Source organism: bacterium, from assembly GCA_028821235.1.
In the GTDB taxonomy this organism is placed as follows: domain Bacteria; phylum Actinomycetota; class Acidimicrobiia; order Spongiisociales; family Spongiisociaceae; genus Spongiisocius.
Genome location: JAPPGV010000081.1, coordinates 57,672 through 115,342, shown reverse-complemented (window position 1 = coordinate 115,342; position 57,671 = coordinate 57,672). Strand labels below are relative to the sequence as shown.

Annotated in this window: 47 protein-coding genes (2 of these 47 cut by a window edge); 39 read left to right on the top strand and 8 right to left on the bottom strand. The window is 67.1% G+C overall.

The genetic code is table 11. From position 1 onward, the window contains the following. Positions 1-398, top strand: partial view of a histidine ammonia-lyase gene (gene hutH, locus OXK16_09340; GenBank protein ID MDE0376152.1) — the 3' end only. 1,120 nt of this gene lie to the left of the window's left edge; the window shows 398 of its 1,518 coding nt (coding positions 1,121-1,518); the start codon falls outside the window, past its left edge; it ends in the stop codon at positions 396-398. A 16-nt stretch (positions 399-414) separates the two neighbouring features. On the opposite strand, the gene OXK16_09335 is transcribed toward hutH, so the two are convergent. Beyond that, positions 415-774 carry a PaREP1 family protein gene (locus OXK16_09335; protein MDE0376151.1) on the bottom strand — a complete coding sequence of 120 codons (360 nt, stop codon included), beginning with the start codon at positions 772-774 and terminating at the stop codon, positions 415-417. Positions 775-1,064: 290 nt separating this feature from the next. Between OXK16_09335 and OXK16_09330 the strand changes: the two genes are divergently transcribed. Then, on the top strand, positions 1,065-1,442 hold the full coding sequence (locus OXK16_09330; GenBank protein ID MDE0376150.1) for a Rid family detoxifying hydrolase: 378 nt from the start codon (positions 1,065-1,067) through the stop codon (positions 1,440-1,442). Between the two features lie 86 nt (positions 1,443-1,528). Beyond that, positions 1,529-2,698 (top strand): adenosylhomocysteinase, encoded by a 1,170-nt coding sequence (locus OXK16_09325; protein ID MDE0376149.1) that lies wholly within the window; start codon positions 1,529-1,531, stop codon positions 2,696-2,698. 62 nt (positions 2,699-2,760) lie between these two features. On the opposite strand, the gene OXK16_09320 is transcribed toward OXK16_09325, so the two are convergent. Next, positions 2,761-3,798, bottom strand: coding sequence for an alcohol dehydrogenase catalytic domain-containing protein (locus tag OXK16_09320; GenBank protein ID MDE0376148.1), 1,038 nt, complete (start codon positions 3,796-3,798; stop codon positions 2,761-2,763). A 95-nt stretch (positions 3,799-3,893) separates the two neighbouring features. On the opposite strand from OXK16_09320, the gene OXK16_09315 reads away from it, so the two are divergent. The 10 genes from OXK16_09315 to OXK16_09270 all read left to right on the top strand — a co-directional run bounded on the left by OXK16_09315 (position 3,894) and on the right by OXK16_09270 (position 14,941). Further along, positions 3,894-4,700: an ABC transporter ATP-binding protein gene (locus OXK16_09315; GenBank protein MDE0376147.1), complete on the top strand. Its 807-nt coding sequence runs from the start codon at positions 3,894-3,896 to the stop codon at positions 4,698-4,700. A gap of 18 nt (positions 4,701-4,718) precedes the next feature. Beyond that, positions 4,719-5,591 (top strand): ABC transporter permease, encoded by an 873-nt coding sequence (locus OXK16_09310; GenBank protein ID MDE0376146.1) that lies wholly within the window; start codon positions 4,719-4,721, stop codon positions 5,589-5,591. A 58-nt stretch (positions 5,592-5,649) separates the two neighbouring features. Then, on the top strand, positions 5,650-6,723 hold the full coding sequence (locus OXK16_09305; GenBank protein ID MDE0376145.1) for an ABC transporter substrate-binding protein: 1,074 nt from the start codon (positions 5,650-5,652) through the stop codon (positions 6,721-6,723). A 96-nt stretch (positions 6,724-6,819) separates the two neighbouring features. Continuing rightward, on the top strand, positions 6,820-8,325 hold the full coding sequence (locus OXK16_09300) for an amidohydrolase (GenBank protein MDE0376144.1): 1,506 nt from the start codon (positions 6,820-6,822) through the stop codon (positions 8,323-8,325). A 36-nt stretch (positions 8,326-8,361) separates the two neighbouring features. Then, complete coding sequence (locus OXK16_09295; protein ID MDE0376143.1) at positions 8,362-9,342, top strand: amidohydrolase family protein; 981 nt, start codon at positions 8,362-8,364, stop codon at positions 9,340-9,342. A 226-nt stretch (positions 9,343-9,568) separates the two neighbouring features. Further along, positions 9,569-10,894, top strand: coding sequence for a Xaa-Pro peptidase family protein (locus OXK16_09290; protein ID MDE0376142.1), 1,326 nt, complete (start codon positions 9,569-9,571; stop codon positions 10,892-10,894). A gap of 13 nt (positions 10,895-10,907) precedes the next feature. Next, on the top strand, positions 10,908-13,112 hold the full coding sequence (locus OXK16_09285; protein MDE0376141.1) for a 2Fe-2S iron-sulfur cluster-binding protein: 2,205 nt from the start codon (positions 10,908-10,910) through the stop codon (positions 13,110-13,112). After that, entirely contained in the window at positions 13,099-13,503 is a 405-nt protein-coding gene (locus OXK16_09280) for a hypothetical protein (GenBank protein MDE0376140.1), read from the top strand. The genes OXK16_09285 and OXK16_09280 overlap by 14 nt, the downstream gene beginning before the upstream one ends. Next, on the top strand, positions 13,503-14,717 hold the full coding sequence (locus OXK16_09275) for an FAD-dependent oxidoreductase (protein MDE0376139.1): 1,215 nt from the start codon (positions 13,503-13,505) through the stop codon (positions 14,715-14,717). The genes OXK16_09280 and OXK16_09275 overlap by 1 nt, the downstream gene beginning before the upstream one ends. Continuing rightward, a complete protein-coding gene (locus tag OXK16_09270) occupies positions 14,717-14,941 on the top strand; it encodes a sarcosine oxidase subunit delta (protein MDE0376138.1) in 225 nt (74 codons plus the stop codon). Before OXK16_09275 ends, OXK16_09270 begins: the two co-directional genes overlap by 1 nt. A gap of 155 nt (positions 14,942-15,096) precedes the next feature. Here OXK16_09270 and OXK16_09265 read toward each other — a convergent pair whose 3' ends face one another. The 4 genes from OXK16_09265 to OXK16_09250 all read right to left on the bottom strand — a co-directional run bounded on the left by OXK16_09265 (position 15,097) and on the right by OXK16_09250 (position 20,204). Then, positions 15,097-15,981 carry an SMP-30/gluconolactonase/LRE family protein gene (locus tag OXK16_09265; protein ID MDE0376137.1) on the bottom strand — a complete coding sequence of 295 codons (885 nt, stop codon included), beginning with the start codon at positions 15,979-15,981 and terminating at the stop codon, positions 15,097-15,099. Between the two features lie 52 nt (positions 15,982-16,033). Next, positions 16,034-17,158: an alcohol dehydrogenase family protein gene (locus OXK16_09260; GenBank protein ID MDE0376136.1), complete on the bottom strand. Its 1,125-nt coding sequence runs from the start codon at positions 17,156-17,158 to the stop codon at positions 16,034-16,036. Positions 17,159-17,341: 183 nt separating this feature from the next. Then, a complete protein-coding gene (locus tag OXK16_09255) occupies positions 17,342-18,628 on the bottom strand; it encodes a trypsin-like peptidase domain-containing protein (protein MDE0376135.1) in 1,287 nt (428 codons plus the stop codon). Continuing rightward, entirely contained in the window at positions 18,615-20,204 is a 1,590-nt protein-coding gene (locus OXK16_09250) for an S-layer homology domain-containing protein (protein ID MDE0376134.1), read from the bottom strand. Before OXK16_09250 ends, OXK16_09255 begins: the two co-directional genes overlap by 14 nt. 1,280 nt (positions 20,205-21,484) lie before the next feature. Between OXK16_09250 and OXK16_09245 the strand changes: the two genes are divergently transcribed. Both OXK16_09245 and OXK16_09240 read left to right on the top strand, forming a co-directional pair. Next, positions 21,485-23,587: a hydantoinase/oxoprolinase family protein gene (locus OXK16_09245; protein MDE0376133.1), complete on the top strand. Its 2,103-nt coding sequence runs from the start codon at positions 21,485-21,487 to the stop codon at positions 23,585-23,587. After that, the gene (locus OXK16_09240; GenBank protein ID MDE0376132.1) at positions 23,584-25,323 is read left to right on the top strand and encodes a hydantoinase B/oxoprolinase family protein; all 1,740 of its coding nucleotides are present in this window, start codon (positions 23,584-23,586) and stop codon (positions 25,321-25,323) included. Before OXK16_09245 ends, OXK16_09240 begins: the two co-directional genes overlap by 4 nt. A gap of 68 nt (positions 25,324-25,391) precedes the next feature. Here OXK16_09240 and OXK16_09235 read toward each other — a convergent pair whose 3' ends face one another. Beyond that, positions 25,392-26,672: a DUF6395 domain-containing protein gene (locus tag OXK16_09235; protein MDE0376131.1), complete on the bottom strand. Its 1,281-nt coding sequence runs from the start codon at positions 26,670-26,672 to the stop codon at positions 25,392-25,394. 236 nt (positions 26,673-26,908) lie between these two features. After that, positions 26,909-29,233, bottom strand: coding sequence for a xanthine dehydrogenase family protein molybdopterin-binding subunit (locus OXK16_09230; GenBank protein MDE0376130.1), 2,325 nt, complete (start codon positions 29,231-29,233; stop codon positions 26,909-26,911). Positions 29,234-29,283: 50 nt separating this feature from the next. Here OXK16_09230 and OXK16_09225 point away from each other — a divergent pair, with 50 nt between their 5' ends. From OXK16_09225 to OXK16_09110, 24 genes are all read left to right on the top strand, one after another. After that, positions 29,284-30,141: a xanthine dehydrogenase family protein subunit M gene (locus OXK16_09225; GenBank protein ID MDE0376129.1), complete on the top strand. Its 858-nt coding sequence runs from the start codon at positions 29,284-29,286 to the stop codon at positions 30,139-30,141. Next, positions 30,138-32,456: a xanthine dehydrogenase family protein molybdopterin-binding subunit gene (locus tag OXK16_09220; protein MDE0376128.1), complete on the top strand. Its 2,319-nt coding sequence runs from the start codon at positions 30,138-30,140 to the stop codon at positions 32,454-32,456. Before OXK16_09225 ends, OXK16_09220 begins: the two co-directional genes overlap by 4 nt. Further along, a complete protein-coding gene (locus OXK16_09215) occupies positions 32,453-32,935 on the top strand; it encodes a (2Fe-2S)-binding protein (protein MDE0376127.1) in 483 nt (160 codons plus the stop codon). Before OXK16_09220 ends, OXK16_09215 begins: the two co-directional genes overlap by 4 nt. After that, positions 32,932-35,202, top strand: a complete 2,271-nt coding sequence (locus OXK16_09210; protein ID MDE0376126.1) for a xanthine dehydrogenase family protein molybdopterin-binding subunit — start codon at positions 32,932-32,934, stop codon at positions 35,200-35,202. The genes OXK16_09215 and OXK16_09210 overlap by 4 nt, the downstream gene beginning before the upstream one ends. A 330-nt stretch (positions 35,203-35,532) precedes the next feature. Continuing rightward, a complete protein-coding gene (locus OXK16_09205; protein MDE0376125.1) occupies positions 35,533-36,777 on the top strand; it encodes an ABC transporter substrate-binding protein in 1,245 nt (414 codons plus the stop codon). Between the two features lie 89 nt (positions 36,778-36,866). Then, positions 36,867-37,268 carry a RidA family protein gene (locus OXK16_09200; GenBank protein ID MDE0376124.1) on the top strand — a complete coding sequence of 134 codons (402 nt, stop codon included), beginning with the start codon at positions 36,867-36,869 and terminating at the stop codon, positions 37,266-37,268. A 151-nt stretch (positions 37,269-37,419) separates the two neighbouring features. Further along, a complete protein-coding gene (locus tag OXK16_09195; GenBank protein MDE0376123.1) occupies positions 37,420-37,749 on the top strand; it encodes an EthD domain-containing protein in 330 nt (109 codons plus the stop codon). A 15-nt stretch (positions 37,750-37,764) separates the two neighbouring features. Next, complete coding sequence (locus OXK16_09190; protein MDE0376122.1) at positions 37,765-38,565, top strand: helix-turn-helix domain-containing protein; 801 nt, start codon at positions 37,765-37,767, stop codon at positions 38,563-38,565. A 58-nt stretch (positions 38,566-38,623) separates the two neighbouring features. Then, positions 38,624-39,487 carry a branched-chain amino acid ABC transporter permease gene (locus tag OXK16_09185; protein MDE0376121.1) on the top strand — a complete coding sequence of 288 codons (864 nt, stop codon included), beginning with the start codon at positions 38,624-38,626 and terminating at the stop codon, positions 39,485-39,487. A gap of 6 nt (positions 39,488-39,493) precedes the next feature. Continuing rightward, entirely contained in the window at positions 39,494-40,510 is a 1,017-nt protein-coding gene (locus tag OXK16_09180) for a branched-chain amino acid ABC transporter permease (GenBank protein ID MDE0376120.1), read from the top strand. Further along, complete coding sequence (locus tag OXK16_09175; protein ID MDE0376119.1) at positions 40,511-41,278, top strand: ABC transporter ATP-binding protein; 768 nt, start codon at positions 40,511-40,513, stop codon at positions 41,276-41,278. Beyond that, positions 41,271-41,975, top strand: coding sequence for an ABC transporter ATP-binding protein (locus tag OXK16_09170; protein MDE0376118.1), 705 nt, complete (start codon positions 41,271-41,273; stop codon positions 41,973-41,975). The genes OXK16_09175 and OXK16_09170 overlap by 8 nt, the downstream gene beginning before the upstream one ends. After that, the gene (locus tag OXK16_09165; protein MDE0376117.1) at positions 41,975-44,035 is read left to right on the top strand and encodes a hydantoinase/oxoprolinase family protein; all 2,061 of its coding nucleotides are present in this window, start codon (positions 41,975-41,977) and stop codon (positions 44,033-44,035) included. Before OXK16_09170 ends, OXK16_09165 begins: the two co-directional genes overlap by 1 nt. A gap of 14 nt (positions 44,036-44,049) precedes the next feature. Further along, positions 44,050-45,879, top strand: a complete 1,830-nt coding sequence (locus OXK16_09160; GenBank protein MDE0376116.1) for a hydantoinase B/oxoprolinase family protein — start codon at positions 44,050-44,052, stop codon at positions 45,877-45,879. Further along, on the top strand, positions 45,876-47,231 hold the full coding sequence (locus OXK16_09155; protein MDE0376115.1) for an aminotransferase class III-fold pyridoxal phosphate-dependent enzyme: 1,356 nt from the start codon (positions 45,876-45,878) through the stop codon (positions 47,229-47,231). The genes OXK16_09160 and OXK16_09155 overlap by 4 nt, the downstream gene beginning before the upstream one ends. Positions 47,232-47,275: 44 nt before the next feature. Continuing rightward, positions 47,276-48,472, top strand: a complete 1,197-nt coding sequence (locus OXK16_09150; GenBank protein MDE0376114.1) for a CoA transferase — start codon at positions 47,276-47,278, stop codon at positions 48,470-48,472. Between the two features lie 82 nt (positions 48,473-48,554). Then, positions 48,555-49,592: a thiamine pyrophosphate-dependent dehydrogenase E1 component subunit alpha gene (locus OXK16_09145; protein MDE0376113.1), complete on the top strand. Its 1,038-nt coding sequence runs from the start codon at positions 48,555-48,557 to the stop codon at positions 49,590-49,592. Then, positions 49,547-50,584, top strand: a complete 1,038-nt coding sequence (locus OXK16_09140; protein ID MDE0376112.1) for a pyruvate dehydrogenase complex E1 component subunit beta — start codon at positions 49,547-49,549, stop codon at positions 50,582-50,584. The genes OXK16_09145 and OXK16_09140 overlap by 46 nt, the downstream gene beginning before the upstream one ends. Beyond that, positions 50,581-52,611 carry a hydantoinase/oxoprolinase family protein gene (locus OXK16_09135; protein ID MDE0376111.1) on the top strand — a complete coding sequence of 677 codons (2,031 nt, stop codon included), beginning with the start codon at positions 50,581-50,583 and terminating at the stop codon, positions 52,609-52,611. The genes OXK16_09140 and OXK16_09135 overlap by 4 nt, the downstream gene beginning before the upstream one ends. Then, positions 52,608-54,374, top strand: a complete 1,767-nt coding sequence (locus OXK16_09130; GenBank protein ID MDE0376110.1) for a hydantoinase B/oxoprolinase family protein — start codon at positions 52,608-52,610, stop codon at positions 54,372-54,374. Before OXK16_09135 ends, OXK16_09130 begins: the two co-directional genes overlap by 4 nt. A gap of 2 nt (positions 54,375-54,376) precedes the next feature. Then, the gene (locus OXK16_09125; protein ID MDE0376109.1) at positions 54,377-55,729 is read left to right on the top strand and encodes an aspartate aminotransferase family protein; all 1,353 of its coding nucleotides are present in this window, start codon (positions 54,377-54,379) and stop codon (positions 55,727-55,729) included. After that, the gene (locus OXK16_09120; GenBank protein ID MDE0376108.1) at positions 55,729-56,478 is read left to right on the top strand and encodes an SDR family NAD(P)-dependent oxidoreductase; all 750 of its coding nucleotides are present in this window, start codon (positions 55,729-55,731) and stop codon (positions 56,476-56,478) included. The genes OXK16_09125 and OXK16_09120 overlap by 1 nt, the downstream gene beginning before the upstream one ends. After that, complete coding sequence (locus OXK16_09115) at positions 56,475-57,230, top strand: SDR family NAD(P)-dependent oxidoreductase (protein MDE0376107.1); 756 nt, start codon at positions 56,475-56,477, stop codon at positions 57,228-57,230. The genes OXK16_09120 and OXK16_09115 overlap by 4 nt, the downstream gene beginning before the upstream one ends. A gap of 32 nt (positions 57,231-57,262) precedes the next feature. Next, on the top strand, positions 57,263-57,671 hold the 5' end (the start) of the coding sequence (locus OXK16_09110; protein MDE0376106.1) for a dihydrolipoamide acetyltransferase family protein. 749 nt of this gene lie beyond the right edge of the window; the window shows 409 of its 1,158 coding nt (coding positions 1-409); the start codon lies at positions 57,263-57,265; its stop codon lies off the right edge, out of view.

Genomic DNA, 57,671 nt, shown 5'->3' with positions numbered 1-57,671 from the left:
ACAGCGGCCTCATGATCGGCCAGTACACCGTGGCCGCCATGTGCGCCGAGAACCGCCGCCTCGCCGCCCCCGCCTCGGTCGACTCATATCCCACCTCCGCCATGCAGGAGGACCACGTGTCGATGGGATGGTCCGCGGCCCGCAAGCTCCGCGTGGTCATTGCGAACCTGCGCCGGATCCTCGCCGTCGAGTGGGTCACGGCGGCGCGGTCCGTCGACCTGCGGGCGCCGCTCGAACCGGCGGCCGGCACCGCGGCCGCGATCCGGCTGCTGAGAAGCCGCGTGCCCGGGGCAGGTCCCGATCGCATCCTGTCGCCGGAGCTCCGGGAGGCCGAGGAGCTTCTCCTGGACGAGGCCCTGGTGGCTGCGGTCGAGGCCGCGACCGGTCCGCTCGGCTGAGGCCGATCCGTCGCGGCTAGGAAGTAAGACCCTTCAGCTTCGACACCAGTTCGTCGACCTGGGCGAGGTAGTCCTCGACGGTCTCGCGTGGCAGCCAGCCTTCGTAGAAGTTCGTGTGCAGGGCTGCGGCCGCTGCGAAGGCGGTTCTGATGTCGCGATCCCCGGTCTGGTCGACGATTAGGTTGACCGCCCGCCAGAGTTCGTGATGGCCGTTGTGGGGCCAACCCCCGGCCTCGGCGACGCTCTTGACCATCTGGGCAGCAGCACCCCAGCCTTTCTCCGAGGCCTGTAAGAGGTCGTCTTCGGCCAGGTGGGCTCGGGCCTTGGTGAGGAATTCCCGTCCGGTAGCGTTGTAATACCTTGTCTTAGTGGTCATGGGGCCATCATATCGTGATGGTGGGGCCAATGGAAGAGGCATGCCACCACGTCCCCGGCGGTCACCTGTCCTAGGAGGGTACTGAGAAATGTCCCGTTGGCCCGATGCCCAGCAATAGACCCCCGGTCACAGCATCGCGGGCCAAGCTATCCCCGTCTTTTTCAGCACCCTCCTACAGGTTGAGGCGTGCCGTGCTGAGGGAGCAGCAACACCGGGGACTGGTACCGTGATTCCCGTAGGGGGACATCAGCCGATCGCAGTAACCGAATCGCGGGAGTGACCGAACAGATATGAAAGAAGAAATCCGCACCGATGCCGCGTCAGCGCCGTTAGGTCCGTACTCGCAGGGCATGCGGGTCGGCAACCTTGTATTCACAGCAGGGATGGGACCGATCCACCCGGATACAGGCCGGATCGTCGGCGACACGATCGAAGCGCAGACGGAGTTGACCATCGACAACCTGAGCGCGGTTCTCGAGGAAGCGGGCTCCAGCCTCGACCATGCCGTGAAGGCGACGGTCCATCTTCAGGACCTCGCTGACTTCGCCGCGTTCAACCGGGTGTACGAGCGGCGCTTCGGCGATCCCAAGCCGGTCCGCACCACCGTGGGCAGCAACCTCCACGGCATCATGGTCGAGATCGACCTCGTAGCGGTGATCCCCTCCTGAATTCCCGCCCGTAGCGAGGGAAGGAGATCGCCTGGCGGCCAGAGCGGGTTCGCGGAAGTCGGGGATGCCGGCGGAGGAGTATTCGGGTGGTGAGTGAGCGGGCGGTGGCCGAAGGCCGGATCGCTTGGGCTAGGAGGCGCATGCCGGTGCTGGCGGCGGCGCTGGCCGAGCTGGGACAGCGGCGGGTGTTCGACGGGCTGACGATCGGCTTCCGTCTCCATCTGGAGCCCAAGACGGCGGTGCTGGTCGAGGGCCTGCTGGCCGGCGGCGCCCGGGTGGTGGCGATGGGCAATGAGGGCACTACCCAGTTCGGTACCGCCGAGGCGCTGGCCGATCGGGGCTGTGAGGTGCTCGACCGTCCGGGCGACGGTAGGGACGCGGTCGGGAATCATCTCGGCCGGATCGCCGCGGCCCGCCCCGATCTGGTGCTGGATAACGGCGCCGAGTTGATAGAGGCGTGCGTACGAGCGGGCCGGTCGCCGAAAGGCGCCACCGAGGAGACCACTTCGGGGGCCTTCCGGCTGCGGGAGAGCTTGGCCGGGGCGGTGGGATTCCCGGTCATCGTGATCAACGACAGCCCGCTGAAGGCGATCGTGGAGAACAAGCACGGCGTGGGGGAGTCCGTGGTGGACGCGATCGTGCGGGCCACCAACATGTCGTTTCATAAGAAGCGGGTGGTGGTGTTCGGATACGGATGGTGCGGTCGGGGCATCGCGCTGTATGCCCGCCACCGGGGCGCCGATGTAGTAACGGTGGAGCCCGATCCGGTCAAGGCGTTGGAGGCCGCCATGGACGGTTTCGACGTGGATACTCCGCCTGGTGCGGTCGGGAGCGCCGATGTGGTCATCACCGCCACGGGGCGCGAGCAGGTGGTGGGCTACGAGTTGATCGAGACGATGCCCGACGGAGCTCTGCTGGCCAACGCCGGCCACACCGACGCCGAGATCGACGTGGTCCGCCTGGAGCGTGAAGCACCCGGAGAGTTGGTATCCCCCTCGCTGTACGCCCACGAGTTGGCCGGGGGCCGCACCGTGTTCTTGCTCGCCAAGGGCCGGATCGTCAATCTGGCCGCCGCCGGGGGTATCGGCAACCCCATCGAGGCCATGGATCTCGGGCTTACCCTGCAGGCCCGGTCGCTGGCTGTCCTGGCCAAGTCCGCCGGCGACTTCCGGCCCGGCCCGCAGCCGGTGCCGCGGCCGATCAACGACCGGACGGCCACGGCCATGCTCGAGTCCATGGGCCAGACCCCCGCCTGACTTGCGTACCGGTTCCTTGGGGGTCCGGGTAGTTCAGCGCCGACGGAGTGTGCGAAGCCCGATCATGCGAACGTCACCACGTTCCTGCCCAGGACGCGGCGGTCCTTCAGGCTGAGGATGGCAGCCTCCAGCCCGTCAAGGTCGGTCCGGGTGGCGATAACGGTCTTCAGCAGGCCTTGTGCGGCCAGCGCGATGGCTGTTTCCAGGTCGCTCCTGGAGCCGGCGGCGGAGGTGAGGATGCGGAGTTCGTTCTTGATGAGAGCTCCCGGGTGGATGTCCAGGGGCTGGCGCGTGTACCCGATCTGGACGAAGGAACCGCCCGGAGCGAGGCAGCCGAACCCGGCTCTCATCGTCTCCCGGGTCCCTACGGCCTCGAAGAACACGTCAGGCGCGCGACCCAGCATCCGGGCCGCGTCCGCCGGAAGGGCCTCGTAGCCGTCCGGATCGTCGATGACGAGGCCGGCCCGGGCGCCGAGGTTCTGTGCCAGGTCCAGCTTGGCCCGGTCGTCCGCCACCGCCAGCACGGTGGCGCCGGCGTGGGCCGCCACCTGGGTGAGCATCAGTCCGACTCCTCCGATGCCGTTGACCACCACAGGGTCGCCGATCCCGATTCCCGCCAGCCGGACCGCATGGACGGCGCTCATCCCGCTACAGGCCAGGACCGCACCCGCCTCGAACGTCACGGTCTCCGGCAGGGGAACGAGGTTTCTCTCAGGGACTATCACGTACTCGGCAAAGCCGCCGTCGGCGGTGAACCCGATCATCCCCTTTGAACGCGAGCAGAGCCGGTCCCGGTTCGTGTCGCAGTAACGGCACGAACCGCAGTTCATCACGTTGTAGACGGCCGCCCGCGAGCCCGGTGATCCACCCCGAGGGCCGTCTACCTCTCCGGCGATCTCGTGGCCGAGCACCCGCGGGATGCCCATCGGGTCCAGCAGCCCCTCCAGGAAATGGAGCTCGGTCCCGCACACCCCGGCCGCCCTCACCCGGACCGGCAGCCAGCCGTCCGGCACTCCCGGAACGGGGCGCTCCACCAGCCGAAGCGCGCCGCCCTCGACGAGCTCGGCCGCTCTCATCACCGGAGGAACGGACACTGCCACGAGCAGCAAGCGTACTCACGGCGCGGCTTGGGAAGCTGACGGGCCGATCTACTAGCATCACAGCGCCATCCCCAGCGATATGAGAGGAATGACGCGTGGTAACTGAGCCGACTACCGGCTCGTCCCCCAGATACATCCCGGGCCGTAGCCCGGCGCTGGCCGTGGATCGCATTACCCGGGTGTTCGAGAAGGACGGCGAGCCGCTGGTGGCTCTGAAGGACCTGTCGATGGACGTCCGGCAGGGGGAGTTCCTCACCCTGGTGGGGCCGTCGGGATGCGGGAAGTCCACCCTCCTCAAGATCATCGCCGGCCTCCTCAACCCGACGGCGGGCAGCGTCTCCCTCGGAGGTAGCGCGGTGACGGAGCCCCGCGAGGAGATCGGTCTGATGTTCCAGACCTCCACCCTCTTCGCGTGGCGCAACGTGATCCGGAATATCTCCCTCCCACTCGAGATCAAGGGCACCATGGGGCCGGACGGGGAGAAACGGATCGCGGACGTGATCGAGCTGGTCCGGCTGCAAGGATTCGAGCAGCACTACCCGCGGGAGCTATCGGGTGGCATGCAGCAGCGGGTGGCTCTGTGCCGGCTGCTGGTCTCGGAGCCGGACCTGATGCTGCTCGACGAGCCGTTCGGGTCCCTGGACGAGTTCACCAGGGAGCACCTCAATACGGAACTGGCGCGTATCGCCGAGCACGAGCACAAGACCACGGTGTTCGTGACCCACAACATCCGGGAGGCGGTGTTCCTATCGGACCGGGTGGTCGTGATGGGGACCAAGCCCGGCCGGATACTCGATCTGGTGGAGGTCGACCTCCCCAGACCGAGAGTTCCGGGCTCTCGACGGTTGGCAGAGTACACCGAGACCGTCAACCACATCCGCGAAGTGCTCGGTCTCTTCTAGAGCGGAAGGAGTTCTCGATTGGCTACCGACAGCATGTCCGACGCCGACACGCTCGGGGTGGGGTCTCTGCCAGGCTCCGGCTCGGACTCCCGTTTCCGCGGGTTCTGGTCCCAGATCCTTCTGACGGGTTCGGTTGTGATCGCCATCTGCCTGATCTGGGAGCTTCTCAGCAGTTGGGAGGCGATCACCGGGACCCGTCTGTCGTTCTGGCCGGAGATCGTGCTGTCGAAACCGTCGGAGGTAATCCCGGCCTTCTTCGAGGCTATAACGACCGGGTTCGTGCTGTGGCACTTCTGGGTCACCTTCCAGGAGACGGCTATCGGTTTTGTCATTGGCGCCGGCGGGGGATTCCTGCTGGGTACCTACGTAGCCCTGGTGCCGACCTTCAGGAAGGCGTTCTACCCGGTCATCATCCTGTTCCAGTCGACTCCCCGGGTCGCCCTGGCTCCGGTGTTCATCGCCTGGTTCGCCTTCGGAATCGCTTCCAAGATCGCGCTGGCGGCCACGATCTGCTTCTTCCCGGTCCTGATCAACACCATCACCGGGCTGACGGTGATCGACGAGAACGCGGGGCTGCTCATGAGATCTCTCAGAGCCACCCGTTGGCAGACCTTCCGTCATCTACGGCTCCCGAGCTCAGTACCGACCGTGTTTGCCGGGCTCAAGGCGGCTCTCACCTTCGCATTGATCGGTGCCATTGTGGGCGAGTTGACCGCCACCAACGAGGGGGCCGGCCACCTGATCGAGACGGCGGCCTTCCAGTTCCGCAGCGACGATGTGTTCGCGTACCTGCTGATGCTGGCCCTGATCGGCCTGGCGCTGTTCCTGGTGGCCGCATGGCTGGAGCGGAAGCTGCTTTTCTGGCATGTTGATCTTGAAGAGGCCACCTAAAGGGCCACCATATAGAATCGTGGTGAGCACCTGCTCGCCCGGACAAGGAGGAAGGGATATGAAACCAACTACCCGCTGGAGCCGACCCTGGTCGGTCGTACTGGCGCTTGCGATCGTGCTGGCCATGATCGGGGCTGCATGCGCGGAGGATGAGGAACTCCGAGATGTGAACCTCGCCTTGTCAACGACGAGTGGGTTCGGCTACGGCTACTGGATCGCCGTAGGCCTCGGTTACTACGAGGATGAGGGCCTCAATGTGAGCCTGCAGGGCACTGGAGGATCATCCGAGGTTGCCCAGATCCTGGCGGCCAACAACGCCGAGGCGGGAATGGGGGTTCCAGGGGCGATGCTGCCTGCCATCGAGGCGGGGGCGGGCCTGTACCCGTTCTTCACGTACGCCTACGGTGAGGTGTTCGACGTGGTGGTACCTGCCGGATCGTCGATCAACAACATCGCCGGCCTGGCCGGTCTCAAGATCGGCATCTCTGAGTTGGCCGGTGGCGAGGTTCCGCTCGTGCGGGCCTTGCTGGTCGAGGCAGGCCTGGATCCGGACAACGATGTGGAGATCATCGAGGTGGGGACTAACGCCCCGACCGTCAAGGCGGCTCTGGACGATGGACGGATCGACGCCTACTCGTCCGCCAAGTCCGACATAGCCTCGATGAACGCGGCCGGTCTCGACACCGTGTCGATCGCGCCCGCCTCGCTCAACACCCTTCCTGCCGAGGGGTTGTTGGCTGCCGAGGACTTCAAGGATGACGACGAGCTGCTGATCGGTCTGGGCCGCGCCACGGCCAAGGGCCAGCTGGTGGCTTACGCCAACATCGACGGCGCCGTGTGCGTGCTCAAGGAGCTGATCCCCGAAGAGTTCACCGATGACGCGGAAGGCCGGGCCGGCCTGGCGGCAGTGATCGAGATCACGACTGCCCCGCAAGACGGCGGTGACTACGTGTTCGGTTTCCTGGACGCGGCCGGATGGAACACGTACGTGAACATCTTCATCCAGGGTGGTGTGATCACCCAGCAGATCGACATGGGCCAGTACGTGATCGACGACCTGCTCGACCAGATCAACGATTTCGACCAGCAGGCGATCATCGACGAGGCCAACGACTTGGACACCGACTGCTGATTGGCTCCTGATCGGATACTGACAAACGCATCTTTTGTCGCAGACGGCGACCGTCCCATCCGGGCGGTCGCCGTCAGCGGTCAGAGGATCCGCGGGTTGGGTGATCTTGACGAAGTAAAGGACACGGTGGCCGCCACTGCCGAGGTCGTCGACCTCGGCGGGGGAGTTGCCTTCCCCGGTTTCGCCGACAGCCATGTCCATGCGGTCAACTACGGGCGCTCCAGGATGGGCGTTCCGTGCTGGCCGTCGGATGTCTCCTCGGTGGGCGACATCACCGGAAGGGTGGCGGACGCCGACCGGACGCTCCCGGCCGGCCGGTGGATCAAGGGCCGCGGCTACGACCCGGCCCGCCTGGCGGAGGGGCGGGCGCCCACGGCTTCCGAGCTGGACCTGCCCGGAGGCCGCTGTGTCGTCTTGGACAGCTTCGACTTCCACCGCCGGGTGGCCAACCACGCCGCCCTCGCCGCGGCCGGTATCGGCGCCGGCACTCCCGACCCCCCCGACGGGGAGATAGTCCGGGACGAGCACGGGGATCCGACCGGCGAGCTGCTCGACGGCGCTCGCGCGCTGATGGATCCGGTGGTGCCCCCCTGGTCCGAAGAGGAGGACGAGCAGGCGATCGAGATCGCCACCGACTACTTCCTGTCCCACGGCTTCGCCTACGTGACCAATGCCGCCCCGCTCACCATGTCCCACCGGGGTGAGGAGGTGGCGGCCTTTCTCCGGATGAGCGAACGCCGGGCCCTCCGGCTGCGGTTCACGTCGATGATCAGGGCCGAGTTGCTGGACGCGGCGGGGGATCTGGGGCTCCGTCCCGGCGTCGGGGGCCCCAACTTCCGGGTCGGCGGGGCCAAGGTCTTCTCCGACGGCGCCTTCGGTCCCCGCACCGCCGCCATGCTGGAGCCCTACTCGGACTCCGGCACGTCCGGCACCATGCATATCGACCTCGGGGAGTTGGAGGAGACGATCCGCAAGGGCGCCCGGATCGGATGGCAGATGAGCATCCATGCCATAGGCGATGCCGCGGTGGAAACGGTGGCCGGTCTCCTGGCAGCCCACCCTCCGGCGGGCGGGACCCGTTCGCACCGGATCGAGCATTGCTGCCTCACCTCGGCCGACGCCGTCCGTTTCATGCGGCAGGGGGGGATCATCCCGGTGCCGCAGCTGTCGTTCATGCGCTTCCGGGCGCCCGCCTTCCTCGCCGCGCTGGGCGAGGAGCGGTTGGCGGCGATGTACCCGCTCCGCACCTGGATCGACGCCGGCCTCAAGCCGGTCCATAGCTCGGATACGCCCGTCATCCCCGACGCCGCTCCCATGGCGGCCATGGCCACGGCCACCGCCCGGGTCGATGCGAGCGGCCGGGTATGGGGTGCCGGGGAGGGTGTGGGATTCGACGAGGCTTTGGCCACCATGACCGCGTGGCCGGCCGAGGCGGACGGGCAGTCCGGCGACCGGGGCAGGATCGCCACGGGCTACCTGGCGGATTTCACCGTCCTTCCCAGTGATCCGCGCCCGCTCCCGCCCGACGAGATGGCTGAGACCGCCCCGGTGATGACCATCGTGGGGGGTGATGTGGCGTGGCGCAGCGAGTCGCTCTCCTGATCGGCCTGGCTGCATAGGGGTCGCCCGGCTATGTCCATGATCGACATGCATGCCCACTACCTGTCGCCGTCTGCGCTCGCATCGGCGGCCCGAGGCGGCCTTCCGGTGCCCTTCGACCCCGACTCTCGCGTTCTCGACTTTCCGTCCGGCCCGTCGAGGCCGGTTCCCCCGCCGTTGACGGACCTCGCCGCACGGTCGCTATGGATCGAAGAGCGGGACATCGACCTCCAGGTCTTGTCCCCGTGGATGGATGTGGCAGGAGACGATCTCGATCCCGTTGCGGCCGAGACCTGGTGCCGGGTGCTGAACGACGGTTGCGCCGCGGATCTCGTGGGGGATTCCCGCTTCCGGGCGCTGGCGGCCCTACCGGTCGCCGATGGGGAAGCAGCTGCTCGTGAACTGGCCAGAGCGGTGGGAGAGCTCGGCTTCCGTGGCGGTGCGATACCCACCCAGGTCGGAGGCAGGGATCTCGACGCGGCGGGATTGGAGCCCCTGTGGGAGGCGGCCGAGTCGCTGGGTGTCCTGCTGTTGATCCATCCCTACCGGGTGATGGGCGGAGATCGGCTGGGGCCGCACTTCCTCGGCAACGTGTGCGGCAACCCCTTCGAGACCACGCTGGCGGCCCTCCGCCTGTACTTCGCCGGGACCTTCACCAGGTGGCCGGACCTGCGGGTACTGCTCGCCCACGGAGGCGGCGTTCTGCCGACGCTGGCGGGCCGGGCTGCCCACGCCTCCCGTCACGCACCCGGCTTCGACCGGGCGGTCGATCATCCGGACTCGATCCTGGAGTGCTTCTACTACGACACCATCCTCCATGATCCCCGGGCCCTGACCTTGCTGATGAGTACGGTGGAGCCGGCCCGGATCGTGGCGGGGACCGACTACCCGTTCCCCATGAGCCTCGACCGCCCCGCCGACCATGCCCGGCAGGCCGCCGGCCAGGCCGGCCTCACAGAGGACGAGCTACACCGCATCCTGAGCGGCACAGCAGAGGACCTTCTGTTTGGCGGAACATGACCGCGGTCCGGTGCGGACCTCTGCAGGGGTGCGCTGATGCGCCCAAATGTTCTGGAGCGGATTGTCGGCGACGAGTACATCGCGGATCCGGCCATCGTCACTAGGGTGACCCCGTGTACTCGGTACCGAGGGATGACGGGCGCTGGTCACGGGTGGGAACGGTCATGTCGCCGGACCCGGTTGGGAGTCTCTCCTAAGTGGTGAGACCGGACGTCCGCCACCGCTGATGACAACCGGCCGTGACCCGTTCGGACCGCGTGTCGATAGCCGGATCGGCCCCCGCGGAAGCGGTGATGCGGAGTACCGGCGAGCGGTAGCCGGCAACTGGCACTCTATCGGACTGCCCCCGGATGCGCTCTCGGAGATAGAGGCCGCCGGGATCGTCCTTCCCGACCTGGACGTGGTGCGCCGCTACCGGTTGGACCGGGTGCGAAATCGGTTGCGGGAACTCGACTACGCGGGGATCGTTCTCTACGACCCGGTCCACATCCGTTACGCGTCGGACACGACCAACATGTCGCTCTGGACCGCTCACAACCCGTGCCGGTATCTCTGGGTCGGCGCCGAGGGTCCCATGATCCTGTTCGACTACGGCGATGCGGCCTTCCTGGCCGGGCACGCCCGACTGGTCGAGGAGGTACGGCCCGCCACCCAGTGGATGTACGAGTTGTCCGGGATCGAGATGGACCGGAACCTGCGCCGGTGGTCCGCCGAACTGGCCTCCGTGGTGGAGGAACACGGTGATGGGAACCGTCGGGTCGCTATCGATCGGGCGAGTCCCGACGCCATCCACGCCCTGGAGGGGCGCGGACTCGAACTCCGCAACGGCGGGGAGGTCATGGAGGTCGCCCGATCCGTCAAGAGCCCCGAGGAGATCACGCTGATAAGGGCGGCGACCGTAGTGACCGATCGCTCCCTGGACGCTATGCGTGCGGCTCTCGAACCGGGTGTCACTGAGCTGGAGCTCTGGGCTGTGCTCCACTCGGAGAACGTGCGCCGGGGTGGAGAGTGGCTAGAGACCCGCCTGCTGTCCTCCGGCCCCCGCACCAACCCGTGGTTCCAGGAGGCGTCCGCCCGGGTGATCGAGGACGGTGACCTCGTGGCCTTCGACACCGACCTGATCGGCCCGTTCGGGATGTGCGTGGACATCTCGCGAACGTGGATCGCAGGGGACCGACCGCCGAATGCCCACCAGCTCGATGTGTTCGGGCGGGCTGAGGAGATGATCCACCACAACATGGCGATGCTCCGTCCCGGCATCACCTTCCGTGAGCTGACCTTCGACACCTACGTGCCGGACGTGGAGGAGTTCCGCCACTACACCACCCAGTTCCACGGAGTGGGAATGGCCGACGAGTGGCCGATGATCGTCTATCCCGACACCTGGGACCAGTCCGGCTGGGATGGCGTGGTGGAGGCCGGAATGGTGATGTGCGTCGAGTCCTTCGTGGGTCGGTGGGGTCGGGGGGAGGGCGTCAAGCTGGAGCAGCAGGTGTTGGTGACGGATCACGGCGCCGAGCTGCTTTCCGGCTACCCTCTCGGGCTGCGATGACGTACCCGGCACGGTGATCGACTTCGACGGGACGCCGGTCCCCTTCGAAGAAGGAGACACCGTTCTGACCGCTGTCCTCCGGGCCGGTCTGTGGCCGTGGCGCGGGTGCCTCTGCGCGGAGGGGGATTGCCCCTACTGCCTGGTCACCGTCGGGGGAGTGTCGTATGTCCGCGCCTGCCGGACACCGGCGGCGGAAGGTCTGAGGGTCGAGTCGCACCCATCCGACGGATACCCGTCCCTTCCATCGTCGACCCGAGCGTCCACCCGCGATAGCGCGGTCGGCTTCGAGATGATCCATTGCGACACCGTGGTGATCGGCCAGGGCCGTTCGGGGAAAGCGGTGGCTGCCGAGGCGGAGGGGGCAGGCCGCAGGGTGGTCACCCTCGATGCGCGGGTCGGAAGGGAAGCGGTCGGTGTCTACGCCGGTCCCGAGGTAGTGGCCCGAACCCCCGATGGCATGGCCAGGATCTTCTGCGAGGAGGTCGTGGTGGCGACCGGATCGGTCGAGGTGCAGCCGGTCTGCCCCGGGAACCAGCTGGCCGGCATCCTCACCAAGCGAGCCGCCGAGGGTCTGGCAGCTTCGGGAGTGCATCTGGGAAGGGTGGTGTCGGTCGGTGTGGCACCGGACGGAATCGAGCACGAGCCGGCCCGCGGCAGGTTGGTCCGCTTCGAGGGGGAGGGAACCGTGCAGCGGGTGGTGACCGTCGATGACAACAGCGGCGTCGAACGCACCTATCCCTGCGATACCGCCGTGGTCGGTCTCGGATCCGGTCCTCGGGACACGCTCGCCCGGATGGCCCAGGGCTTGCCGGGAGTGCGCTCGGTCGGCAGCGCCGCCGGACATCTTGACCGGCCGCCCGTGCCCGAGGCGGGCGTCGTCTGCCCGTGCTCCGATGTAACGGTGGACGACCTTCGGTCGGTGTGGGATCGCGGTTTCCACGAGTTGGAGTTGATCAAGCGGTCCACGCTGGCCGGCACGGGCCCGTGCCAGGGGGCGGTCTGCATGCCGCACGTGCGCAGCTTCGTAGCCGCCGGAGGTCAGGAACTGCCCCCGTCGTTCACCGCTCGTCCGGTGGTCACCCAGATCACCATGGGCGAGGCCGCGGCGGGCTGGTACCACCACGCCGACCGGCGGACCGCTCTCCACGAGGAGCATCTCGCGCTGGGAGCGAGCATGGAACGGTCCGGGGGCTGGTTGAGGCCATGGACCTACGGAGACGCCGACCGCGAGTACTGGGCGGTCCGGTCCGGGGTCTCGATCTGCGACGTGAGCACCCTGGGGAAGGTGCTGGTGTCGGGCCCCGACGCGGAAGGGTTCCTGGAGCGTATCTACCCGGCGACCATCGCCCCGCTCCGCCCAGGCCGCGCCAAGTACGTCCTGGTTCTCGATGAGCGTGGCTACGTGTTCGATGACGGGCTGGTGTGCCGCGCGGACGCCAACCGGTTCCTGCTCACCTCCACCTCGGCCGGCGCGGGCTACTTCGAGATGTGGCTGCGGGACTGGGCGGAGGGCTGGGGGATGGACGTGAGGATCCTGGACCGCACCGCGTCCTGGGGGGCGATCAACGTGACCGGACCCCGGTCCGGTGACCTCCTCTCCAGGCTCGGCGCCACTGATCGGCTGCCGTCCTTCATGGGTCATGCGGACATGGAGGTGGCGGGTGTTGCCTGCCGGGTGATGAGGATGAGCTTCACCGGCGAGATCTCCTACGAGCTCCACCACCAGGCGAGTCGATCGCGAGAGCTCTGGCGTGCTTTGTTGGAGTCCGGCGCGGACCTTGACGTGTGGCCGCACGGTATCGAGGTGCTGGAGGAGCTGCGGCTGGAGAAGGGCCACATCCTGGTGGGGGTGGACAGCCTGCCCGACTCCACACCTCGCCGGCTGGGCCACGGCTGGGCGGTCCGGATGGACAAGGAGGACTTCGTGGGTCGGCGCGCGGTGGCCCGGACCTCGCGGATGGACCTGGACAGGTTGCTGGTGGGCCTGGAGATGGACGGCACCCCGCCGCCCCAGGGCGCCATCCTGCGCGTGGAGGGCGCTTATGCAGGGTTCGTGACCTCCAGTGCCTGGTCCCGGGTACTGGGCCGCTCCGTGATGCTGGCCTGGATGAACGCCCGGGACGGGGGGTTCGCCGATGACGTCCTGATCGATGGGCGCCCGGCCCGGAGGGTGGCCGTGCCTTTCTACGACCGAGAGGGTTTGCGTGTCCGCGCCTGACCGCTTCCAGCGGCTGGACGCCACCAGGATCGCCGCCGCCCCTAGGGCGCTTGACGAGGTCGAGTCTCCGGATGGCGGGTACCTGGTGCGTCTCGCGCCGGACGACCTGCTCGTGATACCGCCCCTGGAGCGCGTCGATGTTGCCGACCCCTACGCCATCATCGAGCCCGAGTCGGGCTTCTCGGCGGCGTGGTTCGCCGGCTCCGAGCTGCCCCGGTTGCAGGGCGTCTCGGCCTGGGAGTTCCCGCGGCACGACCCGGCGTTCGCCCAGGGGCACCTGGCCGGCATACCGGTCAAGATGCTGTTCGAAAGGGGCGGGGTTCGGGTCCTGGTTCCTGCTGTATTGGCGCACCACCTGGAGGAGCGTCTCGGTTTGGGGGAACGGCAGTAGTGAACGATTTCATCGAAGCCCAAGTCGCGTTCGGATGGGAGGACCTGCGATCGTCCTACGACGTCGTGATCGTGGGCGGGGGCGGGCACGGTCTGTCCACCGCCTATCACCTGGCCACCCGCCACGGGATAACGAACGTGGCTGTGCTGGAACGCGGTTACATCGGGTCGGGCAACTCCGGTCGTAACACCACCATTATCAGGGCGAACTACAGCATCCCGGAGGCGGTTCGCTTCTACCAGCGGAGCGTTGATCTCTACTCCAGGTTGGAGGAGGAGACCGGGCGCTGGATCATGCACGACCGCAAGGGCCTCCTTTGGTTGGTTCACGGGGTTCCCGGTACCCGCAACGAGCGGGCCCGGTCCATCGTCAACCAGGCCTTCGGTGCCGACACGGTGTACGTGACGCCGGAGGAGGTTGGCGAGATCTGTCCGGACGTGGACCTGAACGCGGGCGGAGGCGAGTACCGGGTCATGGGGGGTTCGTACAGCCCCCACGCCGCGACAGCGCGCCATGATCGGGTGGTGTGGGCGCTGGCGGAGGGCGCCATGAAGCTGGGCGTCCACGTCCACCAGCGGACCGCGGTGACCGGCCTGCTCAAAGCCGGGGACCGGGTCACGGGTGTCATGACCGACCAGGGACCGGTGGCGGCCGGGGTCGTTGTTAGCGCGGTGGGGGGCCATGTGTCGACCCTGGCGGCCATGGCAGGGGTACGGCTCCCGATCCGTACCCATCCCCTCCAGGCGTTCGTCACCAACCACTACGCCCGCTCCTTCCGCCCCATCGTGGCCTCGGCCGAGATGGGCTTCTACGTCAGCCAGACGCCGAGAGGGGAGATGCTCCTGGGTTCCCGCATCGACACCCAGCCCAGCTACTCGTACCGTTCCAGCTACGAGTTCCTGTCGTACTGCTCGCTCCCCGCGGTCACCCTTCTCCCGTTCCTGAGGAGTCTGACGATCCTGCGCCAGTGGGCCGGTATCTGTGACATGTCGGTCGACATGTCCCCGATCATGGGATACACGGGCGTGGAAGGCTTCCTCGTCACGACCGGATGGGGAACGGGGGGATTCAAGGGAATCCCCGCCGGCGGCGAGCAGATGGCGGAACTCATAGCCACGGACCGCACGCCCGAGCTGATCGCCCCTTTCTCCCTGGACCGCTTCAAGCAGGACCGGCTGATGTTCGACCCCGGGTCGACGGGGACAACCCACTGATGGTCCTGCGTCTCGACTGCCCGCACTGCGGCCCTCGCCCGGCCGACGAGTGGGCGTACGGCGAGGTTCCCGACCCTCCCGACTGCGTGACCGAAGCCGACGAGCTGGATGTCGACCGCGGCTTCATGATGAGCAACACAGAGGGTGTCAAGGTGGAGCGCTGGTTCCACGCCGGAGGCTGCCGGCGCTGGCAGACCATCACGCGGGACACCACCCTCGACTAGGTGATCAGTTCCTGGTTGTAGTGGCCGATCGCTCTAGTTGCCGGTAGGCGACCCGGCAGTGTTCAACTTCCGTGGGCCCTCCAGCGTGGGTTGTCCTAACCGTCCCCGGGTTACAACACCCACTGCCCACTGCCCACTGCCCACTGCCAAGCTGCTCAGGCACCTGCGAACGGTGTATCTGGAACGCCTGTTACGCCGGTGTCGATCGCGAACAGGTCCCCGGCCTCGGGCTGGCCTTGAGGTTTCGGTCGGCTGGCTCCCCCGCCGATGGAGGTGACGAACAGCGTCCCGAGATCATCGCCTCCGAAGGCGGGCATGGTGGGCATCGCCACAGGCAGGTCGATCCGCCGGTCAAGGCGCCCGTCGGGGGTGAACCGCAGGACCGCCCGGCCGTGCACGGCAGCGACCCACAGGCAGCCCTCGGAGTCGATGCAGGCTCCGTCCGGCCGTCCCGGCAGGCTCGAGAACTCCACGAACACGGTCTCGTTGCGAGCCGTCCCGGTGTCGAGGTTGTAGTCGTAGGCCCAGATCGTGGAGTGCGGGGTGTCCGCGAAGAACATGCGGCGGCGTTCGGGGTCGAAAGCCAGGGCATTAGGAATCCCCACCTCACGCCGGATGACGCGGAAGGACCCGTCTCCCTCGATCCGGTACAGCTGCCCGGTGAAGCGCCGGTCCGCCGGCCGGTCGTACATAGAACCGACCCAGTAGCGACCGACCGGATCGGTGCGCCCGTCGTTCAGCCGGTTCCCGGTTCCGGGGGGTTCGAGGACCACCCACCGCGTGGTGGCGCCGGTCTCCCAGTCGAACCAGACCAACTCGTTCTCGGCGGCTACGAGCAACCGGCCCGGTCGCCCCGTGCGGACGAGCGATCCGGGACGGCCCGGAACGCCTCTGGTCTCATCGACACCGGTTCCGGGGTCGTACCGGTGTACCAGCCGGCCATCGATGTCCACCCAGTAGAGCACCGACTCCTCCGGGTCCCATAACGGGCACTCGCCGAGCAGCGCACCTGCCCGGACCGCTACGTCGACGTCAACCAAAGGGCATCCGTTCCTCGTCTCGGCAGCATCATCATCCCTGGGGTTGGAAGACTCAAATGGTGATTACCAGACTGCCGATGTGGCGCTTGGCCAGAAACGCCTCCTGCGCGGAATGTATGTCCTCCAACCGGTACACGCCACCGACGACCGCCCGGACCCGCCCTCCCTCGATGTGTCCGACCAGGTCCGAGAAGACCTTCGGCTCGTAGACGGTGGCGCCGTGCAGGGTGAGGTCCTTTAGGTACAGGGTCCGCAGATCGAGTTCCACCATCGGCCCGGCAATCGCCCCGGAGGTCACGTACCGGCCCCCTCGGCGCAATGCCTCCAGCCATCCTCCGAAGTCGGGACCGCCCACCACGTCGGCCACCGCATGAAACAGGCCTCCGTTGGCCTCCATCGCGTCTTGCGGGACCCGGTCGCCATGCCGGGTCACGACCCGGTCCGCACCGAGGGCGGCCACATCGTCGAGCTTGGCCGCGCTTGTAACGGCGACCACCCGGGCATCCCGGAGCTTGGCCAGTTGTATGAGGGCGCTTCCCACCCCGCCGGAGGCGCCGGGCACGGCTATCGTCTCGCCACTCCTCAGGGCGACCCTTTGCAGCATGTGCTCTGCCGTGGACCATGAGCACGCGAACGTGGCCAACTCCACGTCGGAGAGACCACTGGCAACCGGGTGGACGTTCTCGCGCGGCACCGAGCAATACTCGGCGAACCCGCCGTCGCGTTCGCTTCCCAGATATCCGGCCGCTTGTGTGTCCTTGGAGTGGTGACCGGCGCGCAGCCAGGGGTCGACCAGGACGCGGTGTCCGATGAGATCGTCTGGGACACCTCTCCCGACGTCGGTCACCGCTCCCACTACATCAGCCCCCTGGATACGCGGGTAAGTCAGTCCTCCACGACTCCAGCCGGCGTCGTGGGAAGCGGCCTCTCTGTATGCGGACCCGGTGGTGGCGGTGGTGACGGAGCGGCTGTACCAACCCACCCGGGTGTTGATGTCGGTGTTGTTCACACCGCAGGCAGCAACCCGCACCAGCACCTCGCCGGGCGCCACCTCCAGTACGGGCACATCGTCCCGTACTTCCAGCATCTCCGGCCCGCCCACTCCCAGTAGCAGAGCCGCCCTCATGGTCCGGGGACCGGATGGATGACCCGGCGGCATCCGTTCGACGGTGCTCATGCCCGCAGTCGATGCTCGTTCACAGGCTGCCCCATCGGTGTGTGTCTCGGACCGGGCTTCTGAGAGCCGGGAAGAGCCGACGGCGTCGGTGACCTGCCGGCACACCGCTCCGTCCGAACCGCTGGGTCATGGGTTTGGTAGCGCCCGCGGCGCCTCGGTGTTCGACCGAGTGTCACGGTGGTGTCACGACGGAAACCGAGCCAGTGTCAGGTCGATGTCGAGCTTCTCCTCACCTCTCTGCACGGTCACGGTTACCGCGTCGTCCGCCCGGTAGCTTCTCAGCACCGCCACCAACTGGGGCATCGACCTCACGGCGAGACCGTCCAGCGCCACGATCACGTCGCCATCCTCTGCGCCGGCGTCTCCGATCGCGGACTCCTCCAAGATGGTTATCTCAACGCCGAGCGGGGACTCCACGCCATCCGCGAGTTCGCTGAAGGCCGAACTGCCTCTGATGCCCAGGAAGGCGTGCCGAACCTCTCCCCGCGACATGAGATCGGCGACGATGCCCTCCACCAGGTTGATGGGAACCGCGAATCCCAGGCCCTCGGCGCCCACGTCGCTGAGCCCTATGGCGGTGGTGATGCCGAGGAGGCGACCATGAACGTCCAGTAGGGCGCCTCCACTCGATCCGCGGGTTATGGGAGCGTCGGTTTGCAGCAGCCCGTACAGGCTGTCGCCGGTGAGGGGATTGGTCACCAGGCTCCGGTCGAACGCAGAGATCACTCCTGCGGTCACGGATGGGCCGCCATCGAGTCCCAGGGGATTGCCCACCGCGATGGCAGGTTCGCCGGTACGCAGGCCTTCCATCGAACCGAATCGTATGTACGGGAGGCCGCCGGCCTCGACCTTCAGCACGGCGATGTCCATGAGGGGATCGCTACCGACCAGCTCCGCCGGGTAGGACAACCCGTCCGACATGATCACCTTCAGGGTTTCGGCGCCGTCGATCACGTGGTGGTTGGTGATTATGAAGCCGTCGGAGCTGATCACCACGCCGCTTCCCGAACCGGCGCGGCGGAGTTCCTCGTCGAGGTTCTGGACCGTCACGATCGAGGGGATGGCCTGGGAGGCGACGACGGCCACGAGGTCTGCGGGAGCGAACACGGGAACCGTGGTCCCGGTTACGCCGTCGGATGGAGGGGGTCCGGGTGCGGTCAGGGTCGAAGCGGTCGCCTCGATCGGCGGCGGCCCGGTCGCAGCGGTGGCCGGCTCGGGCTGAGCCGGAGTCTGGGGTGGGGCTGCGCTCTCGACAACCTCACGCACCTCGACGACCTCGGTGATCCGTACGATCTCGCGATCGAAGGCGCCTGCCAGCCATAGGGCCGTAGTAGTGGCGGCGGCTGCCAGCAGTGCAGAACCCAGAGCGACCCGGAACCCGGAAGGCCCAAGATTCCGGGCTGGGCGGCCTGCTAGGTCGTCTCTCTCCTCGGTGCTGTGCGGTGATGACGCTTCGTCAGCGGAGTCCATAGGCCGCAGATTCTACGAAGCCCTCGGCCATACCTGAGGCATCTGCGGAGGAACCGAGGCGTGCCGGGCCCCGATCAGAGGGAAGCCTGAATAGCACGGGCAAGGAACGTGGCGAGATGGTCGCGGCGTACGGGTTCGTACGGGCAGTAGTTGCGGACCGGTGTCTTCTGGCAACCTTGGGTAACGCCGGCGGCCAGGATGCCCTCCACCGCGGCGGCGTACGACACGTCGGCGGGCACGTCGTCGAAGGCGCCGGTGGGTGCTTCCACCGGGGCCAGGCCGTCGAAGGCGCGGGTAAGGAACAAGGCATGTGGGCTCGCGTCACGGGTTCCTGCGGTCGGAAGGTTCCGTCGGGGTGTCCGACGCTGATCTCGAGTTCGGCCAGGCGTTCCACGTAGGGCCTGTACCAGGAGTCGGCGGGCACGTCGGTGAAGCGCGACGGTCCCGATGTCGAGGCGCCGGTCTCGCCCAGGGCGAGTATCAGGAACGTGGCCATCTGGGAGCGCGTGACGGGCTGGTCAGGGCAGTACAGCTTGAGGTCGGGTTCGCAACCGTCGGTGATGCCCCGGTTGGCCAGGAATTCGATGCTCTCCTCGTGTGGGTTGTTCTCGTCGTCCGCGAACGTCCCGACATACGGGTTGCCGACCCATACCCGGAACCTGTCCCCGACCCGTTCGGTGACCTCGACCCGGATTCCCTCGACGGTCAGTTGATCACCCGGACCGTATACATGGTGGGTCAGTTCGAAGATCTCTTGATCATTGTCGGGGGGCGGCGGGACCTGCCGGGTTCGCCGGTCGGCTCCGGCGCATGCGAGCCGGTCCGGGTTCGCCGGTGGGGACTCGGGGCTGCAAGCCGAGGCGCGCTGGTCGATGAGATAGACCTCGACGCCTTCGGCAGGGATGCCGGCGTCGTAACCCGAGGCCACCCGAGCACCCATTGAGATGAAGTGACCGGAATCGCCGGTCGGCAGCACCAGCATCTGGGTGCCGGAGATGCCGATCGGCGCCAGAACGTAACTGCCGATGCCATCCTCGTGGACGGCCACATCGTCGGCTTCGATCCATCCCGCCGCGTACCTGTTGACCGCAATGGTGCCGGCTACCAGCCCGTTCCTTTGTAGCTCCCACCCTTGTGGGCTGCCACTGACGATGTCCATCGGGTTGTCGTACTCATCGATATATATGTCGGCCTCGAGGAGCGCTTCATGGGTCTCCGGGCGGTTGCCGCCGAACGAGTGGGGCCAGTCCAACGCGTGACCCAGCTCATGAGCCACGACATCCAGGTAGATATGGTCCGGGTATCGGCAGTCGGAGCAGTAAGCCGAGACGGGCAGCACGGACTCCGCAGACAGCCGGATGGAACGGCTGTTGTCGGGGAACGTCCCGGCCGACACCGTCAACGTGCCATCGACATCGGAACTGTGTCGCCGGCCGGCGCCTCCCGAGCTGACGACCTGGTCCTTGTCGAGAACGATGACCGCACCCTGGGTACCGCCTTGGGAGGCTTCTGCCACCCCTTCGTCGCATTCGTAGCCGCCGGCTCCCTGTGATTCGTGAGTTGGGTCGGGCTCCACGACGCCGCCGGCTATACTCGGGTCGGTGCCGGCCGCCGGACAGCCAGGAGAAATACGGGGTGATCTCCCGGTTCAGCAGTCCGGCGACATCCGCCGCATCAACCGGCAGGCGGCCGTCCGCCACGTCGCAGACCCACACTTCCCAGGTGTCGGTTCCCAACGAGTACGCCCTGGCAAAGCGGTGATCGGCGATCAAACCCAGCGGGTCGAGGTCGTCACGGTTGGCAGTCCCCCATACGGATGAGAACAGCCCGCGCCCGGCCTCGTTGACCGCGGCAACTATCACGTTGTACCGCCGGTAGTCGACGAGGCCGGCGATTCGGTGTCCGCGTGCATCCGGGCCCAGGGTGTCTCCTGCCCTCGCCCACCGCACCTCGTCGGCTTCCCCGGAGTCCTGAGACGACCGATCCTCTTCGAGCACGTACCAGACCTCGTAGCCGGTTATCGGAGAGCCGCCATCATCAGCAGGGGGTTCCCATTCCACCGTCACCGAGCCGGGTTCTTCTGCGCTCACCGTTGTTGCGGCAGGACCGGTTGGTGGCCGTACCTCGGGTGCCGCCTCGCCCGGCCGAGCCAGCACGGAGGCGCCGGACCATACTCCTTTGCCGTCACCGTATTCCGCGATTACGGCCAGTTCATACCAGACGCCGTTGGTCAGGTACGGCACTCGAGCCTGCCGGTTGTCCGGACCCACTTCACTCTCGTGCTGGTAGGCCCACCATCGTGCATCCACCGGTTGCGTACCGGCCTCAGGCGCGGCCAGGCGGTAAATGACCAGGTAACCGTCTGCTTTTGGCCGGCCCTCCGGCACGTCCCACCCCACGGTCACCGATCCGTCCGTCTGCCTGACTATGCGGACATTCACCGGTCGGGCCGGTTTCTCGGGCTCGTCGGACTGCGCGGCCGCCCCGGACGACGCGAACATCGCAGCGGCCGTGACGGACAGGAGAATCGCCGTCTTGTAGAACCTGATCGGGCGAGAAGAGGCGAGTGGCTTTGTCGGTAACCCGGGAATCATCGTCTGTGTTCTGACCATACCCAGTCCGGGCGGCGGGACGACGAGAAGGACCAGGCCTCGGGGGCTGGCGCGCATCGAGTCTAAAGGGATCGAAGATGCCGGCCCGGTGCCTGCGCCGGGCCAGTGACGTTGCTGGGGATGCGGGCCGGAAGATATACTAGGTGAGGATGTCAGAGTCGGTAACCTATTCTGACATCATGTCATTGTTAAACCGGTTCTACAGTTGGCAGTACCTCGAATTTAAGGCTTCTCAAGGCGTCGAATGGTTGGATCAATAGGTAACGAGTTGCGAATCGGTGTCGATATCGGGGGCACCTTCACCGATCTGATGATGACCGGCCATGCCGGTCAGGTCGAGATCGGCAAGGTGCTCACCACCCCGGATCCGTCACGCGGCGTCGAGGAGGTGCTGGCACAGGCGCTCGATCGTTCCGGGTACTCCGGCGCCTCGGTCCGCCATCTTGTCCACGGGACCACCCTGGTCACCAATGCCATCATCGAGCGAAAGGGCGCCCGCACAGCCTTGCTCACCACCTCGGGGTTCAGGGACTCCATAGAGATCGGCCGCGAGCATCGCTACGAACTGTACGACCTGAATCTAGAGCACCCCACGCCGCTGGTGCCCCGCCATCTCCGTTTCGACGTGCCGGAGCGAACCTTGACAGACGGCACGCAGGCCACCGAACTCGACGAGGACTACGTGGAGCGCCTGGTCGGTGAATTGTCTGCCGCCGGCGTGGATGCGGTGGCCATCTGCTTCCTCCACTCCTTCGCCAATCCCGAGTCCGAGGAACGGGCCCGCGGCGTGGTCAAGGGAAACGCGCCGGAGATGCGGGTCTCGATCTCATCGGAGGTCGTTCCCGAGATCGGCGAGTTCGAGCGCGCCTCAACGACTATTGCCAATGTCTATGTCCAGCCGCTGGTCGAGGATTATCTGCACGGACTCCGCCGCCGCTTGGAGAGGATCGGCTTCGAAGGGCAGCTGTTCGTGATGCTATCGAGCGGCGGTGTGGCCACCCTCGACACCTGCGTCCGGTTCCCGATCCGTCTCCTCGAGTCCGGCCCGGCCGCCGGAGCGCTGGCGGCGGCGGCGGTAGGGACGGCCATGGGCCGTGACTCGCTGCTGTCCTTCGACATGGGGGGTACCACCGCCAAACTCAGCGTGGTGGACGGCGGCGAGCCGCTCGTCACCCACGACTTCGAGGTGGACCGCCGCTACCGCTTCAAGAAGGGCTCCGGTCTGCCGGTGAAGGTTCCGGTCATAGAGATGATCGAGATCGGTGCGGGCGGGGGGTCCATCGCCCGGGTCGACTCCCTGGGGCTACTGAAGGTGGGTCCTGATTCGGCAGGCGCCGATCCCGGACCGGTCTGTTACTCCCGGGGCGGGATCTCTCCCACGGTCACGGACGCAGATCTCGTTCTCGGCTATCTGGACCCCGATTACTTCCTCGGCGGCGCCATGAATCTGGATGTGGGCGCCGCCGAGGCCTCCATCGCTCGAAGAATCGGCGATCGGCTGGGGATGTCGGTGCCCGAGGCCGCCTGGGGGGTTCACCAGGTCGTGAACGAGGCCATGGCCAACGCCGCCCGGGTCCACGTCGTGGAGCGGGGGAAGAACCCTAGAGCCCTGCCGGTGGTCGCCTTCGGAGGCGCCGGACCGGTCCATGGCTACGGTGTCGCCGAGCTGCTCGGTAGCACCGAGTTGGTGCTGCCCTACGGCGCCGGGGTTACCAGCGCCATGGGGCTCCTGGTGGCGCCGCTCGCCTTCGACTTCGTGCGGTCCTACTACGGAAGGCTGGACGAGCTGGATTGGGGTGAGGTGAACGGCATCTTCGAGGAGATGGAGCGGGAGGGGACCGACCTTCTGGTCGAGTCGGGTGCCGGCCCGGACGAGATCACTCACACCAGGACAGCTGACATTCGCTACGTGGGCCAGGGCCACGAGATACGGGTTCCGATCCCCGACGGGACGCTGACGGTCCGCCAGCGCCCGACGATATACGAGGAGTTCGACCGGGTCTACCAGAGCCTCTACGGCCGGGAGGGGCCTCCGGTCGGGCTGGAGGCACTCACCTGGCGGGTGGTGAGCCGGGGGCCACGGCCCATGTCTGTCGAGGCGGTCAGGGAGGACGTGACCGGCGATGCGGAGGCGGCCCGCAAGGGTGAACGCCCGGCCTTCTTCCCGTCGGCGGGGGGATTCGTCACCACGCCGGTCTACGACCGCTACCGGCTTGGTCCCGGCTCGACCATGGCCGGACCCGCGATCATCGAGGAGCGGGAGTCCACGGCCATCATCGGGCCGGGTGGCCTGGTGCACGTGGACGACCGGTTCAACATCGTCGTCTCGCTGGGAGGGGGAGCATGACCACCCGGACGCGCTTGGATCCGGTTCTCATCGAGGTGCTCTGGAGCCGGGTGCTGTCGGTCGTCAACGAGCAGCAGGTGGCCTTGCAGCGGACGGCCTTCAGCACCATCGTGCGAGAGACCCAGGACCTCGCCTGCGGGGTCTTCGACACCAACGGTTGGATGATGGCCCAGTCGGTCACCGGGACCCCCGGGCACATCAACGCCATGGCCACCGGCGTGCGCCACTTCCTGAAGCAGTACCCCCCCGGCACGCTGAACCCCGGCGACGTGTTGATCACCAACGATCCCTGGATGACCGCGGGCCAGATCAATGACATAACGGTGTTGACGCCGGTCTTCAAGAACGGCATCGAGGTTGCCTACTTCGCCAACACCTGCCACGCGGCCGACATCGGCGGGCGGATCCTGTCAGCCGAGGCCCGGGAGGTGTACGAGGAGGGTCTGCGCATCCCCATCATGAAGCTGTACGACCGGGGCGCCATCAACCAGGATCTGATCTCCATCGTCCGTGCCAACGTCCGCACCCCTGACGAGACGGTGGGCGATCTGTATGCCCAGACCTCCTGCAACGATGTCGGCGCCCGGGCGCTGCTCGGCTTCATGGACGAGTTCGATCTCGACTCGATCGATCCTCTCTCCCACGAGATCATCAGCCGCTCGGAGGAGGCGATGCGCGGCGCCATCCGAGAGATTCCCAACGGCGTCCACGAGCACGAGACCTGGAGCGATGGATTCGAGGAACCGATCCTGATCAAGGCGAGAGTGACCATCGAGGACGAGGACATCCTCATCGACTTCGCCGGCTCGTCGCCGGAGAGCGTCCGGGGCATCAACGTGGTCTTCAACTACACCCACGCATACGCCTCGTTCGCGATGAAGGCGGCCATCAGCCCCGATGTTCCGCACAACGACGGGGCCTTCCGTCCGGTGCACGTGTCGGCCCCTCCCGGGTCGATCCTCAACTGCCTGGAGCCGGCCGCGGTGGCCTCCCGGCACATCATCGGCCATTTCCTGCCCGGGGTCGTGTTCGGGGCGCTGGCGGAGGCTCTGCCCGACCGGCTCATGGCACCCGGTTCCGACCCGATCTGGATCTCGATCTGGCGGGGGCGGCCCCGGCGGTCGAACGACCGGTTCACCTTCAGCCTGTTCCAGTGCGGCGGGGCTGGGGCGCGGGCGGCCAAGGACGGCCTCAACACGACCGGCTTCCCGAGCGGCGTGGCGGGGGTGCCGGCCGAGTCCGTGGAGACCCTCACGTCGATGGTCCAGCACCGGCGGGAACTACGAACCGACTCCGGCGGAGCGGGCAGGTTCAGAGGTGGGCTGGGCCAGTGGACCGAGATGAGCTGTCGCACCGACGAGCCATGGACGGTCTCGGGCATGGTCGACCGCATCTCCTACCCGCCCGAGGGGCTGCTGGGTGGAGGGTATGGCGGGGCCGGCGAGTTCCGGATCGACGGCGCCACGGAAGCTCAGCCGAAACGCCTGCTGGTGCTCGACCCGGCCAGCCGCGTCCAACTCAACCTGCCGGGCGGCGGCGGTTACGGAGATCCGTTCACCCGGGATCCCGAGGCGGTCCTGTGGGATGTGATCGAGGGCTACGTCTCCGTGGAGGCGGCGAGGCGCGACTACGGCGTGGTGGTGGAGTACCTCGGCGAGGACGACCAGTTGGTGCGGCTCCCCGACCACTACCGCCTCGACCTGGAGGCGACCCGGAGACTCCGCGAGGCCAGGTAAACCGTTGATGGCGCGGTCGCCGACTAGTTCCTGGTAGGACCCGCCCTCTCCGTGGCCCGCTCCGGGGTTCAGTCTCCCTGCCGGGAAGGGTTGGAGCCAGGAAATCCCAGTCCCATCCAGGAGCGGCGCGACGGCTGGGGCTGCATCACGTCCCACTTCTTCATCTCGGACACATGCCTTCGTGTCATCGGTTCCACATGTCCGAGGACTCTCCTGCGGATCATCGGTCTCCAAGCCTTGTCACAGAGGCGGAAAGTGCGTGGATGGATCCTCATGGGCCAGTCCAGTTCGATCGATGGAAGGTCCCCGAGTCTGGATGTCATGAAGTGAGGCAGGGTACTCACGCGATCGCGGGCGAAGGAGAAGACGTAGCCTTGGTACAGGGGCTCGCGCTCGAGGAACTCATGTACGTCCTTGCGGTCGTACCGTCCCCAGTCGGCGTGGTGTCCTTCATCGACCACGGTACGGATCACATCCCTTCGCATGCACTTCGTGCATCGGTGGCAAGCGCTGCCGTCCCGCTCCATGCAGTAGACCACTCTTCCCGACCGGACAAGGTGGAGCGAGAGTGCCATGGTGAGGTACTCGCTCGCGCCGGATACGGGTGAGAAGAGGGGTATTCCGATGTCGTCGAATGCCGATTGCCAGAAGTTCCCGGTCGGTCCGTGCCACTTTCTGGCTTTGAAACGGTTGTAGTAGCGAGTCCCTTTGTGAAGGAGGGTGCCCCCGAGGTTCGACCCCATGAGGATGATTCCGAACCGGTAGTCCGTTGCCATCAGTAAGGAAGTGGCAAACGCGCAGGTCCACCCGTGCCACCCGCCCGGATGCGAGACGTACCGTTGATTCGTAGTCACTACCCGGCCCCGGTCCGGACCCAGGTCTTGCACTATCTGATGAGCATGGGAGGGTACGAGGCAGCCATCCCTGATGTGGGCCTCATGCACTACGAATGCTTCGGGGAACATCTTGTGGACGGCGGAGGAGTCGATTCCACCCCCGAAGGAGAGAGCCATCTCCGATCCCACGTACCTTTCCATACGACGGTCCACGTTGTCGAAGCTGAATTGTCTTGTGAAGGAGGGCCTTCTGAAGGCCTTCTCCAGTCTCGGTGAGACCGGGTCGGGGAATACGACCCTCCGACCGATGAACGGGTAGAAGATGATCAGGCAGAGGAGACCGAGCAGGTCGGGATGGATGGATCCCACCGCGTAGTCGAAGGTTATCTCCTGTCCCGAATAGGTGATCCGTGTTCCGGGTCCTTCCTGCCTTGTTCCCGTGGATTCGTCGTCATCCTCGAAGATGGCGCGTATCGTCGAAGAGTCCTTGCCGGAGTCGAACTCGAACCTCATATATCGGCGACAGCGTAGTAATGGATCCGCCGCCGGTCCTCGGCGCGCCGCGGGTCTGGCTCAGGCGTAGCCCGGACCGTGAGAGGGAACATCTCGTCGAGACAGCCCCGCCCCGGGCAGGCCGGGACGCGCTCTACACCAAGGTGGCGGCCGTGGGGGAGGGCCCGATAGGCCGGAGCCCGTGGCCGCGGTCTTCGCGCTCTTGCTCCGGCTTCCCGGCTCCCGGTGGTGCCACGTCACTCGTAGGATGGAACCGCTAGCACCCTCTCGGGGGTCAGAGGTAGCCGGCTGGCCAGGCCGGGCCGGCCCAATGCGTGTTCTATAGCGGTTGCGATCGCCGCGGCCACTCCCGGGACGCCTCCCTCGCCCGCTCCCTTGATACCAAGCGGGTTGGTGGCGGTCCGGTCCTGCTCGCCGATGAGGGCGGTCATGGTCGGCGTCTCGGCGAGAGTGGGCAGCAGGTAGTCCATGAACGATCCGCACAAGGGGTTGCCGTCCCCGTCGTAGGCGAACTGCTCGTACAACGTGCCTCCTACCGCCTGGATCGCGCCTCCCTCCATCTGCCCCGCCACCAGCACCGGGTTGATCGCTCTGCCGAGGTCGTAGTACAGGATCAGCTGCTCGACCGCAACCTCGCCCGTCTCCGCATCCACCCGGACCACGGCCAGGTTGGCGCCGCACGGGTAGACCACCCGCTCCACTTCGAACACCGAGTCCACGGCCAGGCCCGGCTCGGACCTCCCGTACTTGCGGGCTGTCACGGGATGGAGCCGGGCGGCGGCCTCGAAGATCGACAGGCTGAACTCGGGCGACCCGGACACGAAGACGGAGCCATTCCGGTAGTACAGGTCGCCTTCGTCCACCTCGAAGTCCACGGCCGCTACCTGCTTTGCGATCCGCATCACCTCCTCGGAGGCCATCACGAGCGCGCTACCGGCGGTGACCGTCGATCGGCTGGCATAGCTCCCGATGCCGTAGGGGGTCCGGTCCGTGTCGAGTAGCTCCACCCGTACCCGGGCGTGATCCAGTTGGAGCCGGTCGGCCACGATCTGAGCCAGGACGGTGCGGATGCCCTGGCCGACCGAGGAGCATCCCGATCGGACCCGGACCAGACCGTCGGGGTCAACCTCCACCGTGCCGGTCTCCCACGGACCCAGGCCCGACTTCTCCATGAACATCGCCACGCCGACCCCCACCTTCTCTCCCCCTTCACGGCGTCGCTCCAAGGCCTGCCAGTCGAACGACTCGACGAGCCCGTCGAGGATGCTCGGGAAGTCGCCGTCGCTGAAGAGCATCGGCTCCCCGGTCGACGACAGCGGGCGGGAATACGGGATCTGATCGGGCTTGATCAGGTTGCGGCGCCGTACCTCGACCGGGTCCATGCCGATCTCGGTGGCGTACAGGTCGATGAGCCGCTCCCGCACGAAGCTGGATTCGAACCGGCCGGGAGCCCGGTACGTACCGGTGGGGGTCTTGTTGGTGACCACGCAGCGGGCCGTTCCCCGGTATGCCTCCAGGTCGTAGGGGCCGGGGATCATCGACAGTGTCAGGTCCGCCACCCGGATGCTATGGGTGCGGGCGTAGGCGCCCATGTCCATGTCGAAGTCCGATACGATGGCGGAGATACGGCCCTCCCGGTCACCGGCGATGCGCGCCCGATGGAGCTGCTCGCGAGAGTGGTTGGCCGTCAGGAGGTGTTCCCTACGGTCCTCGATCCAAGCTACGGATCGACCCAGCCGGTCGGCCACCCACACCGCCAGAACATCCTCGGGGTACAGCTCGCCGCGCACGCCGAAGCCTCCCCCCACCGCCGTCTCGCGCATGCGCAGGCGACTTGGAGGCATGCCCAGCAGTTCGGCGGTGGTCGCCATGTTCCAGTGCGGCACCTTGGTCGCGCCATGGACGGTGAGCCGTTCGCCGGCCGGGTCGAACTCGACCACCATGCCCCGCGTCTCCATCGGGACGCCGCTGTGGCGGCCGATGCCCAGTTCGGCTTCGACCACCACCTCCGCCTCCTCAAAGGCCTGTTTCGGGTCGCCGAAGCGGGCTTTCAGGGTGGTGACCAGGTTCTCCGAGTCGAACAGGCGTCGATCGGGCCGGTCCTCTGCGCCGGTATGCAACATCGGTGGGCGGGCGTCGATGTCCGCGAACACCAGATCGGCGCCGTCCTCCGCCACGTACCGATCCCGGGCCACCACCACGGCCATCGGCTCGCCGACATAGCGCACCCGGTCGTGGGCGATGATCGGTTGCAGGTAGGGGGTCACTGTCTCGTCGAACGAGACCCGGGGCGGGATCCTGGGAATGCCTCCGAGCGACTCGCTCAAATCTTCAGCGGTGAACACCGCCTCCACTCCCGGCAGCCGGCGCGCCTCGGAGCAGTCGATGTTCCGGAGTGTGCCGTGGGCGACGGGCGCCCTGACCACCACCATGGTGAGCATGCCCGGAAGGCGGACATCGGCTACGTAGCGGGCCCTTCCGGCCAGCAGCGGAGGGTCCTCGTGGCGCCGGACGGAGCTTCCGATACCACCGGCAGGCGCCGGCCGCTGGGGTGGGGTCATGGGACGGTAAAGGCCTCGGGTTGGCGCCCGGATACTACACTCCGGCCCTCATGAAGCCCGCTCCCTTCGACTACCACCAGGCCCGATCCGTGGCCGAAGCGGTAACCCACCTCGGCGAGTACGGCTACGAGGCCAAGGTGCTGGCCGGCGGCCAGAGCCTGGTGCCGGCCATGAACTTCCGCCTGGCCCGCCCCGCGGTCCTGGTCGACATCAACCCGCTGGACGAGCTCGACTATCTCGAGGAGGACGGCGACACCCTCCGGATCGGAGCGATGGTCCGCCACGTGACCTTCGAGCGACCGGTCACGGAAGGCCCCACCGGCCGTCTCCTGACCATGGCCGCCCACCACGTCGGCCACCTACCGATAAGGATCAGGGGCACGTTCGGGGGCAGCCTGGCTCATGCCGACCCGGCCGCCGAGTGGTGTGTGATCGCCCTGCTCCTGGATGCGGAGCTGTCGACCCGAAGCCCGTCCGGCGGTCGTGACATCCCGGCGGGGGGCTTCTTCCAGACGGTGTTCACCACCGCTCTCGAACCAGAGGAGCTCTTGGTGGAGGCTCGCCTTCCCAAACTCTCCCCGGACACCCGGGTGGGGTTCCAGCAGTTCAGCCGCCGGGCCGGCGATTTCGCCCTGACCATGGCCGCAGTGGCCTTCGAGTCCGATGACGGGCGGGTCGCGAACGCCCGGATCGCGCTCGGTGGCGTGAGCGATCGCCCGCTCCGGGCCGGCGAGGCTGAGCAGGCACTGGAGGGCCAGCCTGCTACAGAGGAGTCATTCCGCGCCGCCGCCGAGATCGCCGCTCTCGAGATCGACGCTATCGGCGACATCCACGGGTCCGCCGGTTACCGGCGGGACCTGGTGCGCGCCCTGACCCGACGAGCTCTTGAGCAGGCGATCGCCGCGTGATCCCGTGGATCGGGCAGCCGCTCCCGCGCTTCGAGGATCCGCCCCTGCTCACCGGCGAGGGCCGGTTCGTAGCCGACCTCACCGGGGATGCCTCCTTCCTGAGGTTTGTCCGTAGCCCGGTCGCCCACGGCCGGATCGTCTCCATCGAGGCACCCGAGGGGATCACTGCCTTCACCGCCGAGGACCTGAGGGAGGTGCGTCCCATCCGGCCGCTGCTTCACCGTCCGGACTTCCGCCCCATCGAGCAGCCGGTGCTGGCTTCCCGCAAGGTCCGCTTCGTGGGTGAGCCCGTGGCTGTGGTGGTGGCGGGCACGCCCGAGGAGGCGGAGGATGCCGCAGAGCAGGTCTTCGTGGACATCGAGCCTACGGACCGGGTGGTCAGCGCCCCCGAAGCCATCCGCCCCGGCGCGCCGGCTGTTCACGACCACTTGGAGGACAACGTGGTTGTCGACGCCCGCTTCGAGACCGAGCGGGTGGACGAGGTCTTCTCCGCCGCCGCGGTGGTGGTGGACTTCGATCTGCGCTCCCGGCGCCAGAACGCCCTCCCTCTGGAGGCTCGAGGCTCCGTCGCCGCGTACGACCCGCGCTCAGGGCGGACCACCCTCACGGCTTCCGTCCAGTCGCCTCACGTGGTCCGCACCGTCCTGGCGGACCTGCTCGGCATGCCCGAGTCGGACCTGAGGGTGGTGGTCCCCGATGTGGGAGGAGCGTTCGGGCAGAAGTTCTGCCTGGCGCCCGAGGACGTGGTGACGGCCTGGGTGGCGAGACGGCTCCGTACCACGGTGTCGTGGGTGGAGGATCGGCGCGAGAACCTGATGTCCTCCTTCCACAGCCGCGACCACCACTACCGGGTACGGGGCGCCTTCGACGCCGACGCCCGGTTGCTGGCGGTGGATGCCGACCTGCTGTGCAACATCGGCGCCTACTCCTGCTACCCGGTGACCTGCGGGGTGGAGCCGCTGATGGCGCTGGCCGAGTTCCCGGGGCCCTACGACTTCCGTACCTACCGGGTCCGGTCCCGGGGCGTCACCACCAACACCTGTCCCATGGCGCCCTACCGCGGGGTGTCGAGACCGGTGATCACCCTGGCCATGGAGCGCCTCATGGACCTGGCGGCGGTCCGCTTCCGGATCGAGCCTGCCGAGGTTCGCCGCCGCAACCTGATATCGGAGTTCCCGTACACCTCGGCCACCGGCCTGGTGTACGACGAGGGTTCCTACGTGGAGTCCCTGGACCGGGCCGTCGAGGCGATCGGCCTGGAGGACTTCCGGCGCAGCCAGGCAGCGGCCCGAGCTGAGGGCCGCTACCTCGGGATCGGCCTCTCCGTGTTCTCGGAGCGCACCGGCTACGGGACATCGGCCTTCGCTGCCCGGAGCATGGACGTGACGCCCGGATACGAGACCGTGGACCTGGCCATGGACCCGTCCGGCAACGTAGAGGCCCGGCTAGGGGCCTCGCCGCACGGCCAGGGTCTGGAGACCACCCTCGCCCAGTTGATCGGTGACCGACTGGGTGTGGAGCCGGCTCGGGTCCGGATCGTTCACGGCGACACCGACCGCACGCCGTACGGCTGGGGTACGTTCGCCAGCCGGTCACTGGTCATTGCCGGGGGAGCGGCCCGCCTGGCGTCCGACCGTCTACGGGCCAAGCTGGCCGCCATCGCATCCGCGGAGTTGGAGGCGGCGCCGGAGGACATCGTCATCATGGCCGGCCGGGCGACCGTGGCGGGTACGGATGCCGGGATCGAGGTGGCGGAGCTCGCCCGCCTCGCCTACCACTCCAGCCACCGCCTGGCCGCCGGCATGGACCCGGGCCTCACCGCTACGGCCACCTACGATCCGGCCGGGACCTTCTCCAACGCCTGCCATGTCGCGACGGTGGAGGTGGATCCGGAGACGGGCGGGGTGCGCGTGGACCGGTTCGTGGTGGTGGAGGACGCCGGGCGCCTCATCAACCCGATGATCGTGGACGGGCAGCTCCACGGTGGAGTCACCCAGGGCATCGCCGGCGCCCTGTACGAGGAGATCCTCTACGACCGAGATGGCAACATCCTCACCACCTCGCTCATGGACTTCCTGCCTCCCACTCTGGCCGAGGTTCCCACCATCGAGATTCACCACCTCGAGACCATCTCCGAAGCCACCATCACGGGCGCCAAGGGCCTGGGAGAGGGGGGCACCATCGGCGCCCCGGCCGCCGTCATCAACGCGGTCGCCGATGCGCTCCGTCCCCTCGGGGTCGAGATCGCCGAAGTGCCCGCGACCCCGTCCCGGCTGCGTAGGCTGGTAAGCGAGAGCGAGAGGATTCCCGCATGAGCGAGCGAACCAAGGTCGACGTCACCCTGGCGGTCAACGGCCGGCCCTACCGCGTCCGGGTGGAGCCCCGGCGCACGCTGGCCGACACCCTCCGAGACGATTGCGGCCTCACCGGAACCCACCTGGGATGCGAGCACGGCGTGTGCGGCGCCTGCACGATCCTGGCCGACGGCCAACCGGTCCGGGCCTGCCTGATGTTCGCCGTCCAGTGCGAGGGCATGGACCTCCGCACTGTGGAGGACCTGGCCGACGGCGACCGGCTCCATCCGATCCAGCAGGCCTTCTGGGACAACCACGGGCTCCAGTGCGGCTTCTGCACTCCGGGGTTCCTGATGCTGGCGGCCGGGTACCTGGAGCAGAATCCCGATCCCGACGAGGACGAGTTGCGAGCGGTGCTGTCCTCCAACCTGTGCCGCTGCACCGGGTACCAGAACATACTGAAGTCGGTGCGCCAGGCCGCCGAGGTCATGCGGGCATGAGCTATGTCGGTAGCTCGGTCAGAAGGATCGAGGACCGACCTCTACTGACAGGAAAGGCCCGGTTCGCCGCCGACCTGTGCCTTCCCGACCAGCTGCACATGAGGGTGGTGCGCTCACCCGTGGCCCATGGCCGACTGCTCGACATCGACACTTCGGAGGCGCTCGCCATGGACGGCGTGGAGGCGGTCTGGACCCGGGAGGACATCCGGGAAGTGCCGCCGATCGACTTCCGTATGCCCTGGGTGGAGGGTCTGGAGCGGTTCCGCCAACCCATGCTCGCCGGCGACCACGTCCGCTACGTGGGGGAGCCGGTCGCGATCGTGCTGGCCGAGGACCCCTACCTGGCCGAGGACGCCGCCGAGCTGGTCTTCGCCGGTATCGACGAACTCGATCCGGTGGTGGATCCGGTGGCGGCCGGGCCCGGGGCCATCGAGACGACGGTGGTGGAGAAGGCCTACGGGGACCTCGAGGAAGCGTTCGGGGACGCTCCGGTCGTGGTGGAGATGGAACTGGCGGTGGGGAGGCACTCCGGCGTGCCCATGGAGACCAGGGGAGCGCTGGCTCACTATGACGCGACAAGGTCGGTGCTGGAGATGTTCGGCGCTGCCAAGGTACCCCACCACAACCGGGCCGCCATCGCCTCCATGCTCGGCCTGCCGCTCGGCGCCGTCGTTCTCCGGGAGGGTCATGTGGGAGGGGGGTTCGGGATCAGGGGAGAGCTCTATCCCGAGGACGTGCTGGTGTGCCTGGCCGCCCTCCGCCTGGGGCGCCCCATCCGCTGGGTGGAGGATCGCCGGGAGCACATGCTGGCCGCCAACCACTCCCGGGATCAGGTCCACCGGATAAGGGCGGCGGTGGAGCCCGACGGCTGGATCAGGGGCGTGATCGACGAGTTCTGGGTGGACCAGGGGGCCTACCTGCGGACCCATCAGGTGACGGTCACGGAGCTGACCACCTCCATGCTCCCGGGACCGTACGCCTGGCCCGCGTACCGGAGCCGCGGCCATGTGATGCTCAGCAACAAGACCCCGTGCGGCACCTACCGGGCCCCCGGCCGGTACGAGAGCACCTTCGTCCGCGAGCGCCTGATCGACGTCATAGCCCACCGGATCGGTCTCGACTCGGCCGAGGTTCGCCGCCGCAACCTGGTCCTGCCGGAGCGCATGCCCTTCAAGCGGGGGATCACCGCGCTCGGTACCGAGCTGACCTACGACTCCGGCGACTACCCGGGTCTCCTGGATCGCACCCTCGAGTACCTGGACTACGAGCTTCTGACCGCCGATCTCTCGCGGAGGCGGTCGGATGGCGAGTCGGTGGGCCTCGGCATGGGCTTCTTCGTGGAGAAGAGCGGTCTGGGTCCGTTCGACGGGGTCAAGGTCACCGTGGACGAGGCGGGGCACGTGCTGGTGATCACCGGCGCGGCTTCGATCGGCCAGGGCGTCGAGACGGTGCTCGCGCAGGTGTGCGCCGACACGCTGGGTGTGGGAATCGAATCGGTCCGGGTGCGTCACGGCCAGACCGATGACCTCGCCTACGGGATGGGCGCTTTCGCCAGCCGGGTCACCGTCATGTCCGGCTCCGCCACCTTGATCGCTGCCCGCCGCGTGCGACGCAAGGCCTTGGAGGTGGCGGCCGCGGTGCTGGAGGCGGATCCGGGTGACCTCACCATCGACCGCGGGCGGGTGTTCGTCCGGGGCTCGGCGGGCGGGCCGGCCATCACCCTGGGTGAGGTGGCGCAGAGGCTCCGTCCCGGCCTGACCGGCGGCGAGCCCGGCCTCACCGCCGAGGGCTGGTTCCGGGCGGACCACATGGTCTATCCCTACGGCGTCCACGCCGCGGTCGTCCGGGTGGATCCCGACTCCGGCCTGGTCGAGGTGGAACGGCTCGTGGTGTGCTACGAGGTCGGCAAGGCGGTCAACCCGGAACTGGTCAACGGCCAGATCGCCGGTGGCGCCGCCCAGGGCATCGGGGGCGCCCTGCTCGAGGACTTCGCCTACGACGAGTCCGGCCAGCCCCTCGCGGCCACGTTCATGGACTACCTGATGCCGACCATCACCGAGATGCCCGAAGTGGAGGTGCTGCTGCTCGAGGAAGCGCCCAGCCCGCTCAACCCGCTCGGCGTCAAGGGCGCGGGTGAGGGGGGCATCACGGCGGTGGGGGCGGCCATCGCCAACGCCGTGGCTGACGCCCTGGGCTGTCCCGAGGAGGTGACCCGCCTGCCGTTGAACCCTGAGCGGGTCCGCCGCCTCGCCGCCGACACAGCCTGAGGGAGTCTCCAGGTCAGGGAGACCCGGCCGGGTGATGATGCCCGAGCCGGCCGTTACCTCGTCCACGAAGGTGCGTGCCCGGCCGACTCTCGGCAGGCTCGCGAGGTCGGAGCGTGAGGATTAATGCCGGGATTCTCAGCCGTGGTCTGTCTGCCATGGCTAGTGTCCGCATATCGGATAGGGATTCCGGTATATGGGCACATCGGCGGGCGCGTCCCGGGTTCGTGGCTGGTAGCGGGAGTTCGGTTCGATGCGTACTGGTACGAGAAGAGATAGCTCGGGCCCGGAGCGGAGCCAAAGCAGGCACGGGTAGGAAGGAGAGGGCAACAGATGAACAAGCGCAGTTCATGGCTACGCGTGTTGGCGGTAATGGCCGTCCTGGTGGTGATCGCCGCCTGCGGCGAGGACGCGGAGGAGCCGGCCGCGACGACCGCGGCGCCGACGACCGCGGCGCCGACGACCACGGCGGCACCAGAGCCGCAGGAGCCTATCAAGCTGGGAACCATCTGGTTCAACTCCGGAGTGGCGGTCGGGCTGGGCGACATCATGCGCAACGGCTTCGACCTGGCGGTAAAGGAGCAGAACGAGGCCGGCGGCCTACTGGGACGCGAGATCGAGGTCGTCGACTACGACGAGGGCTACTCGGCGGACGAGTCGGTTGCCTCGGCGCGCAAGGCCATAGCGGACGGAGTGGCTGGAATCGCCGGTGGCAACGATGCCACCACTTGTGTGGCGATGAAGGATGTGGCCGCGGAGGTCGGCATCCCGCTCGTGGTGACCGCCTGCGGCTCCGAGTTGATTACGGCCGAAGGCTACGAGGGCGTGGTTCATATCCGGGCCCCGGTCAAGCAGAGCCAATCGGACAGCAACGCCCTCTCGGTGCTGGCCCGCTGGATGATCGAGCAGGGCTACAAGAGGGTCCAAGGTGTCGGCGTCGACTCCGACTGGGTGCGCCTCACCCACGATGAGTTCACGCGCATCTTCGCCGAGGAGGCACCAGGCGACTTCGAGTACACGGGCATGGTGTACTTCCCGTACGGAACCGCCGAGGCCAGGGTCGAGGTGACGAAGGGCGTCGGGAACGAGCCTGACCTTCTGTACCTGGGACTCTGGGGCAAGGACGTGGTGGTCAACGCCGTTCAGGCCGCCCGGGAGATCGGCTACGAGGGCGACATCATGATCAACGAGGTCGTGTTCACGCCGCCCGAGGTGGAGGCCCTGGGCGATCTGGCTGAAGGCGTCTACAGCTCGACGGGGTGGATTCTCGACGAGTCGATCCCGGAGGCCGCCGCCTTCTCCGAGGCGTACGAGGCCGAGTTCGGCGCCGCTCCGGACTGGTGGTCGGAGCTCGGCTACACGGCTGCCAAGCAGCTGATGGCGGCTATCGAGGCGGCCGGTTCCACGGACTACGCCGCGGTTGCCCCGCTGATGAACGACGAGCACGGTTTCACCACTCCGCGCGGCAAGCCACTGCGCTTCAACGAGAAGGGACTGCGGCTCGTAGACGACTGGATCATCATCCAGGCGCAGGGCGGCGCTCTATTGCCCGTGGACGCCGTTCCGCTCGCCGGCTAACCGACATTCCGTAACTTCAGGCGCATCGGTCCGAGCCCGTTCAACCGGGCCGGACCGGTGCACCGTCCGAGGACGAGGGGAGGTCAAGAGTGGAGCGCGCTTACACACCGGTCGAGGAGTCGCTCTTCGAGGCCATAGGCTCCCGGAGCCGGTGGAACGATGTGGTCAGGGCAGGCAACACCCTGTGGGTGACCGGGCAGTTGGGATGGGACAAGACCACCGGGGTCCTTGCGGACACACTCGAGGGTCAGGTGGAGCAAGCTCTGGAGAACCTCAAGAGCGCTCTCGAACGCGCGGGCGCCACTCTGGCCGATGTGGTCCTGACCAGGGTGTATCTCGTCGATCATGACCATTACCACCGGTACGAGCCCATCTATGACCGGTACTTTCCGAGTCAGCAGCCGGCCCGGGTGTCAGTGGTGGTGGCGGAGTTGATCCACCATGCCCTGTTCGACATCGAGGCTGTGGCTGTGATCGGCGACGATGGCTGATCATTCCGCGGCTCGGCCGCCGGGTGGGTCCGGGAACGCGGGCGACGTAGGCGGGAGCGGACGCTACCTCATGTGCTCGCTCCCGGATCGAGTGCCGGCCCGGGAAACCGGTCCAGCACCCTCCTGAGTCCGGACGGAAGGAGGAGAACACTTGATCAAGACGGTAACCCTGCTGGCAAGGAGACCCGACCTCACCAGCGAGCAATTCCACGATCATTGGAAGAACGTCCACGCTCCCCTGGTGCTCGCCATGTCCCGGGTCCGCCGGTACGTCCAATGCCGGCCTCTCGTGGTCCCGGGCCGGGAGGCGCCCTGCGACGGGATAGCCGAGGTCTGGTACGACAGCGTGGAGGATTTCCTAGCCACCGCCGATTCCCAGGAGTATGAACGGCTACTGGCTGACGAGAAGAACTTCATGGGCGCCAAGACGCAGGATTCGGTGTTCGTGATCGTTGAGGAGGACGAGATCCTTGCCGGATAGGCTCGCCGTCCAAGCATGACCAAGGGTCCGACCCACGACCGAGGGTCCCTCCCGAAGGGTCTCCGGATACTGGCCGCCTTCGACGAGAAGCACTCTGCACTCTCGGTCGCCGAGATCGCCCACCGGACCCAGATCAGCCGGGCGAGTGTGTACCGTCTGACGGGCGCGTTGGAGGACCTGGGATACATTCACAGGACCGGGCGGCTCTTCCGGCCTTCCAAGAAGGTCTTGCATCTGGGAGTGGCCGCGGTCGAATCGCGGGAGTTTGTCGACCACATCTACCCCCACCTGGATCAGATGAGCCGGGAACTGCCCGATGCGACCGCCGTCAACTACGGCGTCCTGGAGGACACCGAGATTGTCTACCTGGCGCGACGGCACCGCGACGACATCATCACCATCAACCTCCGGGTCGGTAGCAGGCTCCCGGCTCATTTGAGTTCTCTGGGCAAGGCCATCCTCGCCGCCATGCCGGAGCAGGATGCCGAGGCGACGCTGGAGAAGATGACGTTCGAGAAGCGGACCGCCACCACGATCACCAGCGCGGCCGACTACCGGGCGGAACTCGAAGAGGTGCGGCTCAAGGGCATCGCTCTGAACGATCAGGAGCTGACGATCGGATTGCGGTCGGTAGCTGCCCCGGTCTTCTACCGGGCAGAGGTCATAGGGGCGGCCGGAGTGGCCACCCTCGCAACCAGAGCCGACATCGCAACACTCGAGAGCTTGTACGGTCCGGTCCTCAAGTCCTTCGCGGAACGGATCAGCGAGGAGGTATCGGCCATACGTTTCGACGGCAGAGTGCCGATCCACGGCTAGCCATGAACCGGTCGTCTCCATCGAGGCTGTTGGCCGCCGACCGAGCGGGATCCCGGTCGTGAACTGGGACATCGTCTTCCAGCAGCTCTGGAACGGCCTGCTCAACGGCTCGATCTACGTGATCTTCGCCGCCGGCCTCAGCCTGGTGTTCGGCGTGATGAGGGTGATCAACATGGCACACGGCGAGCTGACCATGCTCGGCGCCATGCTGCTGTTCACCGTTACCAGCGGGCTCGGCCTCGGCTACTTCACCGGGGCTGCGCTGGTCGTCATCCTGATGGCTCTGGCCGGTTTTCTGGTCAACCGTGTTACGGTCCGTCCCTTCCTGGGCCACTCGGAACTGGTGGTGATCCTGTCCACCGTGGCTCTCAGCTTCATGCTGCTCAACGGAAGCCTGGTGGTATGGGGATCGGAGCCCAAGGGGGTCGATGAGCCCTTCAACGAGATCGTCAAGGTGGGCGGTGTCTACGTCACCACCGCCGGCATGCTGCTGGTTGGCGTGTGCTTCACGGCGGTGTTGGGGCTCTACCTGATGCTCACCCACACCAAGCTGGGCAAGAAGACAAGGGCCACCGGCCAGAACCTGTTGGGAGCGCGCCTGATCGGCATCAATACAACCGCGGTCTATGACACGACCCTGATAGTCGCCTCCGGTCTGGCCGCCCTAGCGGGCGTGCTGATCGTGCTGGTATCGGCCGCTTCGCCCAACCTGGGCCAACCACTGCTCATCACGGGTTTCGCGGTCGTGATCGTGGCCGGGATGGGGAACGTGGCGGGCGCGGTGGCGGTGGGGCTCTTCCTGGGGGTAACCGAAGCGTTGTTCGGCCAGTTCATCTCCACCTATTACCGCCAGGGCTACCTCTACGTGGTGATGATCATCGTTCTCCTTCTGCGGCCGCAGGGCCTGTTCGGGAGGAGGTGAGGTGAGGTGAGGTTGTCCTCGGGCATCTGGGTGGGAGCACCGACCCTGGTCGCGGCCCTGCTGCTGCCCTTGGTGCTGTTCACGAATCCCTACAACCGCGGCCTGCTGGTCCTGATCGTGATATACGCGGTGGCCGGGCTGAGCCTCGACTACATCATGGGCGAGATGGGCCAGTTCTCGTTCGGGCACGCCGCCTTCTGGGGCTTCGGCGCCTATGTGTCCGCCAAGCTCGCCCTGGACCTGGGAGTCTCTCCATGGATCGGCTTCGTGGCGGCGCCGGTGGCCGCGGGCCTGGTGGGCCTCCTGATCGGCTACATCGCTCTGCGCCGCACGCGCGGGCTGGAGCTGGCCATCGTCACTCTGGGTTTCGGGGTGCTGGCATGGACTGTGGCGCTCCGATGGAGGCCCGTCACCGGAGGTCCCTCCGGCCTGCGCCAGGTACCTCCGCCGAGTATCTTCGGTTGGGAGATCCGCTCCGAGCTGGCCTACTACTACTTCGCGCTCTTGCTGCTGCTGGTGGTCGTCTTCGTCTTGTCGAGGTTGCGGAGATCACGCTTCGGGCGGGCGGTGCGGAGCATCCACGAGAATGAGGACCTAGCCCGCTCCGTGGGAGTATCGGCCACGAAGTACTACGTGATCGCCTTCGCGTTCGCGTGTTCGCTGGTGGGTTTCTCCGGAGCCCTGTATGCCCATCACTTCCGGTTCGTGAATCCCAACCTGCTCGGTCTCCAATACATGTTCATCTTCCTGATAGTCGTTCTGGTCGGCGGGACGGGAAGCCTGTGGGGACCGGTTCTGGGAGCGTTGATATTCGTGCTGGTCAGCGAGTGGTTGCGGGTCCTCCAGGAATACCGGTTCCTGATCTTTGGCGTGGTGTTGCTGCTCGTGGTCTTGTTCATGCCGACCGGCGTATTCCCCACCATGCGCAGGGTCATCCGGCGGGTGGTTGAACGGCGGGGCTCCGACCGAGCCGCCAACGCGCCGGACGCAGATGATCGGGCCGACCGGACCAGGGCGGGCTAGATGGCGCTTCTGGAGACGACCGGATTGACCAGGCTCTTCGGGGGCCTGCGCGCCGTGGACCGCCTGGATCTGCGGGTGGAAGAGGGTGAGATCATGGGCCTGATCGGGCCCAACGGTTCCGGGAAGACCACCGCTCTCAACCTGATCACGGGTTTCATCAAGCCCACCGAGGGAGCGGTCACCTACGAGGGTGAAGACGTGACCGGCTCGCCGCCACACGATCTCGCCGGCCGCGGGCTCGTGCGGACCTTCCAGATCACGACCCTGTTCGAGAACCTCACCGTGCGGGACAACGTCCTGCACGGGAGCCATCTCGACAACCCCACCTCCCTGATCGGCGCCCTGACCCGTTCACGCAGGCATCGGGAACAGCATGCCGCCCTCGATGCGCGAGTCCTGGAGACCCTGGCGTTCGTCGGTCTCGAGCGGCGCATCGACGCGGTGGCCCGCGACCTCTCGGCGGGAGAGCATCGCTATCTGGAGATTGCCATCGCCCTGGCGGCCAAGCCCAGGATGTTGTTGCTGGACGAACCCGCCACCGGCCTGAATCCGGAAGAGGCTGCTTACCTCATGAACCTGATCAGGACGCTGCGGCGGCGAGGCGTCACGGTGCTCCTGATCGAGCACAACATGCGCCTGATCACCAACATCTGCACCCGGGTTACCGTGCTCAACTTCGGCGCGAAGATTGCCGAGGGCACTCCGGAGGAGATAGTGGAGAACGAGGCCGTGGTCACGGCATACCTGGGGAAGCGTCGCGGTGCTTGAGATCGATTCCCTCAACGTGAGCTACGGGCGGGTGCAGGTGCTCTTCGACGTCTCCATCAGCCTTGGCGAGGGCGAGCTGGTGACCGTCATCGGAGCGAACGGCGCCGGGAAGACCACCTTGCTGCTCACAGTCTCGGGGGTGTTGAGACCGCAGACCGGAACCATCACCCTGGCAGGTGAGCGGATCGACAACCTGAGACCACACGAGATAGTCGGGTTGGGAGTGGGTCACGTGCCGCAGGGTAAGGAGCTCTTTCCGGCCATGACCGTTCTGGAGAACCTGGAGATGGGCGCCCATCGGGTCAAGGCGGAGAGAGAGTATCGAGAACGGCTGGAACGCGTCCTCGGCTACTTCCCCCGGCTCTCCGAGCGGGTCCGTCAACGCGCCGGAACCCTGAGCGGCGGGGAGCAGCAGATGCTGGCGATCGCCCGGGCCCTGATGGCCGCTCCTCGCCTCCTGTTGCTGGACGAGCCCTCGGCAGGTCTGGCGCCCATCATCGTCGACCAGCTGGCTGAGATCATCGTCGACCTCAACCGCGCCGGCTTGACGGTGTTGCTGGTGGAGCAGAATGCGTTTCTCGCCCTCGAACTGGCCCGCAGGGCCTATGTGATGGAGTCCGGCATCGTGGTCGAGAGCGGGGAGACGGGCTCGGTTCTAGAGAGCGACCTCGTCCGCCGGGCCTACCTGGGGCTGTGATGGACGGCTTGCAGATCGGCGTCGACATCGGAGGGACCTTCACCGACTGGGTCATGGTCGGCCGGGATGGCGGGGTGCAGGTGGTCAAGACTCCCACCACACCCGTCGCCTTCACCGGAGTGTTCGACGCCATGGACGCGGCCGGCGTGACCGGGGACAGGATCCGCTCCTTCGCCCACGGGACCACCCTCGGCACCAACGCGCTGATCGAGCGCCGTCTGCCCCGGGTCGGGATGATCACCACCAAGGGCCTGACGGCGGTGTTGACCCAGGCTGCCCGGGGCGCCAAGGAAGACATCTGGGACATCTATCACGAATCGCCCCGGCCTTCGATCGTCAAGCCCCGAGACCGCTTGGAGGTCACCGAGAGGACGCTCAGTTCCGGGGAGATACGCGCCCGGCTGGACGAGGACGAGGCCAGGAAGGCAGCCCGGATCCTGGCAGCACGAGGAATCAGCACGGTCGCGGTGTGCTTCCTGCACTCCTATGCCAACGGCCGCAACGAAACGCGTATGAAGGAGATCATCCTGGAGGAGCACCCCGAGGCTCTGGTGCGCACCTCCCACGAGACCATTCCGCGCATCCTCGAATACGAGCGCTTCACCACCACCATCCTCAACGTCGCGCTGATCCCCCTCATGATTGACTACCTGCTCGCGCTGGAGCAGGGCCTTCACGATCGAGGCTACGGAGGCGACGCGCTCATAGTTCAGTCGGCGGGAGGTCTGATGGGGGTGGAGGCGACCACCGAGGTTCCGGTGAGGACCGCCAACTCCGGCCCTTCCGCAGGCGCGATCGCGGCCCGCGAGTTCGGATTCTTGGCCGGCTTTCCGAACGTCATCGGGTTGGACATCGGAGGAACGAGCACCGACGTCTCGGTGACCCTGGAGGGAGAGGTCCGGACCACCCAGGCCTGGGAGGTGGAATGGGGCCATCCGATCATGTTCCCCGCGGTCGACATCATCACCGTGGGCGCGGGCGGGGGATCGGTGGCCTGGTTCGATCCGGGTGGAAAACTCCGGTCCGGCCCGCAGAGCATGGGCGCAGTTCCCGGTCCGGCCTGCTACGGCAAGGGAGGTGACCAGCCCACCAGCACCGACGCCCACGTGGTCCTGGGCAACCTGCGACCGGGAGCGATGCTGGGTGGGGCCATGGAGATATCCCCGCAGCTCGCCGAGCAGGTGATCGCCGACAAGATCGGACGGAGGCTGGGGAGCGACGCGGTCACCGCGGCCGCGGCCGTGATCGCGGTGGCCGAGGCCAATATGGCCAACGCAATCCGCCTGGCCACCCTGCGCCGCGGCCTGGACCCCCGTGACTTCGCCTTGGTGTCCTTCGGCGGCGCCGGGCCCTTCCACGGAGCGCGGGTTGCGGCCGAGTTGCGCATCCCCACCGTGGTGGTCCCGCCCAGCCCGGGGCTGACCTCGGCGCTCGGTTGCCTGATGGCCGACATCCGCCACGATCTGGGGGCCAGCATGTTCTATGGCGAGGCGGCGGCCGTAGACATCGACGCCATGAACGCCCGCTTCGACGAGATGGACTCACGGGTGCGAGCAGCCCTCGACCGGGAGGGAATACCCTCGGGACGCCAGTCCGTGGAGCGCAGCATCGACATGTGTTACGCCGGCCAATGGCGGGTGTTCCCGATGCCGGTCTCATCCGGCATCACCGCAGAGGGCCTGGCGGAGAGCGTCGAGTTCTTCAAGAAGACGTACCGGCAGCGGTTCACGTTCGATCTGGGGCCCCGCGAGGTCGAGATCCACGGTATCAACGTGGTCGGCACGGGCATCACCGAGAAATACCGGCCACGGCCGGTCCGGGCTGTCCCGACGGTCGACCCGGTGCGCGACCGGCGTCCGGTCTACTGGCGGGAGCAAGGGAAGCAGGTCGACACTCCTGTCTGGGGCCGATCGTCCCTCCCGGTCGGCTTCCGGACCGAGGGCCCCGCCATTGTGGAGCAGATGGACTCCACCACGTTGATACCTCCGGGAGTCTCGATGCAGGTGGATCGCTATCTCAACCTGATCCTCGACATCACCGGTGCCGGGGGTGGATCGTGAATCCGGAAGCCAGGATGAGCGAGGCCCCGTCGGAGGTGGATCCGGTCACCTTCTCGATCCTCTCGAGCGCGTTCGTCAGCCTGGTGGACGAGATGGTCGGCGCCCTCCAGGACGCGTGCCTGTCCTTCGTCATCTACGTGGGAGACGTCAGCGGAGGGCTTCTCAACGCCGAGGGAGAGTTGGTGGCGCAGGGGACCCGGGACGTGGCGGTTCATGTAGGGGCGCTCCAGCCCAGCACGGAGGCTGTCATCGAGGACTTCGGGGACAAGGAACGGGGGCTCGAGGAAGGCGATGTATTTGCCTTCAACGACCCGTACCGGGGCGGGACCCATCTCCCAGACATGACCTTCATAAGCCCGATCTTCTGGGACGGGCGGCTGGTCGCCTTCACCGCCACCAAGGGCCATTGGTCGGATGTGGGAGGAGCCACCCCGGGATCCATGAACGCCCTCGCCGCCGACATCCACGCCGAAGGCCTGGTGATACCGCCGCTCAAGGTGGTCTCGCGGGGTGTGATCCGCCACGACGTCCGCAACCTGATAATGGCCAACATCCGTATCCCGCTGAACGCGACCGGAGACCTGATCGCCCATATCGAGGCCGCCCGGGTGGGGGAGAGGCGGCTGCATGCTCTGATCACGAAGTACGGGCTGGACACGGTTCTGACCTCCATGGCGGAGGCCCTCGATCACTCCGAGCGGGAACTGGCCGCGGAGATCCTGCGCTGCCCGGAAGGGACCTGGGAGACAGAGGACTTCATCGACTACGACCCGCAAGCTCCGGAGGACGGCCCCGTAAGGGTTTCTCTCAAGATGACGATTCGCCACGACCCGCCCAAGGTGATCTACGACATGAGGGGTTCGGGACCCCCCGTCCGGTCCGGGATGAACGGCACCCACGGTTCCACGTTCGGGGCGCTGGTGGCGGGCACGAAGTACATCTTCCCCAAGCCCTCGATGAACGCCGGGTGGCTTCGCATCATCGAGGCGGTGTTCCCCGAGACCAGCGTGGTCAACGCAGTCCGGCCGTACGCGGTCTGCGGCGAGGTCTCCGGGGCCTACGAGAAGACCACCGCGTGCATCCAGCGGGTCTGGGCCCAGGTGGTGCCCCGCCGGTCGTTCGCCGGGAACTTCAACCTGGAGTACGTGGTGGCCGGAGGAGTGGACGACCGGCCGGGCCGGCACGACGCCTACTTCGTCTACTACCACTGGCACACCGGCGGATGGGGAGGAATGTACGGCGCCGACGGGCGGGACTGCGGCGCGGCCATATTCGGCCTGGGGATACTGAACCAGTCCAGCGAGGTGATCGAGAGGATGTGGCCGGTCACCTTCGATCGGCTGGCGCCAGTCACCGACTCGATGGGCGCGGGGAGATGGAGAGGGGGAGCAGGTCTGGAGTCGGTCCTCCGGGTGGAGAACACAGGCGGCGTCCGGCTGTCCTACATCGCCGACCGGGGAGAGGACGGCCCCGGCGGTCCTCGGGGCCTCTTCGGGGGATCGGACGGCATTCCCATCCGCGTGGTCAAGGACCTCGGCACGGACACGGAGCAGGATCTTCCCATCTATTTCGCTGACGAGTCCATCGGACAGCACGGCACCTTCTACCACGTCTCCTCGGGGGGCGGGGGTTACGGTGATCCCTTGCAACGGGACCCGGATGCGGTGCTGGAGGACGTCCTGGACAGGTACGTCTCGCTCGAAGCCGCCCGCCGCGACTACGGGGTGATGATCGAGGTCGGAGATGCCGATCTCCTGGATCACCGGATCGATGTCGAAGGCACCCGGGCTCTGCGGGCCCAACTCCGCGCGGCCAGGTCGGACGAAGGAGAACACAAGCCATGAGGCAAGCCAGAAACCTATTCGTCGAGCGGTACCGCAGCCGGACACCGGAATCCCGTCGCTTGTACGGCGAGGCCAGGACACACCTTCCTGGCGGGGTTCCGGGCAACGCCGGGTACCGGCCTCCCTACCCCCTGTACGTGGAGAGGGCCGCCGGTCCTTTCCTCTGGGATGTGGACGGCAACAGGTACATCGACTCGCTCATCGGCGGGGGTCCCCACATCCTGGGGCATTCACCTCCGGCGGTCATGGATGCCGTGGCGGAGCAGATCCGCTCCGGGACCAGCACCATCGCCCCTCCTGCCACCGCCCTGGTCCTGGCCCGGCAGATCCAGAAGCACATGCCCCACATGGAGATGATGCGCTTCGTGCACACCGGGTCGGAAGCAGTTCACATGTCGATGCGGGTCGCCCGGGCCTTCACCGGCCGGGCCAAGGTCGGAAAGTTCGAGGGCAACTTCCACGGCGGTTATGACAACCTCCTCGTGAGCGGAACCTCGTTCGGGGGAGCCGAAGAGCGTCCGCTGTCCCTCCCCGAGGGCGGGGGGATACCCCAGAGCGTCCTTGACGACACCGTCGTGCTGCCCTTCAACAACACCGACGCCACGGTGGCCCTCATCGAGCAGCATGCATCGGAGTTGGCGGCAGTGGTGGTGGAGGCCGTGGGAGGAACGTGGCTGGGAGGGATCGTTGCCGATCAGGGCTTCCTGGAGGCCCTCCGGGAGGTGACCGCCCGTCACGGGATCCTGCTCATCTTCGACGAGGTCATCACCGGATTCCGCGTGGCCCTGGGAGGCAGCGCAGAGATAACCGGAGTCACTCCCGATCTGACCGCCCTGGCCAAGACCATCGGGGGCGGGTTCCCGCTCGGCGCCTTCGGCGGGCGCCGCGACATAATGGACCAGGTTGTCACCCCTAGCCGGGGTCCTGACGACGACCGGCTCACGATCTTCCAGTCGGGGACCTTCCAGAGCAACCTCGTCTCCCTGACCGCCGGTCTCGCCATGCTCTCCGAACTGGAGAAGCCGGGCGTGCTCGACAAGCTGAACGACCACGGGGACCGGGTACGTGAGGGGATGGAGAAGATAGGCGCGAATGTGGGCCTTCCGATCCGGGCTGTGGGCCAGGGATCCATCTTCGGCGTCTACTTCGCGGACGAGGCGCCCCGCACCATCCGGGATGTCGCGGACAGTGACCGGGAACTGGCGGCGACCTTCTACCTGGGACTCCTGGCCCATGGCGTCTACATCACCCCTTATCACTTGGGTTTCACCAACGCGGCGCAGGGCCGGTCCGAGATCGACGAGTTGCTGGACATCTGCCATTCGGTGCTGGCGACGATCGGGGAGGGCTGATCCGTGGAGCTGCGCGGACAATCGGCAGGAGCTCGGCGCCCGCGATGAAGGGGATGCTCGCCGGTGTGACGATCCTGGAACTCGGGCAGGTGATCGCCGGAACCTACGGCGGCATGGTCCTGGCCGATCTGGGCGCGGAGGTGATAAAGATCGAGCCTCCGTGGGGGGATGCGGCCCGCAACCCGAGGATCGCGCCCGTGGGCGAGGAGAGCTCCATCCATCTCCAGATGAACCGGGGAAAGAAGAGCATGGTCCTGGACCTCAAGAGCCGGGCCGGGCGGGAGGTGCTCCATGCCCTGGTCGCCCGCTCGGACGTGGTGATCGACAATTTCCGCCCCGGCGTGATGGCGCGTCTCGGGATCGACCACGAGAGCTTGGAGCGACACAACCCTCGCATCATCACGGTCTCGATCACCGGCTTCGGCTCCACCGGTCCGGCTCGGGATCGACCGGCCTTCGATCTGGTGGTGCAGGCCTACAGCGGGTTGCTGGACATGACCGGTCCCGCCGACGGACCCCCGGCCCGGGTGGGGGTTCCCATCGCAGACATCTCCGGCGGGATTTTCGCCTGTTTGGCGGTGCTGGGAGCACTGGTGGGAAGGGAGCTCCACGGGGAAGGCCGCCACGCCGATGTCTCGATGCTGGACTCCCTCGTCTCCATGCTCTCCTACGACGCGTTCCAGCACCTGAATACCGGCTCTGTCATCGGGCGGCTCGGCACCGCCCACGCCCATATGGTCCCTTGGCAGGCGTTCGAGGTGAAGGATGGTTACATGGTGGTAGCGGTGCGTGACGAGAAGTTCTGGGGGAACCTATGCGATGCCATAGGCCGCCCGGACCTCAAGGAGGATCGCCGCTCCAGAGACAACCGTGCCCGTGTCGAGCACCGCGACTACGTTGTGGGGGTCCTCGCCGAGGCGTTCGCCCAGAGGACCAAGGCCCAGTGGTTGGAGATGACCGGGCGGTACGACCTCCCCGTCGCTCCCGTAAACGACATCGGCGAAGTGTTCACCGATCCGCAGGTCCGGGCCAGGGAGATGGTGGGCTCCTACCGGCATCCCGGCCTGGGCGATGTCTCCTACCCGGCAAGTCCCGTGAAGCTGAGCGGCTGGACCAGCCCTGGCCGCCCGGCGCCCATGCTGGGCGAGCACACGCGGGAGGTGCTGGAGGACAGGCTGGGTTACTCGCAAGAGGCCATCGGCGCGCTGGCTGACGGGGGCGTGATCGGGGTGGGGACGTGAGTCGTAACATGAACGGGGCGGCTGTTGAGCGGGCGACTTCCCGGTTGCCCGCGCCCCGCACCGCGCCGACGAGAGAGCTGTCATGAACCAGGGCACGAGCACCGCCCACAAGACTCCAGCCCCAGGTCTTGCCGATCGCGGCTCGTCGTCGGGTCATGCCGCGCCCGACGGATGGAGCGTTGCGGAGTTACGGGAGATCTTCCGGCTCATGTACACCATCCGGCGGTTCGAGGTGACAATGGAGCGGGCCCACCTCGAGGGTGAGCTCTACGGGCCCTTCCACTCCTCGATGGGGCAGGAGGCCGTCTCGGTGGGGGTGTGCGCCGCTCTCCGGCTCGACGACGTCGTGGCGTCCACCCATCGCGGGCACGGGCACGCCATAGCCAAGGGCGCTGATCTGGGGCGGATCTGCGCCGAGCTGTGGGGCCGGTCCACGGGTTACTGCCAGGGCAAGGGCGGTTCGATGCACATCGTCAGCATGGATCACGGGTTCGTGGGCCAGAGCCCCATCATCGGAGGGAGCGGGTTGCTCGCCACCGGCGCGGCGCTCGCCTTCGACCTGAACCGGGAAGAGCGGGTCGCGGTGGCTTTCATGGGTGACGGCGCCGTCGGGCAGGGGGTTTTCCACGAGAGCCTCAACCTTGCCGCGATCTGGAGGCTCCCGGTGGTGTTCGTGGTGGAGAACAACGGGTATGCCCACTCCTTCCGGGCGGAGCAGATGCAGGTGAATCCGGACATCGCCTCCCGGGCGGCAGGTTTCGGGATACCGGGGGTCGTGGTCGACGGCATCGATGTCTTCGCAGTCCGCGAGGCCACCAGGACCGCCGCGGCCCGAGCGCGTGAAGGTGGAGGGCCCAGCCTGATCGAGGCGAAGTGCTACCGGTGGCGAGGACACAACCTGGGAGATGCCGAGCATCTCTACCGGGCCCGGGAGGAGGTCGAGGAGGCACGCCGGAACGATCCGCTCGACCGGTTCCGCGCCGCGACCTTCGACCTCATGCCGCCTGGGGTGCTCGAGGAGATCGAGGCGGCGGCGGAGGAGGAGATCGACGAGGCGGTCCGGTTTGCCCGCCAATCCCTGCCTCCCGATCCGCTGACGGCTCTGGAAGGGAGCTTCTGATCCGGGAGATCACGTTCGTCGAGGCGGTGAGGGAGGCCCAAGCGGACGCCTTGTCCGCCGACGACCGCGTGTTCATCATGGGCCAGGAACTCGGAGAGTACGGAGGCGTCTTCAGGGCCACTGAGGGCCTTGCCGAGAGGTTCGGCGCTCATCGCGTTCGAGACATGCCGATCGCCGAGCAGTCGATGCTCGGAGCGGGTGTGGGGGCGGCGATCATGGGGATGCGGCCCATCGTCGAGGTGATGTTCATGGACTTCATCGCCTGTGGGATGGATGCCATCGTCAACCACGCCGCCAAGGTTGGATACATGTCCGGCGACCAGATGCGGGCGCCGATGGTCATCCGTACTCAAGGAGGCTCGGGTACGCATCACGGCTCCCAGCACTCCCAGACACTCGAGAGTTGGTTCCTCCACGTGCCGGGTCTGGCGGTGGTGGTGCCGTTCACGCCCTCGGACGTGAAGGGTCTGTTCAAGACCTCGATCCGGGTCGACCATCCCGTCCTGTTCGTGGAACATCGGGCGCTGTACCGGACCAGGGGAGCGGTCTCGGATCCCGTGGAGCCCATCCCCTTGGGTAAGGGAGTGATCAGGCGCCGGGGCGACGATGTGACGGTGGTAGGGATCGGCAAGTCGGTCGGGCAGGCACAGATCGCCGCTCGCCTGCTCGAGGAGGAAGGCGTGTCGGTCGAGGTGATCGACCTGCGCACCCTGGTGCCATTGGACGTGGATCTAGTGCTGGAGTCGCTCGCGCACACCCATCACCTCGTGGTGGCCCACGAGGCTGTAGAGAGGGGAGGATGGGCCGGAGAACTGGTCAGCCGGGTGGTCGCCGAGGGCTTCGACGAGCTGGATGCGCCTCCCCTCCGAGCCGGCAGCAGGCCCGTCCCCGTACCTTTTGCAAAGGAACTGGAGGCGGAGATGATCGCCGACGAGCGTCTGATCGCTCAGCGAGTACGCCAGGCTCTCGGCATGGTGGAGTACGCCCGGTGACCAGGGCGGCAGTGGACATCGGTGGGACCTTCACCGACGTGGTCACAGTGGACGAGCGGACCGGAGGGCTCATCCAGGCGAAGTCTCTCACCACCTATCCGGACCCCACGCCCGGTTTCCTCAACGCGCTCACCAAGGCCTCCGACCGCGCTGCATTGGAGACGGTCGGATACGGCACCACGCTTGCCACCAACGCGGTGCTGACCAGGTCGGGCGCTCGAACCGCCCTCCTGACCACTGCGGGGTTCCGGGATGTGCTGGAGATTCGCCGCACCCACCGTTCCTCACTGTTCGACATCTACGAGCAGATCCCGGAGCCGATCGTTCCGAGGCCTCTGCGCTTCGAGATTCCGGAGAGGACGGCCGCCGACGGGAGCGAGGTGGAGCCGCTCGACGAGCAGGCGGTGCGGGACGCGGCCTCCCGGATCCGCCAGGCCGGGGTGGAGTCGATCGCCGTCTGCTACCTGTTCTCCTTCATGAACCCGGCCCATGAGCTCCGGACGCGCGAGATCATCAGGGAGGAGATACCGGCCCTGGCCGACGACGTGACCATCTCCTCGGAAGCACTTCCCCTGCACCGTGAGTACGAGCGGACCAGCACCACCGTGATGAACGCCTACCTGACGCCGCTGGTACGGAGCTACTTCAGCCGGCTGCGGGCCGAGCTCCAGGAGAGCAGGCTCTTCGCCTGGCTGCAGATGATGCAGTCCAACGGCGGCCTGGTAAGGCCCGAACGGGCCGCCTCCTTTCCGATCCTCACCCTTCTATCCGGACCGGCCGGGGGAGTGATGGCGTCCGCCTATCTCGGCGAGCTGCTCGGTGAGGCCAACCTGCTCACGCTCGACATGGGCGGAACGAGCTGCGACGTAGCGGGCATAACCAACGGCGAGCCCGACACGAGGCTTGACTTCGAGATCGGCGGTTATGCCGTCTCATACCCGACCCTCGACATCCACACCGTGGGAGCGGGCGGCGGGAGCATCGCCAAGGTGGACGAGTTCGGGAGGATGTCCGTCGGGCCGGATTCAGCAGGTTCCGATCCCGGCCCGGCCTGCTACGGCCGGGGCGGCGAGCTTCCCACGGTCACCGATGCCAACCTGCTCCTCGGCGTGTACGACCCCGAGTACCGGTTGGGTGGCGAGATAAACCCGGACCTGGACCTCGCGGCTCGCGCCGTCGAGACGCATGTGGGCAGGCCGCTGGGGCTGTCCGTGACCGAGGCGGCCGTGGGGATCATCCGGCTGGTGAACGCGAACATGATGCATGCGCTGCGGACCGTCTCCATAGAACGCGGGCGGGACCCTCGCGACTTCGCCCTGGTGCCCTTCGGAGGCGCCGGTCCCACCCACGGAGTGCACATCGCCGAGGAACTGGCCCTGCGCCGGGTGGTCATCCCTCCCATCCCGGGCTGCAACTCTGCGCTGGGCATCCTCTCGTCCGACGTTCGCCACGATCTGGTCGCCACCCTGCGCGCTCGCATGACCCGGCTTCCCTCCTCCGAACTGGGAGAGGCCTTGTCCACGATGGCCGCGGAGGCGCAACGGGAGTTGGAGGAGGACGGTATCCCGCCCGAGATGCGGAGGCTCCAAGCCAGCCTCGACATGCGCTACGCCGGCCAGGCCTACGAGCTCAACGTCCCCCTGTCCTCGATCCGTCCGGATCCCTCGACGATGGGGCAAGCCGTGGCCGATTTCCACACGGCTCACGAGACCAGGTATGGCCATGCGCTCGCCGATGACATGGTCGATCTCGTGAACGTGCGGCTCACCGGGCTGGGACACACCCCGAAGCCGCGTCTCGGAGGGGAGGGCACCGCGTCGGGGAGGGCCGAGCCTCGTACTCGGCGCCGGGTGGTCTCGGTTCTGGGGCAGGAGACGGCCGTGCCCATCTATCACCGGGAGGACCTCCGGCCCGGCCACACCGTGGACACCCCCTGCATCATCCAGCAGTTGGACTCCACGACCTACCTCCCCCTGGGCGAGGCTCGGGTACATGCCACCGGGTCGATCGTGGTTGAGTTGCCATGAAGGGGCGCGAGGTGGACCCGGTCACCGTAGAGGTGGTTGCCAGCGGCCTGGCCGCCGGTGCCCGCGAGATGGGCATCACCATGCGGCAGACCTCGAGCTCGACGATCTTCAACGAGGGCAACGACTACTCCTGCGGGATCTTCAACGCCGGGACCGAGTTGGTGAGCCATGGGGAGTTCCTGCCCATCCACCTGGGATCCCTTCCCTACTCGGTCAGCTACGCGATCGACGAGGTAGGGGTGGACAGGTTCCGCCCCGGAGACTCCATCATCCTCAACGACCCCTTCCGAGGTGGTTCCCATCTTCCGGACGTCACGCTGGTCACACCCATCTTCTACGAGGGTGACCTGATCGGCTGGGGAGCCAACCGCGCCCACCACCTGGATGTGGGAGGCACGGTGCCGGGCAGCTTCTACGCCCAGGCACGGGAGAACTACCAGGAGGGCCTCCGCATCCCTCCGGTCAAGATCATCAAGGAAGGCCGGATCGACGAGGAGATCATGAACATGATCCTGGCCAACGTGCGCCTCCCGAAGAACATGCGCTCCGACCTCCTGAGCCAGGTCTCGGCCAACCTGACCGCCCGCCGGCGGGTGGTGGACCTGGTGGAACGCTACGGCCTCGACACCGTGGAGCGGTGCATGGCCATCGAGATGGACAACTCGGAGCGGCGCATCCGCTCGGTGATCGCCGGGTGGCCTGACGGCCGCTACCGCGCCGAGGACTCCATGGACAACGACGGCATCACCGATGTCCCCCGGACGGTACGGGTTACCGTGGAGGTGCGCGGGGACGGGGTGGTGGTAGACTTCACCGGTACCGATCCGCAGGTCGAGGGTCCGCTCAACAGCGTGCTCGGCTACACGGCCTCCGGCGTCTACATGACCATCCAGGCTGCCACCGACCCGACCATTCCCCCCAACTCGGGGTGCTACCGACCGGTCGAGATCATCGCTCCTGAGGGAACGATCGTGAACCCGCGCTTTCCGGCGGCCTGCACCGGCGGCAACGAGATCGTGTCGGTCATCCACAACGCGGTGTACCGAGCGCTTGCCGAGATCCCCCGTGACATCCAGAAGCCGGTCCGCCTGATGGCCGCCGACCAGGGATCGTCCAACAACCTGTTCCTGAGCGGTTTCGGAGAGGACGGCGAGCGCTTCGTGCTGTACGAGTACCCCGAGGGTGGATGGGGTGGCGCCGAGGGCCGGGATGGGCAGAGCGCCATCTACTCCATCGTGGGCAACACGTGGAACCTGCCGGTCGAGGCGATCGAGATGAAGTACCCGCTTCGGATCGACCGTTACGAGCTCCGCCGGGATTCGGGAGGACCCGGGAAGTGGCGGGGCGGGCTGTCGGTGCGCCGTGACTACCGGCTTCTTGCCCCCTCGGGTGAACTCTCGGTGCTGGGCAACCGGGTGCGGGTTCCCCCCTATGGCCTCTTCGGGGGCCACAACGGAGCGCCTGCCCGGTACCGCCTCGACCCCGGAACCCCGGACGAGCGTCCCGCCGCCCCGGAGTTCGGGGCCAAGAAGTCAATGGTTCCCCTGACACACCACCAGGTGGTGGCCCAGGAGACCGCGGGTGGCGGAGGTTACGGTGATCCACTGGAGCGTGACCCGGCCGCGGTGGTGCGAGATGTCGAGTACGGCTACGTATCCGTTCGGAGCGCCTTCGAGGACTACGGCGTGGTGATCGATAACGAGGGCCGTCTCGATGAGGATGGGACCCGCATGCGCCGTGAGGCCATGCTGGCCGGCAGGTAGTGATGGACATCGAGCCCTTCCGCCGGAAGGTCGAGGCGCTGTACCGCGAACGGACCCCGGGTTCGAGCGTCTCCTGGCGGGAGAGCGGCGGCGTCCTCCCCATGGGGGTGTCGGGCGCCGCCAAGTTCTACGAGCCCTATCCGGTGGTCCTGTCGGGCGGCCGGGGCGGGCACGTGACCGATGTCGACGGGAACGACTACGCCGACTACCTCATGGGCGCCGGGTCGTCACTCCTCGGGCATTGCCATCCGGAGGTAGTGCGAGCGGTCAGGCAACAGATCGGGCGGCTGGCAACCGTCCTGGCCCCCACACCGGTCGAGGCACGGTTCGCGGAGCGGCTGCGGAGCCTCATGCCCTACCTGGAGCGCCTCCGGTTCGCCAACACCGGGTCGGAAGCGGTCCGGACGGCGCTCCGGGCGGCGCGAGCTTTCACCGGAAAGACCCGCTACGGCAAGTTCGAGGGCAACTTCCACGGCTCGGACGACTATTTCCTGGTTTCTTCGGGGTCTCGGCAGGTGGCGGGCTCGGCGCGCCGTCCCCGACCGGTCATGGACTCGGCCGGCGTTCCACCCCGCATCGCGGACGAGGTCCTACTGCTTCCCTACAACGACGCGAAGAACGCCGCCGCCCTGATCGAGGCGCACGCGGGCGAACTGGCCGCGGTGGTGATGGAGCCGGTGGCGTTCTCCACCGGCGGGGCGGTGGTGGCGGATCGCCGGTTTGCCGCGGCGGTGCGCGAACTCACCACGAGACACGGGATCGTCTTGATCTTCGACGAGGTCGTCACCGGCCTGCGCCTCGGCGTCGGCGGCGCGCCCGAGTACCTGGGCGTCACGCCGGATCTGTCGTGTCTCGGGAAGGCCATCGGCGGCGGGCTGCCCCTCTCGGCGATGGGAGGCCGGGCCGACATCATGGAGGCGGTACTCGGCCCCTCGGCGCAGGCCGGGGGCACCCACATCTTCCATTCGGGTACCTTCACCGGTAATCCCGTGTCCCTGGCGGCCGGGATGGCGGTCCTGGATGTGCTGGAGCGCGAGCCGGTCCTGGAACACGTCGACCATCTCGGCGCCCGGCTGATCAGCACCCTCCAGGAGGTTCTCGACTCCCACGGAGTGGGACACATGACCGGCTTCGGCTCGATCTTCCAGCTGCACTTCACCGAGACGCCTCCCAGCAACCGGCGGGAGGTGCTGGCCGGCGACCCGGTCCTGACGGCCGCGGTCCTGCTCGGCCTGTGCGCGCATGGTGTGCTGTGGCCGCCCGTCCACCCCGGTGTGGTGTCCTACGGTCACACCGAGGCGGATGTCGATCGCCTCGCCGAGGTGCTCGACACCGTGATGGGAATGGTCTCCTGATGGGCGCCGGGCCTTCCTCCGACGCACCGGTCGCCATCGTCACCGGAGCAGGCGGGGGGATCGGAAGGGGGATCGCCGTCACCCTCGCCGAGCGCGGATACCGGTTGGTCGTCACGTCCCGCACCGGCGCAGACCTGGAGCGAACCAGGGAACTGGTCGAAGAGGCCGGGAGTTCGGGGACGGTGGTGGTGGCCGACCTGAAGGACCCCGGTACACCGTCCCTGCTTCTACGCTCGGCCCTCGACAGCTTCGGCCGGATCGACGGGTTGGTCAACAACGCGGCGCTCAACATCTTCGTTCCCTTCTGGGACCAGCCCGACCGCAACCTCGATGACATGATCGAGACCAACCTCACGGCTGTCTTCTTCCTGTGCCAAGAGGTGGCGAGCTACTGGGTCCGGAACGCCTTGACCGGGGCGATCGTCAACATCAGTTCGGCCGAGGACACCATCGCCTATCCCGACCAGGTTCCCTATGCCTCCTCGAAAGGAGGCCTTCTGTCGGTAACCAAGGTCCTGGCATTGGAACTGGGTCCCTTCGGTATCCGGGTAAACGCGGTCAGCCCCGGTTCGGTGGACACCGAGATGACGCCGGACATCTACCGGCGGGAAGCTCCGAAGCTGATTCCCATCGGCCGCCTGGGGGAGCCACAGGAAATCGGAACGTGTGTCTCCTTCCTCCTCAGCGATGACGCCTCCTACGTGACGGGCACGTCCGTCTATGCGGACGGGGGGTACATGCTGCTATGACCGGGCGCTTCTCGGGTAAGAACGCCATCGTCACCGGCGCCGCATCCGGCATCGGAAGGGCCACCGCCAACCGGTTGGCCGGTGACGGCGCCAACCTGCTGTGTGTTGACCGGGACGAAGCGGGCCTGGCCGACCTGCTTGCGAGCCTTGGCGGATCGCACGTTGCCCTCACCGCCGACCTGAGCCTGGCGCAGGCCTGTACCGAGGTGGTGCAAACCGCACTGCGGCACTGGGACCGGCGCATCGACATCCTGGTCAACGCGGCCGCGATACTCATTCGCCAGCCGATCCTGGAGCACTCGCGGGAGACCTGGGATCTCACCATCGACATCAACCTCAAGGCACCCTTCCGGCTGGCGCGGGACGTGGTGGCCTCCATGATCGAAGGAGGCATCCGGGGGGCGATCGCGAACGTGGGGTCCATCGAGGCGGTGTTGCCCATTGCCGGACACGCCGCTTACACCGCCTCCAAGGGCGCCGTCACCATGCTGACCCGCTCCGCCGCATTCGAGACCGCTCCATACGGGATCCGGGTGAATGCGGTGGCGCCGGGGGCCACCGCTACCGGGATGAATGCCGATCTGCGGCGGGACGACCCCGACCGATGGCGGGAGATGCTCTCGGGTACGCCGATGGGCCGCCACGCTCTACCGGAGGAAATCGCATCGGTCATCGCGTTCCTGGTCTCCGATGAGGCCAGCTACGTGACCGGCGCCGTGGTCACCGCCGACGGCGGCTGGACGCTGCACTAAGTGCAAGGCTTGATGGGACGGGGAGGGAGACCATGCGGCTGGTGAAGATGCCCCGGCTGGGCCAGGACATGAGCGAGGGCGTCCTCGTGGAGTGGCTCAAGTCTCTGGGCGACCGGGTCGAGGAGGGCGAACTCCTGGCGGTCATCGAGACGGACAAGGCCGAGGTGGCTTTCGAGTCCCCCGTCGGCGGGTATCTGGTTGCCATCCTCCTGGAAACGCAGGCTACCGCTGCTACCGGAGCGCCCATCGCGTGGATAGCGGACGATCCCTCCTCGCAACCGCCCTCGCTCGACTCGGCACCGCCCGAGAGTCCCGCGCCGGATGGGGCTCGCGAGACGCGCTCAATGGGCGCGCGGCCCTCGCGCCCGGCGGCCGGGAGGTCGCGGCGGAAGCCGGTTTCACCGTTGGCCCGCCGCCGGGCGGCGGAACTCGGCCTCGACC

What these genes read in the sequence shown, in the direction of transcription:
- OXK16_09335 (MDE0376151.1), bottom strand. Translation starts at nt 774, where the DNA reads ATGACCACTAAGACAAGGTATTACAACGCTACCGGACGGGAATTCCTC.
- OXK16_09330 (MDE0376150.1), top strand. Translation starts at nt 1,065, where the DNA reads ATGAAAGAAGAAATCCGCACCGATGCCGCGTCAGCGCCGTTAGGTCCG.
- OXK16_09305 (MDE0376145.1), top strand. Translation starts at nt 5,650, where the DNA reads ATGAAACCAACTACCCGCTGGAGCCGACCCTGGTCGGTCGTACTGGCG.
- OXK16_09295 (MDE0376143.1), top strand. Translation starts at nt 8,362, where the DNA reads ATGATCGACATGCATGCCCACTACCTGTCGCCGTCTGCGCTCGCATCG.
- OXK16_09290 (MDE0376142.1), top strand. Translation starts at nt 9,569, where the DNA reads ATGACAACCGGCCGTGACCCGTTCGGACCGCGTGTCGATAGCCGGATC.
- OXK16_09270 (MDE0376138.1), top strand. Translation starts at nt 14,717, where the DNA reads ATGGTCCTGCGTCTCGACTGCCCGCACTGCGGCCCTCGCCCGGCCGAC.
- OXK16_09260 (MDE0376136.1), bottom strand. Translation starts at nt 17,158, where the DNA reads ATGAGCACCGTCGAACGGATGCCGCCGGGTCATCCATCCGGTCCCCGG.
- OXK16_09255 (MDE0376135.1), bottom strand. Translation starts at nt 18,628, where the DNA reads ATGGACTCCGCTGACGAAGCGTCATCACCGCACAGCACCGAGGAGAGA.
- OXK16_09245 (MDE0376133.1), top strand. Translation starts at nt 21,485, where the DNA reads ATGGTTGGATCAATAGGTAACGAGTTGCGAATCGGTGTCGATATCGGG.
- OXK16_09240 (MDE0376132.1), top strand. Translation starts at nt 23,584, where the DNA reads ATGACCACCCGGACGCGCTTGGATCCGGTTCTCATCGAGGTGCTCTGG.
- OXK16_09235 (MDE0376131.1), bottom strand. Translation starts at nt 26,672, where the DNA reads ATGAGGTTCGAGTTCGACTCCGGCAAGGACTCTTCGACGATACGCGCC.
- OXK16_09230 (MDE0376130.1), bottom strand. Translation starts at nt 29,233, where the DNA reads ATGACCCCACCCCAGCGGCCGGCGCCTGCCGGTGGTATCGGAAGCTCC.
- OXK16_09225 (MDE0376129.1), top strand. Translation starts at nt 29,284, where the DNA reads ATGAAGCCCGCTCCCTTCGACTACCACCAGGCCCGATCCGTGGCCGAA.
- OXK16_09215 (MDE0376127.1), top strand. Translation starts at nt 32,453, where the DNA reads ATGAGCGAGCGAACCAAGGTCGACGTCACCCTGGCGGTCAACGGCCGG.
- OXK16_09210 (MDE0376126.1), top strand. Translation starts at nt 32,932, where the DNA reads ATGAGCTATGTCGGTAGCTCGGTCAGAAGGATCGAGGACCGACCTCTA.
- OXK16_09205 (MDE0376125.1), top strand. Translation starts at nt 35,533, where the DNA reads ATGAACAAGCGCAGTTCATGGCTACGCGTGTTGGCGGTAATGGCCGTC.
- OXK16_09190 (MDE0376122.1), top strand. Translation starts at nt 37,765, where the DNA reads ATGACCAAGGGTCCGACCCACGACCGAGGGTCCCTCCCGAAGGGTCTC.
- OXK16_09175 (MDE0376119.1), top strand. Translation starts at nt 40,511, where the DNA reads ATGGCGCTTCTGGAGACGACCGGATTGACCAGGCTCTTCGGGGGCCTG.
- OXK16_09165 (MDE0376117.1), top strand. Translation starts at nt 41,975, where the DNA reads ATGGACGGCTTGCAGATCGGCGTCGACATCGGAGGGACCTTCACCGAC.
- OXK16_09160 (MDE0376116.1), top strand. Translation starts at nt 44,050, where the DNA reads ATGAGCGAGGCCCCGTCGGAGGTGGATCCGGTCACCTTCTCGATCCTC.
- OXK16_09155 (MDE0376115.1), top strand. Translation starts at nt 45,876, where the DNA reads ATGAGGCAAGCCAGAAACCTATTCGTCGAGCGGTACCGCAGCCGGACA.
- OXK16_09150 (MDE0376114.1), top strand. Translation starts at nt 47,276, where the DNA reads ATGAAGGGGATGCTCGCCGGTGTGACGATCCTGGAACTCGGGCAGGTG.
- OXK16_09145 (MDE0376113.1), top strand. Translation starts at nt 48,555, where the DNA reads ATGAACCAGGGCACGAGCACCGCCCACAAGACTCCAGCCCCAGGTCTT.
- OXK16_09130 (MDE0376110.1), top strand. Translation starts at nt 52,608, where the DNA reads ATGAAGGGGCGCGAGGTGGACCCGGTCACCGTAGAGGTGGTTGCCAGC.
- OXK16_09125 (MDE0376109.1), top strand. Translation starts at nt 54,377, where the DNA reads ATGGACATCGAGCCCTTCCGCCGGAAGGTCGAGGCGCTGTACCGCGAA.
- OXK16_09120 (MDE0376108.1), top strand. Translation starts at nt 55,729, where the DNA reads ATGGGCGCCGGGCCTTCCTCCGACGCACCGGTCGCCATCGTCACCGGA.
- OXK16_09115 (MDE0376107.1), top strand. Translation starts at nt 56,475, where the DNA reads ATGACCGGGCGCTTCTCGGGTAAGAACGCCATCGTCACCGGCGCCGCA.